The sequence below is a fragment of the Pseudonocardia acidicola genome (assembly GCF_012911935.1).
GTDB classification, from domain to species: Bacteria; Actinomycetota; Actinomycetes; order Mycobacteriales; family Pseudonocardiaceae; genus Pseudonocardia; species Pseudonocardia acidicola.
The window spans coordinates 1-57,671 of record NZ_JAAXLA010000022.1 but is presented as its reverse complement, the minus strand read 5'-3'; the positions used below and the strand labels follow the sequence as shown (position 1 = coordinate 57,671).

General features: G+C 71.3%; 54 protein-coding genes (1 of these 54 running past the window's edge). 40 read left to right on the top strand and 14 right to left on the bottom strand.

Annotated features, from left to right (window positions below):
* The 8 genes from HF526_RS14025 to HF526_RS13990 all read left to right on the top strand — a co-directional run.
* Positions 1-1,046, top strand: the 3' portion of a protein-coding gene (locus HF526_RS14025) for a hydantoinase/oxoprolinase N-terminal domain-containing protein (RefSeq protein ID WP_169381863.1). 520 nt of this gene lie to the left of the window's left edge; only the last 1,046 of its 1,566 coding nucleotides appear in the window; its start codon lies beyond the left edge, outside the window; the stop codon is at positions 1,044-1,046.
* A gap of 168 nt (positions 1,047-1,214) precedes the next feature.
* Entirely contained in the window at positions 1,215-2,087 is an 873-nt protein-coding gene (locus HF526_RS14020) for an FAD binding domain-containing protein (RefSeq protein WP_169381862.1), read from the top strand.
* Between the two features lie 5 nt (positions 2,088-2,092).
* Positions 2,093-2,560, top strand: a complete 468-nt coding sequence (locus HF526_RS14015; RefSeq protein ID WP_169381861.1) for a 2Fe-2S iron-sulfur cluster-binding protein — start codon at positions 2,093-2,095, stop codon at positions 2,558-2,560.
* A complete protein-coding gene (locus HF526_RS14010) occupies positions 2,557-4,839 on the top strand; it encodes a xanthine dehydrogenase family protein molybdopterin-binding subunit (RefSeq protein ID WP_169381860.1) in 2,283 nt (760 codons plus the stop codon). The genes HF526_RS14015 and HF526_RS14010 overlap by 4 nt, the downstream gene beginning before the upstream one ends.
* Before the next feature lie 156 nt (positions 4,840-4,995).
* Complete coding sequence (locus HF526_RS14005; RefSeq protein ID WP_338051468.1) at positions 4,996-7,401, top strand: xanthine dehydrogenase family protein molybdopterin-binding subunit; 2,406 nt, start codon at positions 4,996-4,998, stop codon at positions 7,399-7,401.
* Entirely contained in the window at positions 7,398-8,273 is an 876-nt protein-coding gene (locus HF526_RS14000; protein ID WP_169381859.1) for an FAD binding domain-containing protein, read from the top strand. Before HF526_RS14005 ends, HF526_RS14000 begins: the two co-directional genes overlap by 4 nt.
* Positions 8,270-8,746 carry a (2Fe-2S)-binding protein gene (locus HF526_RS13995; protein ID WP_169381858.1) on the top strand — a complete coding sequence of 159 codons (477 nt, stop codon included), beginning with the start codon at positions 8,270-8,272 and terminating at the stop codon, positions 8,744-8,746. The genes HF526_RS14000 and HF526_RS13995 overlap by 4 nt, the downstream gene beginning before the upstream one ends.
* A gap of 344 nt (positions 8,747-9,090) precedes the next feature.
* Positions 9,091-9,363: a hypothetical protein gene (locus tag HF526_RS13990; RefSeq protein ID WP_169381857.1), complete on the top strand. Its 273-nt coding sequence runs from the start codon at positions 9,091-9,093 to the stop codon at positions 9,361-9,363.
* A 293-nt stretch (positions 9,364-9,656) separates the two neighbouring features.
* On the opposite strand, the gene HF526_RS13985 is transcribed toward HF526_RS13990, so the two are convergent.
* Positions 9,657-10,208, bottom strand: coding sequence for a MarR family transcriptional regulator (locus HF526_RS13985; RefSeq protein WP_211177191.1), 552 nt, complete (start codon positions 10,206-10,208; stop codon positions 9,657-9,659).
* A 448-nt stretch (positions 10,209-10,656) separates the two neighbouring features.
* Between HF526_RS13985 and HF526_RS13980 the strand changes: the two genes are divergently transcribed.
* From HF526_RS13980 to HF526_RS13945, 8 genes are all read left to right on the top strand, one after another.
* Positions 10,657-11,673, top strand: coding sequence for an SDR family oxidoreductase (locus tag HF526_RS13980; protein WP_169381856.1), 1,017 nt, complete (start codon positions 10,657-10,659; stop codon positions 11,671-11,673).
* Positions 11,670-12,023: a hypothetical protein gene (locus HF526_RS13975; protein ID WP_169381855.1), complete on the top strand. Its 354-nt coding sequence runs from the start codon at positions 11,670-11,672 to the stop codon at positions 12,021-12,023. The genes HF526_RS13980 and HF526_RS13975 overlap by 4 nt, the downstream gene beginning before the upstream one ends.
* Before the next feature lies 1 nt (position 12,024).
* Positions 12,025-12,504, top strand: a complete 480-nt coding sequence (locus HF526_RS13970; RefSeq protein WP_169381854.1) for a hypothetical protein — start codon at positions 12,025-12,027, stop codon at positions 12,502-12,504.
* A gap of 2 nt (positions 12,505-12,506) precedes the next feature.
* Positions 12,507-13,262, top strand: a complete 756-nt coding sequence (locus HF526_RS13965; protein WP_211177190.1) for a gluconate 2-dehydrogenase subunit 3 family protein — start codon at positions 12,507-12,509, stop codon at positions 13,260-13,262.
* Positions 13,255-15,036: a GMC family oxidoreductase gene (locus HF526_RS13960; RefSeq protein WP_169381853.1), complete on the top strand. Its 1,782-nt coding sequence runs from the start codon at positions 13,255-13,257 to the stop codon at positions 15,034-15,036. The genes HF526_RS13965 and HF526_RS13960 overlap by 8 nt, the downstream gene beginning before the upstream one ends.
* Positions 15,033-15,329: a PDZ domain-containing protein gene (locus tag HF526_RS13955; protein WP_169381852.1), complete on the top strand. Its 297-nt coding sequence runs from the start codon at positions 15,033-15,035 to the stop codon at positions 15,327-15,329. The genes HF526_RS13960 and HF526_RS13955 overlap by 4 nt, the downstream gene beginning before the upstream one ends.
* A 56-nt stretch (positions 15,330-15,385) precedes the next feature.
* Positions 15,386-17,164 carry a glycoside hydrolase family 15 protein gene (locus tag HF526_RS13950; protein ID WP_169381851.1) on the top strand — a complete coding sequence of 593 codons (1,779 nt, stop codon included), beginning with the start codon at positions 15,386-15,388 and terminating at the stop codon, positions 17,162-17,164.
* A gap of 295 nt (positions 17,165-17,459) precedes the next feature.
* On the top strand, positions 17,460-18,575 hold the full coding sequence (locus HF526_RS13945) for an MGDG synthase family glycosyltransferase (protein ID WP_169381850.1): 1,116 nt from the start codon (positions 17,460-17,462) through the stop codon (positions 18,573-18,575).
* Between the two features lie 27 nt (positions 18,576-18,602).
* On the opposite strand, the gene HF526_RS13940 is transcribed toward HF526_RS13945, so the two are convergent.
* From HF526_RS13940 to HF526_RS13930, 3 genes are read right to left on the bottom strand one after another with little or no spacing between them, the layout of a single operon-like run.
* Entirely contained in the window at positions 18,603-19,520 is a 918-nt protein-coding gene (locus HF526_RS13940; RefSeq protein WP_169381849.1) for a DMT family transporter, read from the bottom strand.
* Positions 19,517-20,392, bottom strand: a complete 876-nt coding sequence (locus tag HF526_RS13935) for a DMT family transporter (RefSeq protein WP_169381848.1) — start codon at positions 20,390-20,392, stop codon at positions 19,517-19,519. The genes HF526_RS13940 and HF526_RS13935 overlap by 4 nt, the downstream gene beginning before the upstream one ends.
* Positions 20,389-21,162: a polysaccharide deacetylase family protein gene (locus tag HF526_RS13930; RefSeq protein ID WP_169381888.1), complete on the bottom strand. Its 774-nt coding sequence runs from the start codon at positions 21,160-21,162 to the stop codon at positions 20,389-20,391. Before HF526_RS13930 ends, HF526_RS13935 begins: the two co-directional genes overlap by 4 nt.
* 291 nt (positions 21,163-21,453) lie before the next feature.
* On the opposite strand from HF526_RS13930, the gene HF526_RS13925 reads away from it, so the two are divergent.
* Positions 21,454-21,687, top strand: a complete 234-nt coding sequence (locus tag HF526_RS13925; RefSeq protein ID WP_169381847.1) for a hypothetical protein — start codon at positions 21,454-21,456, stop codon at positions 21,685-21,687.
* A 637-nt stretch (positions 21,688-22,324) separates the two neighbouring features.
* Complete coding sequence (locus HF526_RS13920) at positions 22,325-22,909, top strand: NADase-type glycan-binding domain-containing protein (RefSeq protein WP_420821617.1); 585 nt, start codon at positions 22,325-22,327, stop codon at positions 22,907-22,909.
* Between the two features lie 257 nt (positions 22,910-23,166).
* Here the strand turns inward: HF526_RS13920 and HF526_RS13915 are convergent, their stop codons facing one another.
* The 4 genes from HF526_RS13915 to HF526_RS13900 form a co-directional block, all read right to left on the bottom strand.
* Positions 23,167-23,643, bottom strand: a complete 477-nt coding sequence (locus tag HF526_RS13915) for a VOC family protein (protein WP_169381845.1) — start codon at positions 23,641-23,643, stop codon at positions 23,167-23,169.
* Positions 23,644-23,752: 109 nt separating this feature from the next.
* The gene (locus HF526_RS13910) at positions 23,753-25,210 is read right to left on the bottom strand and encodes a DHA2 family efflux MFS transporter permease subunit (RefSeq protein WP_338051467.1); all 1,458 of its coding nucleotides are present in this window, start codon (positions 25,208-25,210) and stop codon (positions 23,753-23,755) included.
* 327 nt (positions 25,211-25,537) lie between these two features.
* Positions 25,538-26,245, bottom strand: a complete 708-nt coding sequence (locus HF526_RS13905) for a class I SAM-dependent methyltransferase (RefSeq protein ID WP_169381843.1) — start codon at positions 26,243-26,245, stop codon at positions 25,538-25,540.
* A 1,114-nt stretch (positions 26,246-27,359) separates the two neighbouring features.
* Complete coding sequence (locus tag HF526_RS13900) at positions 27,360-28,586, bottom strand: FAD-dependent monooxygenase (RefSeq protein ID WP_169381842.1); 1,227 nt, start codon at positions 28,584-28,586, stop codon at positions 27,360-27,362.
* A gap of 287 nt (positions 28,587-28,873) precedes the next feature.
* Here HF526_RS13900 and HF526_RS37415 point away from each other — a divergent pair, with 287 nt between their 5' ends.
* Together HF526_RS37415 and HF526_RS13890 are read left to right on the top strand one after the other, a co-directional pair.
* Entirely contained in the window at positions 28,874-29,113 is a 240-nt protein-coding gene (locus HF526_RS37415) for a Rossmann-fold NAD(P)-binding domain-containing protein (protein ID WP_169381841.1), read from the top strand.
* Positions 29,114-29,193: 80 nt separating this feature from the next.
* On the top strand, positions 29,194-30,483 hold the full coding sequence (locus HF526_RS13890; protein ID WP_169381840.1) for a lipopolysaccharide biosynthesis protein: 1,290 nt from the start codon (positions 29,194-29,196) through the stop codon (positions 30,481-30,483).
* Here the strand turns inward: HF526_RS13890 and HF526_RS13885 are convergent.
* Positions 30,475-31,383 carry an ATP-grasp fold amidoligase family protein gene (locus tag HF526_RS13885; protein ID WP_169381839.1) on the bottom strand — a complete coding sequence of 303 codons (909 nt, stop codon included), beginning with the start codon at positions 31,381-31,383 and terminating at the stop codon, positions 30,475-30,477. The genes HF526_RS13890 and HF526_RS13885 overlap by 9 nt on opposite strands.
* 225 nt (positions 31,384-31,608) lie before the next feature.
* On the opposite strand from HF526_RS13885, the gene HF526_RS13880 reads away from it, so the two are divergent.
* The 6 genes from HF526_RS13880 to HF526_RS13855 all read left to right on the top strand — a co-directional run bounded on the left by HF526_RS13880 (position 31,609) and on the right by HF526_RS13855 (position 37,230).
* Positions 31,609-32,586, top strand: coding sequence for a glycosyltransferase (locus HF526_RS13880; protein ID WP_169381838.1), 978 nt, complete (start codon positions 31,609-31,611; stop codon positions 32,584-32,586).
* Between the two features lie 99 nt (positions 32,587-32,685).
* Entirely contained in the window at positions 32,686-33,249 is a 564-nt protein-coding gene (locus HF526_RS13875; protein ID WP_169381837.1) for a hypothetical protein, read from the top strand.
* A gap of 110 nt (positions 33,250-33,359) precedes the next feature.
* Positions 33,360-33,818, top strand: a complete 459-nt coding sequence (locus tag HF526_RS13870; protein WP_169381836.1) for a hypothetical protein — start codon at positions 33,360-33,362, stop codon at positions 33,816-33,818.
* 890 nt (positions 33,819-34,708) lie between these two features.
* Positions 34,709-35,113 (top strand): M23 family metallopeptidase, encoded by a 405-nt coding sequence (locus tag HF526_RS37410; protein ID WP_169381835.1) that lies wholly within the window; start codon positions 34,709-34,711, stop codon positions 35,111-35,113.
* Positions 35,114-35,496: 383 nt separating this feature from the next.
* Positions 35,497-36,120 carry a GH25 family lysozyme gene (locus HF526_RS13860; RefSeq protein WP_338051466.1) on the top strand — a complete coding sequence of 208 codons (624 nt, stop codon included), beginning with the start codon at positions 35,497-35,499 and terminating at the stop codon, positions 36,118-36,120.
* A gap of 315 nt (positions 36,121-36,435) precedes the next feature.
* Positions 36,436-37,230: an SDR family oxidoreductase gene (locus tag HF526_RS13855; protein ID WP_169381833.1), complete on the top strand. Its 795-nt coding sequence runs from the start codon at positions 36,436-36,438 to the stop codon at positions 37,228-37,230.
* A gap of 54 nt (positions 37,231-37,284) precedes the next feature.
* Here HF526_RS13855 and HF526_RS13850 read toward each other — a convergent pair whose 3' ends face one another.
* Genes HF526_RS13850 through HF526_RS13840 form a run of 3 tightly spaced genes read right to left on the bottom strand, consistent with a single transcriptional unit; the run spans position 37,285 to position 39,886 of the window.
* Positions 37,285-38,154, bottom strand: a complete 870-nt coding sequence (locus HF526_RS13850) for a glycosyltransferase family 2 protein (RefSeq protein ID WP_169381887.1) — start codon at positions 38,152-38,154, stop codon at positions 37,285-37,287.
* Between the two features lie 23 nt (positions 38,155-38,177).
* The gene (locus HF526_RS13845) at positions 38,178-39,050 is read right to left on the bottom strand and encodes a glycosyltransferase (RefSeq protein WP_169381832.1); all 873 of its coding nucleotides are present in this window, start codon (positions 39,048-39,050) and stop codon (positions 38,178-38,180) included.
* Entirely contained in the window at positions 39,047-39,886 is an 840-nt protein-coding gene (locus tag HF526_RS13840; protein WP_211177197.1) for a polysaccharide pyruvyl transferase family protein, read from the bottom strand. Before HF526_RS13840 ends, HF526_RS13845 begins: the two co-directional genes overlap by 4 nt.
* Before the next feature lie 224 nt (positions 39,887-40,110).
* Between HF526_RS13840 and HF526_RS13835 the strand changes: the two genes are divergently transcribed.
* From HF526_RS13835 to msrA, 13 genes are all read left to right on the top strand, one after another.
* Positions 40,111-41,049 carry a UDP-glucuronic acid decarboxylase family protein gene (locus HF526_RS13835; RefSeq protein WP_169381830.1) on the top strand — a complete coding sequence of 313 codons (939 nt, stop codon included), beginning with the start codon at positions 40,111-40,113 and terminating at the stop codon, positions 41,047-41,049.
* Between the two features lie 107 nt (positions 41,050-41,156).
* Positions 41,157-42,794: a carbamoyltransferase family protein gene (locus HF526_RS13830; protein WP_169381829.1), complete on the top strand. Its 1,638-nt coding sequence runs from the start codon at positions 41,157-41,159 to the stop codon at positions 42,792-42,794.
* Complete coding sequence (locus HF526_RS13825; RefSeq protein ID WP_169381828.1) at positions 42,791-44,365, top strand: HAD-IIIA family hydrolase; 1,575 nt, start codon at positions 42,791-42,793, stop codon at positions 44,363-44,365. Before HF526_RS13830 ends, HF526_RS13825 begins: the two co-directional genes overlap by 4 nt.
* Positions 44,362-45,372 (top strand): glycosyltransferase family 9 protein, encoded by a 1,011-nt coding sequence (locus tag HF526_RS13820; protein ID WP_169381827.1) that lies wholly within the window; start codon positions 44,362-44,364, stop codon positions 45,370-45,372. The genes HF526_RS13825 and HF526_RS13820 overlap by 4 nt, the downstream gene beginning before the upstream one ends.
* Positions 45,369-46,337, top strand: coding sequence for a glycosyltransferase (locus HF526_RS13815; protein ID WP_169381826.1), 969 nt, complete (start codon positions 45,369-45,371; stop codon positions 46,335-46,337). The genes HF526_RS13820 and HF526_RS13815 overlap by 4 nt, the downstream gene beginning before the upstream one ends.
* Complete coding sequence (locus HF526_RS13810) at positions 46,334-47,557, top strand: glycosyltransferase (protein ID WP_169381825.1); 1,224 nt, start codon at positions 46,334-46,336, stop codon at positions 47,555-47,557. The genes HF526_RS13815 and HF526_RS13810 overlap by 4 nt, the downstream gene beginning before the upstream one ends.
* A complete protein-coding gene (locus HF526_RS13805) occupies positions 47,554-48,123 on the top strand; it encodes a D-sedoheptulose-7-phosphate isomerase (RefSeq protein ID WP_169381824.1) in 570 nt (189 codons plus the stop codon). Before HF526_RS13810 ends, HF526_RS13805 begins: the two co-directional genes overlap by 4 nt.
* Positions 48,120-49,526, top strand: coding sequence for a PfkB family carbohydrate kinase (locus HF526_RS13800; RefSeq protein WP_169381823.1), 1,407 nt, complete (start codon positions 48,120-48,122; stop codon positions 49,524-49,526). The genes HF526_RS13805 and HF526_RS13800 overlap by 4 nt, the downstream gene beginning before the upstream one ends.
* The gene (locus tag HF526_RS13795; protein ID WP_169381822.1) at positions 49,523-50,542 is read left to right on the top strand and encodes a glycosyltransferase family 9 protein; all 1,020 of its coding nucleotides are present in this window, start codon (positions 49,523-49,525) and stop codon (positions 50,540-50,542) included. Before HF526_RS13800 ends, HF526_RS13795 begins: the two co-directional genes overlap by 4 nt.
* Positions 50,494-51,798 carry a UDP-glucose dehydrogenase family protein gene (locus HF526_RS13790; RefSeq protein ID WP_169381821.1) on the top strand — a complete coding sequence of 435 codons (1,305 nt, stop codon included), beginning with the start codon at positions 50,494-50,496 and terminating at the stop codon, positions 51,796-51,798. The genes HF526_RS13795 and HF526_RS13790 overlap by 49 nt, the downstream gene beginning before the upstream one ends.
* A 104-nt stretch (positions 51,799-51,902) precedes the next feature.
* Positions 51,903-52,181 carry a hypothetical protein gene (locus HF526_RS13785; RefSeq protein ID WP_211177188.1) on the top strand — a complete coding sequence of 93 codons (279 nt, stop codon included), beginning with the start codon at positions 51,903-51,905 and terminating at the stop codon, positions 52,179-52,181.
* A gap of 662 nt (positions 52,182-52,843) precedes the next feature.
* Complete coding sequence (locus HF526_RS13780) at positions 52,844-53,548, top strand: SpoIIAA family protein (protein ID WP_338051465.1); 705 nt, start codon at positions 52,844-52,846, stop codon at positions 53,546-53,548.
* A gap of 392 nt (positions 53,549-53,940) precedes the next feature.
* Positions 53,941-54,456, top strand: coding sequence for a peptide-methionine (S)-S-oxide reductase MsrA (gene msrA / locus HF526_RS13775; RefSeq protein WP_169381818.1), 516 nt, complete (start codon positions 53,941-53,943; stop codon positions 54,454-54,456).
* A 19-nt stretch (positions 54,457-54,475) separates the two neighbouring features.
* Here msrA and HF526_RS13770 read toward each other — a convergent pair whose 3' ends face one another.
* Together HF526_RS13770 and HF526_RS13765 are read right to left on the bottom strand one after the other, a co-directional pair.
* Positions 54,476-55,594, bottom strand: a complete 1,119-nt coding sequence (locus HF526_RS13770; protein ID WP_169381817.1) for an L-dopachrome tautomerase-related protein — start codon at positions 55,592-55,594, stop codon at positions 54,476-54,478.
* Positions 55,591-55,851 (bottom strand): hypothetical protein, encoded by a 261-nt coding sequence (locus tag HF526_RS13765; RefSeq protein ID WP_169381816.1) that lies wholly within the window; start codon positions 55,849-55,851, stop codon positions 55,591-55,593. The genes HF526_RS13770 and HF526_RS13765 overlap by 4 nt, the downstream gene beginning before the upstream one ends.
* Positions 55,852-56,125: 274 nt before the next feature.
* Here HF526_RS13765 and HF526_RS13760 point away from each other — a divergent pair, with 274 nt between their 5' ends.
* Positions 56,126-57,580 (top strand): hypothetical protein, encoded by a 1,455-nt coding sequence (locus HF526_RS13760; protein ID WP_169381815.1) that lies wholly within the window; start codon positions 56,126-56,128, stop codon positions 57,578-57,580.
* Positions 57,581-57,671 lie beyond the last annotated feature (91 nt).

Here is a 57,671-nt window from a genome sequence, read left to right as displayed (position 1 = left end):
TCCGGGAGGTGCTCGGCGACATCCCGGTGTCGCTGAGCCACGAGATCGGTTCCCTGGGGCTGCTCGAGCGGGAGAACGCCTGCGTTCTCAACGCGGCGCTGGTCGGGGTCGCGGCCCGGGTCACCGCCGGGCTGAGCAACGCGATGAGCGCCAACGGGATCACCGCCGAGGCCTACATCGCGCAGAACGACGGCACGCTGATGAGTCTGGACTATGTCCGTCGCTATCCCATCCTGACCATCGGCAGTGGGCCCACCAACAGCATGCGCGGAGCCAGTTACCTGACCGGGGCGCTGGACGCCCTGGTCGTCGACGTCGGTGGCACGTCGACCGACATCGGGATCCTCATCTCGGGGTTCCCGCGGGAGTCGTCGACCGCCGTCGAGATCGGCGGGGTCCGGACGAACTTCCGGATGCCCGATCTCGTGTCGCTGGCGATCGGCGGCGGAACGATCCTCGGCGAGTCCGACGGCACGGTCGCTCTCGGTCCGGGCAGTGTCGGTTATCGGCTGTCGACCGAGGCACTGGTGTTCGGCGGCGCGGTCCCGACCATCACCGATGCGATCGTCGCCTCCGGGCGCGCGAGCGGGATCGGCGACGCCGGTCGAACCACCGGGTTCGAGGAGCTGCTGCTCCGGGCGATCACCGCCAGCGACGCCCGGATCGAGGACGCGGTCGACCGGGTGAAGACCTCCGGTCGAGAGCTCCCGCTGATCGCCGTGGGTGGTGGCAGCGGGCTGATCCCCGAGACGCTGGAGGGCGTGGCCGGCGTGCACCGGCCGGAGAACTACGACGTGGCCAACGCGATCGGCGCGGCCATCGCGTCGGTGTCCGGGGAGCTCGACCGGGTGTTCGCCTACGGCAAGGACGGCCGGGACGAGGCCATCGCCGAGGCCGTGCAGCTGGCTCGGGACGAGGCGATCCGGGCCGGTGCGGACCCCGCTCATGTGGAGGTGGTCGAGGTCGAAGAGGTGCCGCTGGCGTATCTCACCGAGCCGGTCGCCCGCATTCGGGTCAAGGCGGCGGGGCCTTTGAAGATCCATTAGGGCCGACATGTATCCGTCGTGTTTCGGGCCGGTATCGGCGCGCGGTCGCTGCATCCGCAACCGTGCAACCTGCACAAGAATGACTGTGAACCCATCGAACCGGCACATGGCTCGAATGCCGGGCCATTCCTAGATTGGCCCTACTCGACCGACTCGGAAGGAGGTGTCATGGAGCTACGCACGACCGACTCCCTCGACGAAGCCCTCACGGTGCTGGGCGGCCGAGGGGACGAGTGTCAGGTCCTCGCCGGCGGTACCGACGTGATGATCCAGCTCGCCCGCGGGGAGATCACTCCCTCGGTCCTGCTCCACGTCGAGAAGATTGCTGAGTTGCGGGGGATCGATGCGAACGGCGCCACTCGCCTCGGCTCGCTGGTGACCCATCGTGACCTGGCCAAGGGCGTGCTGGGCGCGAGGTTCCGCTCGATCGCCGAGTCGGCGTCCACCGTGGGTGGGCTGCAGACGCAGGTGGTCGGCACGATCGGCGGGAACGTCTGCAACGCCTCGCCTGCCGCGGACACGCTGCCTGCCCTGCTCGTCCACGACGCCCGGGTCACGCTGCGCAGCAACGCGGGGAGCCGGACCGTGCCGGTGCAGGAGTTCGTCGTCGGACGGCGGACCACGACCCGTGCACCGGACGAACTGCTCACCGAGATCATCCTGGCCGACCCGGGCGAGGCCGGCGGCGACGTCTACCTCAAGGTCGGCAGGCGCAGCGCGATGGAGGTGGCGATCGTCGGGCTGGCGATGCGCCTGGCGTTCGAGCCCGACGGCACCGTGCGTGACGCCCGGATCGCGCTGGCCTCGGTCGGCCCCCGCTCGCTGCGATCGGCCGATGCCGAGGCGGCGCTCGTCGGCAGCCGGCTCGAGCCGGCTGCGCTGGAGGCGGCTGCCTACGCCGTCCTGCTCGACATCACGCCCGTGGACGACCTGCGCGGGACCGCGGACTACCGGCGGCGGGTGATTCCCGGGCTGCTGCAGAGGGCGGCCGGGATCTGCGCGCAGCGAGCGGGACAGTCCGCCCCGGACGGCGAAGGGTGAGAGTGGTGGAAGTCAACTTCACGGTCAACGGCAAGCCTGCGCGGGCCGAGATCGACCCCGCGGAGACGCTGCTCTCCGTCCTGAGGGAGCGCCTGCGCCTCACCGGGACCAAGGAGGGCTGCAGCGAGGGTGAATGCGGCGCATGCACCGTGCTGATCGACGGTCTGCCGGTGGACTCGTGCATCTACGCCGCCGGCGCGGCCGAGGGCCGACAGATCGAGACGGTCGAGGGGATGACCCGCGACGACCTCGGCCGTGACCTGCAGGCCGCGTTCGTCGCGGCCGGGGGTGTGCAGTGCGGGTTCTGCACGCCGGGGTTCATCACCACCCTGGTCGCCGTCCTGCGCGAGGACGACGCGCCGTCCGAAGAAGACCTGCGGACCGCGCTGGCGGGCAACATCTGCCGCTGCACGGGCTACAGCCAGATCCTCGACGCGGTCGCCGCGACGGTTGCCGGGAGGAACGGACGATGACGGTCATCGGTGAACGGGTCCCGCGCTCCGACGGACGGTCCAAGGTCAGCGGCGAGGCCGTCTACGGAGTCGACTACTCCGAGCCCGGCATGATCTGGGGCGCCCTGCTGCGCTCCCCGGTGAGCTCGGGGCGGATCACCCGCCTCGACACCGCCGCGGCCTCGGCGATGCCCGGCGTGCACGCCGTCCTGACCGCGGCGGACGCGCCGGACACCTACGCGGGCTGGGTGCTGCGGGACCAGCGGCTGTTCGCCGCCGACGTCGTGCACTACGAGGGCCAGCCGGTCGCCGCGGTGGCCGCCGACACCCTGGCCCAGGCACGCGCGGCCGTCGCGGCCATCGAACTGGAGATCGAGCCGCTGCCGGCGGTGGTCGACCTGGCCGAGGCCATGGCCCCGGACGCGCCACTCGTCCACCCGGGCTGGGAGGCGTTCGTCCCGACCGCAGGCGAGGACTTCCCCCGCCGCGGCAACATCGCCGCCGAGTCGATCTCCGACCCACCCGGGGTCGACGAGGCGTTCGCCGAGGCTCACCGGGTCATCGAGGACGAGTTCGTCGCACAGCGCCAGTACCAGGCCTACATCGAGCCCAAGAGCGCCGTCGGCATCTTCCGCGACGGCCGGTACACCGTGCACACCGCCCATCAGTTCCCCTACAACGTGCGCGACCGGGTGTCGCAGTTCCTCGACGTGCGGCCCTCGGCGGTGCGGGTGGTCGGCCACACCATCGGCGGCGGGTTCGGTGCCAAGCTCGACGCCGGACTGGAGCCGTACGCGGCGCTGCTGTCCCGGGCCGCGGGCGGGCTCGCGGTCAAGCTGGTGAACACCCGCACCGAGGACCTGCTCACCTGCCCCAGCCGCGAGAACGCGATCACGCGGCTGCGCTCCGCGGTCGACGAGGACGGGAACGTCCTCGCCCGCGAGCTCGAGGTGATCGCCGACAACGGGGCCTACAGCGGTGAGATGCCGTGGCTGGCCAGCATCGCGCTGCACTGTGCCCGCGGCGTCTACCGCGCCGGTCCCACCCGGGTCATCGCGCGGCTGGTGTACACGAACACCGCCCCCACCGGCGCGTTCCGCGGCGTCAACGGCACCTACCTGTACCACGCGGTCGAGCGGCACACCGACCACATCGCGTCCGAGCTGGGGCTCGACCGGCGGGAGTACCGGCTGCGGCACCTGTTCACCGACGGTGAGGAACTGCTCAACGGCCAGGTACTGCACGACGCCGGCATCCTGCGGAAGGGATTCGAGGCCATCGAGACCGCCGCGCCCTGGGCGGAGCTGCAGGCCGGCAGGCGTCCCTACCGCGGCATCGGGATCGGCGCCGCGTGGTGGCTGACCAACCCCATGCCCGGCACCGCAGTCGTCAAGCTGCACGAGGACGGCACCGCCGCGGTGATCACCGCCGCCACCGACAACGGATCGGGCGCGGTGTCGATGGGCGTGACCCAGATCGTCGCCGACCGCCTGGGCATCCCACCGTCCGATGTGTACGTCACGATGCCGGACACCGACGTCGCCGGGTTCGATGCGGGGTCACAGGGCAGCCGGACCACGCGGATCGTCGGCAAGGCGTCCCAGATCGCCGCCGACGAGGTCATCGAGAAGCTCAAGAACGTTGCCGCCGGGCTGCTCGAAGCGGCTGTGGACGACCTGGAGGTGGCCGACGGAACCGTGCGGGTCAAGGGCGCGCCGGGCAACGCCCTGCCGATCGCCCAGGTCGCCGTCACGGCGACCAACACGGTCGGCCCGATCCAGGGCACCGGCTCGTTCGTCACGCCGTTCCCCGACTTCAATCCGGGGTGCGCGACGGGACTGATGCTGCCCTCGTTCCCGACCCCGACCTACCACGTGCATCTCGCCGAGGTGGAGGTTGATCCGGTGACCGGCACCGTGCGGGTGCTGCGCTACCTGGTGGCCCAGGAGGTCGGCCGCATCATCAGCCCCGACGGCACCTACGGCCAGGTGATGGGCGGGGTCACCCAGGGCATCGGCTACGCCCTGCACGAGAGCCTGCGGATCGGGGACGACGGCCGCTACCGCGAGCGAACGCTGGAGAGCTACCGGTTGCCGCTGGCCGTCGACGTCCCCCGGGTCGAGTTCTTCGCGCTCGAGCACCCCGACCCGGACGGCCCGGCCGGTGCCAAGGGCGTCGGGGAGGGCCCGGTCCTGCTGCCGGCCGCGGTCATCGCCAACGCGGTCAGCGACGCGATCGGCAAGCCGCTGAACAGCATCCCCATCACCCCCGAGGAGGTCCTCGCGGCGATTCAGAGTTGACACAGACCCACCCCGATCCGCGAACAGCGGCGGAGCACCTCGGTCTGGTGCGCCGCCGGCTGAACCGGCCACGGTCCCTCCGCAGAGCCCGAGGGGCCAGGCCGCCGTATGCCTCCGCAGTACTGGTGATTCGAGGAGCGACGAGGAGCTCGCGCCATGACCATGGTTGAACCCGTTCAAGATCAGGTTCATAGTCCGAACCGGTACACCGGCAACCGCATCCGGCGTACCGAGGATCCCCGCCTGCTGGCCGGTCGAGGGATGTTCATCGACGACGTCGAAGTGCCGAAGATGATCGAAGCAGCGGTCCTGCGCAGCCCCCTCGCGCACGCCCGCATCGTCAGCATCGACACCAGCCGGGCCCGTGAACTGCCCGGGGTCTTCGACGTCATCACCGGGAAGGATCTCGCCGCCGTCGCCGGCCAGCAGCCGGTCATCTGGCTCCCGATCCCGGAGCAGCGGATCGCGAAGACGCACGCCCTGGCCGTCGACCGCGTCCGGTGGGTCGGGCAGGCGGTCGCGGCCGTCGTCGCGACCGACCGCTACGTCGCCGAGGACGCGCTCGAGCTGATCGACGTCGAGTACGAGCCGCTGCCGGTGGTGGCGGACCTCGACGCGGCGCTCGCGCCCGACGCGCCCAAGCTGTACGACGACTGGCCCGACAACGTCAGCGGCTCGCTCACCTACTCCAACGGCGACGCCGACGAGGCGTTCGCCTCGGCCGATCTCGTGGTCGAGGGCAGCTTCACGCACGGCCGTGCGATGGGGTGCCCGCTGGAGCCGCGCGGCTGCATCGTGAACTGGGACTCCTTCTCCGACACCCTCGACCTCTGGCTGTCGACCCAGGCGCCCAACCTCGCCCGCGACCTGCTGTGCGAGGTCTTCGGCGTACCCGTGCACAAGATCCGCATCCGGACGCCCGACCTCGGCGGTGGCTTCGGCAACAAGTTCGACTTCTACGGTGAGGAGGTCATCGCCGCCGTCCTGTCCCGGCGCACCGGCCGCCCGGTCAAGCTCGTCGAGGACCGATCGGACAGCTTCGTCGCCACCGGTCACTCGCGCGACCAGCGCCTCGACTTCGAGATGGCGCTGCGCAGCGACGGCACCATCCTCGGCCTGCGCGGGGTCTCCTACGGGGTCCTCGGCGGCGCCTTCAGCACCGTCGGCTCCGGACCGCCGTGGGCGTCCGTACTGACGTGCATGGGGCCGTACAAGATCCCCAACCTCGACGTGACGGTCAAGGTCGTCGTGACCAACCGGGCGCCGTATGGTTCCTACCGGGGCTGGGGGGCGCCCAAGGGCAACATCGTGCACGAGCGGCTCATCGAGTTCGCCGCCCGCGAACTGGGGATGGACCGGGCCGAGATCCGGCGCAAGAACTTCCCCGCGCCCGAGGAGTTCCCCTACTTCAGCGGGGCTGCCTTCACCTTCGACAGCGGCCGGTACGCCGACTGCCTCGACCTCGCGATGAGCAAGGTCGAGGAGCTGGGCTGGCGGGAGCGCCAGGCACAGGCCCGGGCCGAAGGGCGCTCCGTCGGGATCGGCTACTCCTTCCACATCGAACCGAGCGGCTACGGCCCCAGCCGGATCATGAACCTGGTCGGCCTGCAGCACTCCGGCTTCGACGAGGCCACCGTCCGGATGGACTCGGTCGGCAAGGTGACGGTCTTCTCGGGCCAGATCAACATGGGGCAGGGCACCCACACCACCTACGCCCAGATCGCCGCGGACGCGCTCGGCGTCCCGATGGACGACGTCGTCGTCGTCACCGGCGACACCGACTCGTGCCCCTTCACCGGGTACGGCACGGGCGGCAGCCGGGGCGCTCCGCTCGGCGGTGCCTCGATCCTCCGGGCCAGCACGCGACTGCGCGCGAAGATCCTCCGGGTGGCCGCCGAGCTGCTCGAGGCATCCCCGGACGACCTGGAGATCGAGAACGGCGAGATCAGCGTGCGCGGCACGACCGGCAAGTCGGTGTCCACCCGCGACGTCGGGGACGCGGCCTACCGGCGGCTGCTGGACCGGCTGCCCGAGAACGAGATGCCCACGCTGGAGGAGGTCGACGTGTTCGACCCGCCGAACATGGCCACCTCCTACGGCTGCACGGTCCTGCTGGTCGAGGTCGACCGCGAGAGCGGGATGGTGTCGCTGCTCGACTGCCTGCAGGCCCACGACTGCGGCACGGTGATCAACCCGATGCTGGTCGACGGCCAGCTCGCCGGCGGCCTGGCCCAGGCGCTGGGCGGCGCGCTGCTCGAGGAGCTCGTCTACGACGAGGAAGGCCAGCTGAAGACCGCCAGCTTCATGGACTACCTGCTGCCCACGGCGATGGACATCCCGCCGTTCCAGTTCTTCCACCAGGAGACGCCGGCACCGGACATCCCGGGCGGCGTCAAGGGCGTCGGGGAGGCAGGCACGATCGCCGGTGTGTCGCTGGTCGCCAGCGCCGTCGACGACGCGCTCAGCGACCTCGGCGTGAAGGTGACCCGGTTCCCGATCACCCCGCCCCGGCTCCTCGAGCTGATCCGTGAAGCCCAGTCGCGCAAGGAGGGGTCGGCATGAAGCCCCCGGCCGTCAAGTACGCCCGTGCGGGCGATGTGCAGGAAGCGGTCGCGCTGCTGCGCGAGCACGGGGCCGACGCCAAGGTGCTCGCCGGCGGACAGAGCCTCGTGCCGCTGATGAGTTTCCGGCTGGCCCGCCCGTCGATCCTGATCGACATCAACCGCGTCGGCGAGCTGGACTACATCCGTGAGGACAACGGAAGCCTGCTGATCGGAGCCATGACCCGGCAGCGTGACGTGGAGATCAGCCGGACGGTCGCAGACGCCGTCCCGTTGCTGCCGCAGGCGCTCCACCACGTCGGGCACGTCACCAACCGCAACCGCGGAACGATCGGCGGCAGCCTGGCCCATGCCGATCCGGCCAGCGAGCTCCCGGCCCTGGTCACCGGCCTGGCCGGCGAGCTGGTGGTGGAGGGCCCGAAGGGTTCGCGCACCATCGTGGCCGAGGACTTCTTCGTGGGGACGTTCACCACGGCGATGGAACCGGACGAGGTGCTGGCCGCGGTCCGGCTGCCGCGCCTGCCGGCCGGAACCGGGGTCGCCGTCGAGGAGCTGGCCCGGCGGCACGGGGACTTCGCCATCGTGGCCGCGATGGCCGCCGTGCATCTCGGGTCCGACGGTTCGGTCGATCTGGTCCGGCTGGCCGCGAGCGGAGTGGACTCGGTTCCCGTTCGGCTGCACGCGGCGGAGGCCGTCCTCGCCGGCGCGCAGCCGACCGCGGAGGTGATCGACGCCGCCGCGGCGACGGTGGCCGACAGCATCAACCCGACGGGCGACGTCCACGCGCCCGCGTCCTACCGCCGGGACATGGCCCGGCTGCTGGTCAAGCGGGCCGTCGCAGCGGCCGTCGAGCGGAGTGGGGTGCAGGCATGAGCGACAAGCAGACGGTCTCGGTCACCATCAACGGCCACGTCTACACGGCGGACTGCGAGCCACGGCTGACGCTGGCGGACTTCATCCGCCACACGTGCGGGCTCACCGGCACGCACCTCGGGTGCGAGCACGGGGTGTGCGGTGCCTGCACGATCCTCGTGGACGGGCGCACCGCGCGGGCGTGCTTGATGCTGGCGGTCCAGGCGGACGGCAGCACGATCACCACCGTGGAGGGCCTGGCCGACGGGGGTGAGCTGAACCCGCTCCAGGAGGCCTTCTGGGACAACCACGGCCTGCAGTGCGGTTTCTGCACCCCCGGGATGCTCATGTGCGCGACCGAGTTCCTCGAGAGCAACCCGGACCCGACGGCCGAGGAGGTGCGGGAGTGCATCTCCGGCAACCTCTGCCGGTGCACGGGGTACGACTCCATCGTGAAGTCGGTGCTGAGCGCGGCGGAGAAGCTCCGGAGCTGACTGTCGAGGCCTCGGGCCCGCGGAGCCGCCCGCGGGCCCGAGGTGCACGACTGACGCCCGCGGCTCACCGGCTGGTGGCCGGGCCGTTCGTACGGCGTGCTGGTGGTGAAAGCGGAGCAAGGTTGTGCAATGCGGGGAGTGGTCCGGGTGGCGGGAACAGACTGAGCAGCGGAGTTCGGCGGTCCTGGCGGAGATCGCCCTGGACTCGCCGGGGGAACTCGCGGCAGCCGGACCGAATGCCGGTGGCCTCGGCGTCCTGGGCATGAGAGGGCTGCCGGCCCCCGTCAGCCGCGAACAGATTCGCGAGACGCGCGCTCACCGGCAAACCGGTCGGTGTCGACATCATGGTGCCGTTGGCGGGTGAGGATGACGCGCAGGTCGAGTGTCGCCTCGAGGAAGAGGTGCCGGCCCTCGTCTTCTTCCGGGTGGTGGACAGGTCGCGCAGCCGCGATACAACGTCTTCATGTCGATGGAAGGCTTCGAAGGCGACTTCGGCTGCGGTGGTCGTAGACAATCCTGGTCGACAATCCTGGTCGCTGACCAACGACGTGAATCCGGCCGCCGACATCGTGCGAACCCTGGCCGGAGGCGTCGAGGCGATCGGGCGTCCGGTCTGACGCGAGTCCCGTTGATGCGGCACTGCACTCCTCGCTGACAGCTCGCCGAAGGCCAGGCGCTAACGCATTCAGGGACAAGCGGCAGAACGTCGACCAGTCGGAGATTGCGCGCCGGGCAGGTTGCGTGGCTTCGAAGGGGCTGCGCCCGGGCGGTAGCTGGGCGCGGACGCTGTGCGCTGCGGCGAGGCCGTCCTCGGTGCGGCGTCGATCGCGCCCGACGCGCAGAGCCTCGGGGTGCGCTGCTCACGAAGGCGCGCGGGCCGGCCCGACGCGCCGGGCGCGTCGGAGTCGCCCTACGCCGCGGAACCGTCGGGGGCGGTGCCGCCGAGCGGTTGTTCGGTCGTCCAGCCCAGGGCCCAGGCCTTGGTGTCGGGGATCTCCCCGGCGGCCCTCGCGAAGGCACGCAGAAGCGGTACGAGGCGGCGCCGTCGGGCGGGCGACATCTGTTCGAGAACGCCACTGATGGCCGTGCGCCGCTTCTCGTTCATCGTGTCCACCAGGTGACGTCCGTCGCGGGTGAGTTCGAGTACGAGGTTGCGGCGGTCGGTCGGGTCGTCGCTGCGATGCAGCAGACCTGCGGTGACCAGGCGGTCACAGGCCCGGGTGGCGTTGGAGGAGTGCACCCCGAGACTCTGCGCGACGGCGGCGAGGTTCAACGGCCCGCGGCTGGCGATCATGACCAGGACCCGGAGCTGGGGCAGTGTCACCTGCTCGTTGACCTCGGCGACCGACTGTGCGGCGATCGCGACGAAGACCCGGGCCGCAAGCATGATCGCATCGATCTCCTCGCGGGTGGGCCGGTCGCCGTCGCCTCGCCCGGTGTCGTCCATGTCGGGAGTGTCCATCACTGCTCCGTCCTGGGCCAATCGCCCTGGCAGCTGCCCGGCCACCATCACATTGCCTCTGCGTAATAGCAACTATTGCGATTACGCAGAGGCTGGAGCGGGCATGCAGCTATCAGGTGACGGCAGCGAGAGAGGAGGAAGCGTGGCAGGGCGGACCGTTGCGGACCAGCTGGACGAGTGGGGTGCCGAGACTCCGTACCCGGACCCCGTAACCCCGGAAATCGGTCTGACAGTGCGCGATGACGTGGCCCGCCGCTCCCAGGTGGGGGAGACATGAACCCGCCGGGCCGGGACGGCCCGCTGCGGGACTCCGACATCTCGGTGGAGGTGTCCCGCGCCGGGATGCCCGTCGTGCGGGTGCGCGGGGCCCTGGACCTGGTGGCGGCCCCCCGAAGCCGGCCACTACCGCGGGACAGGAACGCCGGAGACAGAGCGAGGAGTGCCAGCGATGACGGGTGATGGCAGTCAGGTGGTGGTGGTGACCGGGGCCAGCGGTGGCATCGGCCGGGCCACCGCGCGGGCGTTCGGTGCCCGTGGCGCGAAGGTGGCACTGCTTGCTCGCGGTGAGCGTGGGCTGCGCGGTGCCGCCGGCGACGTCGAGGCCGCGGGCGGCACGGCACTGCCGATCGAGGTCGACACCGCCGACCACGCGCGGCTCGACGCGGCCGCCGAGCGGATCGAGCGTGAGCTGGGACCGATCGACGTCTGGATCAACGTCGCGTTCACCTCGGTGTTCGCGCCGTTCACCGAGATCGAGCCCGATGAGTACCGGCGGGTCACCGAGGTCAGCTACCTCGGCTACGTCTACGCCACCCGGGTGGCGCTGAACCGGATGCTGCAGCGGGACCGCGGCACGATCGTGCAGGTCGGTTCGACGCTGGCCTACCGCGGGATCCCGCTGCAGTCGGCCTACTGCGGGGCCAAGCACGCCATCCAGGGCTTCCACGAGTCGCTGCGCTGCGAGTTGCTGCACGACAAGAGCAACGTGCGCGTGACGATGGTGCAGATGCCGGCGGTGAACACCCCGCAGTTCTCCTGGGTGCTGTCCCGGCTGCCCCACCACGCCCAGCCGGTGCCGCCGATCTACCAGCCGGAGATCGCTGCCCGGGGTATTGTGTACGCCGCTGACCACCCGCGACGGCGAGAGTACTGGGTGGGGGCAACGACGGCCGCCACGTTGATCGCGAACAAGGTCGCGCCCGGCCTGCTCGACCGCTACCTGGCGAGGACCGGGTACTCGTCGCAGCAGACGGGGCAACCACGCGACCCCGATCAACCGGCCAACCTGTGGGAGCCGGCGGACGGGCCGAACGGGCGCGATTTCGCGGCCCACGGCGCATTCGACAACCGGTCGATGGGTAGCAGCTACCAGCTGTGGGCCTCGCAGCACCACGGGGTCCTCGGCGCGTTCGGCGCGGGCGCTGTCGCGCTGCTGGGCCTCGGCCTACGGCGGGCCCTGCGATGACGGACGCCGCAGTCGTGTCCGTGCTGCGGGCCGTGTGGGGCGCCACCCTCCTGGCTGTCCCCGGTCGCCTGCTCCGCCTCGAGGGGCAGCCCCGCACGAGCGGCAACGCCCGCGCCGTGCTGCGGATTCTCGGGCTGCGACACCTGGGCCAGGCCGCGGTCACCGTGGGCTCTCCGCGCCCGCGGGTGCTCGCCCTCGGGTCGGCGACCGATGGCCTGCACGCCCTGACCGGGGTCGCGTTCGGCGCCGTCGCCCCCCGCTGGCGGCGCGTAGCGCTGCTCGACACCGCGATCGCCACCGGGTTCGCCGTCGCCGGCGCGCTCGGCGCCCGCATGAGTCAGAGGAGTTGAAATGACCGTCCGGAGAAGGCGCGCCGTCGACCACGGCGCCGCCACCGACGCCGATCATGCCGTCGACCGCCTGGTCCGGAACGTGGAACACGGCCGCTTCGAGCGGTCACTGTCCGGGTTGACCGCGGCGTCCGCGCTGGTGACCGGGGCCGAGGTCTACCTCGAGCACTACAAGGCCAGCTTCGGCAACAAGTGGATGTGGAGCCCGGTGCTGCTGACCCCGCCGCTGGTGGCGGCGGGGATCGCCGGGGTCTTCTCGCGGCGGTGGGCCAAGACCGCGCTCCCGGTGGCCGCCGGGTTGTACGCGGCGGATGGATTGCTGGGGGAGTACTTCCACATTCGTGGGGTGGCCCGCAAGCCGGGTGGCTGGAGACTCGCCTCCTACAACGTGCCGATGGGGCCGCCGATCTCCGCGCCCGGGCTGATGGCCATGGTCGGTGGGATGGGTTTGCTCGCGGCGATCCTCCGCCGGGAGGTGTGAGGGTGGCGGACACCGACGAGCCCGACCCCCGGCATGGCGAACACCTGCCCAGGCTGCGCCCGGGCAGGCAACCGCCGCCCCCGTCGTGGCTGCCCCGCCAGCGCCGTGGCACGACCCCGCAGATGATCGGCCGTTACCCGGACTTCGACGTCCTGGACGCCGCCGATGCCTGGGACGACGCGACGAGGCGGGTGGTGATGGCCCGGTTGGAACCATCCGGTCCGCTGCGGTTCTTCACCCCCGCCGAGGAACCGACGCTGCGCGCGTTCTGTGACACCGCACTGGCCCAGGACGCCGACCCGCGGGTGCCGGTCGCGGAGATGGTCGACGCCAAGCTCGCCGCCGGACGCCTGGACGGCTACCGGTACGCCGACATGCCCGACGACCGCGACACCTGGCGGCTGGCCCTGCGCGGGCTGGACCACACCGCCGACCAGGGATACCGGACGGGCTTCGCCGGCTGTACCGCTGAACAGCGCGAGGCGATCGTCGGCGAGTTCGCGGCCGGTCGGTTGGTCGGGGACGCCTTGGACGAGCTCGATGTGGCCCGGGCGTGGTCGGTGGTGATGCGGGCCGTGCTGTCGGAGTTCTACTCCCACCCGTGGGCCTGGAACGAGATCGGTTTCGGCGGCCCCGCCTACCCGCGCGGCTTCCTGCGGCTGGGCGGGCCCGGACGGGAAGGGCCCGGAGTCCGGGAACCGTTCGAGTCCCCCGGCGCGTTCGCCGACGACCCCGTGCGGAGGAGGACCGATGGGTGACTTCTGGCGTGGCCTGCTCAAGGGCGCGGTCGGGCCGCGGGACAACGACTCGAGGTTTCTGCTCGACGTGCACGCCCGCGACCTGCCCGGGGAAGCCACCATGCGCCGCTACCGCGACGACGACGAGGTCGATCTCGTGATCGTCGGCGCCGGAGCGGGCGGCTCGGTGCTGGCCCAGCGGCTGGCCCGCCGCGGTTGGACGATCGTGCTCCTGGAGGCCGGCCCGTTCTGGCATCCCGACGAGGACTGGGTGTCCGACGAGGCCGGCAGCCACTCGCTGTACTGGACCCAGCCGCGGATCATCGGCGGCGCCGACCCGGTCGAGCTGGGCAAGAACAACTCCGGGCGTGGTGTTGGCGGGTCGATGGTCCACTACGCCGGCTACACGCCGCGGTTCCACCCGTCGGACTTCTCCACCTACCGCGATGACGGTGTGGGCGCCGACTGGCCGATCGGCTACGAGGACCTGCGCCCGCACTACGAGCGCGTCGAGCGCGAGCTGCCCGTCGCGGGCCAGGACTGGCCGTGGGGATATCCGCACCGCTACCCGTTCTCCCCGCACCCGGTGTCGGGGGCCGCGGCGAAGCTGCGCGAGGGCGCCCTGCGCTGCGGGATCGAGATGCGCGTCGGGCCCGTGGGCATCGTGAACGGCACGTTCGGTAATCGGCCGCACTGCATCTACCGCGGGTACTGCCTGCAGGGCTGCAAGGTCAACGCCAAGGCAAGCCCGTTCGTCACGCACCTGCCCGATGCGCTCGCGCACGGCGTGGAGATCCGCGCGAATTCCATGGCGCTGAGCGTCGAGATCGACGCCACCGGGCGCGCCCGCGGCGTCGTGTACGCCGACGAAGCAAGCGGCCCGCACCGGCTGCAGCGGGGCCGGTCCGTCGCCGTGGCCGGGTACTCCATCGAGACGCCGCGGCTGCTGCTGGCCTCGACCAGCCGCCGCCATCCACACGGGCTGGGCAACAACACCGACCAGGTCGGCCGCTACGTGATGGTGCAGGGCGCCACCCAGGCCGCGGGTCGGTGGCCCGAGGAGATGCGGATGTACAAGGCACCGCCGCCGGAGATCTCCAGCGAGCAGTTCTACGAGACCGACCCCGCTCGGGGCTTCGCCCGCGGGTTCTCGATCCAGACCGTGTCGCCGCTGCCGATCGGGTGGGCCGAGCACGTGCTGGCCGACGGGCACTGGGGCCCGGCGCTGCGTGAGTACATGCGCGACTACAACCACTGGGCCACCGTCGGCGTGCTCAACGAGCTGCTTCCGCACCCCGACAACCGGGTCACCCTCGCCGACGAGATCGATCCGTACGGCCAGCCGGTCGCGCGCATGGACTACACGCTCGGCGAGAACGACAAGGCCAACATGGTCCACTCCACGAAGGTCATCACGGAGATCCTGGACGCCGGGGGCGCACAGGACGTGCTGACCATCCGGAGGTTCGCACACCTCATCGGGGGTGCGCGGATGGGCGCCTCGCCCGAGCACAGCGTCGTCGATGCGAACCAGCGGGTGTGGGGCGTCCCGAACGTGTTCGTCGCCGACGGCTCGGTCTGCCCGACCCAGGGCGCGGCCAATCCGGCACTGACGATCATGGCGCTGGCCTCGCGCCTGGCCCAACGAATGGCCGACGGCTCCGCCTTGGCCGGCGACCCGCCACACGCTCCGGACACGTCCACCCGATCACCAACGGCATCGGGTTCGCCATCCCGAGCAACGTCGTCACCGACATCGCCGGGGGGCTCGTCGCTCACGGCGGCCACGTCGTGAACTCTCACCGGGCCGAGTTGGGCGTCGGTGTCGTCGGCGTGGTCGGCCAGAACGGGCGGCCTGCCGGTGCCGGTGGCGTCGATGTCGTGGCCGGCGGGCCGGCGGCGAAGGCCGGCGTGTCGGTCGGTGAGGTCGTCACCTCCGTCGACAACACGCCGGTGCGAAGCACTGCCGACCTGTCCCGGGTCCTCGCAGCGACGAATCCCGGCCGGTCCGCACCGCTGACCGTCGTGAACCCGCAGGGCAGGACTACGGCGGTGACGGTGACACTCGGCCGGTTGCCGGGGAGCTGAACCGTGCCCACGGAGCCGGAGCCGTCCCGTGGAGACGACGACCTAGGAGGGCAGACATGGATTCACAGTCGCAACCGCACGTATTGCGGGAGTACACCCTGCTGGCCGACGGGGAGCGCGGGGCCCTGGTCGGGCCCCACGGGGACGTCGCGTGGATGTGCGCACCGCGGTGGGACTCCGACGCGGTGTTCTCCAGCTTGATCGGGGGGCGCGGTTGTTACGCGGTGACCCCGACCGGCCGGTTCGTGTGGGGCGGCTACTACGAGGAGGGCAGCCTGATCTGGCGGTCGCGCTGGGTCACCGAGACCGGGATCGTGGAGTGCCGCGAGGCCCTGGCGTTCCCCGGGGACGCGCACCGGGCGGTGATCCTGCGCCGGATCGTCGCGGTGCAGGGTGGTGCCCGCGTCGAGGTCACGCTGGAGCCGGCCGCCGGGTTCGGCCGCCGGCACCTGCGGGAGTTGCACCGCGACGACGAGGGCCGCTGGGAGGGCCGCGTCGGGGACCTGCGGCTGCGCTTCAGCGGCGGCGCGGGGGCCGCGGTGGTCCGGTCCGGTCAGGGCGGCCGGCGCCTGGTCACGACCATCGGCCTGCGCGAAGGCGCACACCACGATCTGGTCCTGGAGTTGTCCGACGGCGAGCTGGGGGACAGCCCGCCGGAGCCCGACCGGGCGTGGGCGGCCACCGAGGCCGCGTGGCACGAGGTGGTGTCCGGGGTCGGCGAGACCCTGGCCCCGCGCGACGCGCGGCGCTCCTACGCCGTGCTGCGTGGGCTGACCGGGTCCGGCGGTGGCATGGTCGCGGCGGCCACGATGAGTCTTCCCGAGCGGGCGGAGCAGGGCCGCAACTACGACTACCGCTACGTCTGGATCCGCGATCAGTGCTACGCCGGGCAGGCCGTTTCCGCCGACGGGCCGCACCCGCTGCTCGACGATGCGGTCCGGTTCGTCGCCGAGCGGATCCTGGCGGACGGGCCCGATCTGAAGCCCGCCTACACCATCGCCGGGGTGTCGGTCCCCGACGAGCGCTCACTGAACCTGCCCGGTTATCCCGGGGGCTACGACATCGTCGGCAACCATGCCAACGCCCAGTTCCAGCTCGACGCGTTCGGCGAGGCGCTGCTGCTGTTCGCCGCCGCGGCCCGGCACGACCATCTGGGCACCGACCACCACAAGGCGGTCATCGCCACCGTGGCCGCCATCGAGCAGCGCTGGTGCGAGCCCGATGCCGGGATCTGGGAGCTGGACGACCGGCACTGGACACACTCCCGGCTGACCTGCGCGGCAGGCTTGCGCGCGATCGCCGCCGCCGGAGCCGCCGCCGTGGACGCCGCCGCCTGGAGCGCATTGGCCGACGCCATCCTGGCCGATGCCGCCGCCGACTGCCTGCACCCCGCGGGGCACTGGCAGCGCGCGCCGGGCGACCCCCGGGTCGACGCGGCCCTGCTGCTCCCGGCGATCCGTGGCGCGCTGCCCGCCACCGACTCACGGTCCCTGGCCACCCTGGACGCGGTGGAGAGGGAGCTGGCGGACGACGGCTACCTCTATCGGTTCCGGCACGACGCCCGGCCGCTCGGTGAGGCCGAGGGTGCCTTCGTGCTGTGCGGATTCCTCATGGCGCTGGCCCGGCACCAGGTGGGCGACGCGGTGGCCGCGGTCCGTTGGTTCGAGCGCAACCGGGCCGCGTGCGGCCCTCCCGGGCTTTTCTCCGAGGAGTACGACGTGGCGCAGCGCCAGCTGCGCGGCAATCTGCCGCAGGCTTTCGTGCACGCCCTGATGTTCGAGACGTCGGCCCGCCTTGCCCGCCCCTGGCAGGACACGGCAGGCCGGCCGCACTGACAGCTCGACGACGTCTCCGGACCGCGGCCGAATGGCCGATCCGTGACGATGCCACTCGCCGACCAGGCCGGCGCCGCCCGCACCTCGGCCGCACGGACCGCCGTCGGCACACTGGCGGTAGCGATTGCGACCCTGCTGCTCAACAGTGCCCGCATGCCGCATCCACCCGCAGCATCCGGCACGTTGATCGTCGCTCCCGAGCTCACGCGGAGCCCCGTCCGATTGGCGGTGGTGTCTGCGGCCGTCCTCCTCATGGCGCGAACACGATGATCCCGGGATCGGGTGGGAGGCGACGATGAGCGCACGTGTGGTTGCGCCCGGTCCGTGGTTGATCCTCAGCGCCGGTATGGGTGCAGGCCACGACCAGGTCGCCCATCAGCTGGCGGCCCGGATCCGCGACCGGGGTGGGCGGGTGCTCGTCCTGGATCTGCTCGAGGTGTTGCCCGCCGGTGTGGGCCGGGGGATTCGCAGGGGGTATTCCGGCATGCTGCGGGCGGCGCCGTGGTTGTACGAGGCCATCTTCCGGGTCTTCTTCGACGAGCACCGGTTCTGCCGGCCCGGGACCTACCCGCTCGACGCGCTCGCTGCGCACCGCCTGCGGTCGATCATCGAGGGGCACCGGCCGTGCGCGGTGGTCTCCACGTTCCACCTGGCCGCGCAGACGGCGGGTCGGATGCGCAGGCGGGGCGGGCTCGACGCCCCGAGTGTCGTCGTGATCACCGAGCCGGCCGCGCACCGCCAGTGGCTGCATCCGGAGACCGACATGTTTCTGTGCCCCTATCCATGGGTTGCGGCGCAGGCCCGCGAGCGGACGGGGCGGCCGGCGTGCGCGCCGGGCCCCGTGGTCGGCGAACGCTTTCACGGGCCGGCCGACGCGGCCCGGGGCCGTCGCCTGATGGGGTTGCGTGCCGGCGAGGACGCCGTGCTCGTCTCGGCCGGATCGTGGGGGGTCGGGGAGGCCGCCACGACAGCGAGGTGGGTGGCGCGACTGGAGGGGGCGCGTCCGGTCGTGCTGTGCGGTCGCAACGAACGGTTGCGCCGGCGGATCGCCGGGGTGGCCGGCTGTGTGGCCCTGGGATGGCGTGACGATCTTCCTGACCTGTTCGCCGGGAGCGCGGTTCTCGTGGACCAGTCCGGGGGCGGCACCTGTGCCGAGGCGTTCGCCGCGGGCCTGCCGGTGGTGGTGCACCGTCCGCTGCCGGGCCACGGTCGGCTGGGTGTGCGGGCGCTGGCCGAGGCGGGGGTGGTGTCGATGGCGCCGGACGGTCCGGCGCTGCTCGAGGCGGTGGATCGGTTGCGTCGGCCGTGCGGCGTGCGCGAGGCGCAGTTGGCCCGGGCGTCGGCGGTGTTCGTCCACGATCCCGTGGAGGTCCTGGTGCGATGGGTAGCCGCGCGGCGCACTCGTTTCTGAGCGGCGCGGGCGATGCCGGCCCTGCTGCTACAGCGCGGGTCTGCGATGGTGCTGGTCGAGCCGGGACGAGTCGTCGGGCCCGGTGGCGGCGCCGGTGTCGTGGGAGGCCTCGACGGTGATCAACGAGGAGTGCGAGAGCAGCACGGTCCCGAGGATGACGATGCCGGCACCGGTGAGGGTGGGGATGATCCAGTACCCGTCGCGTAGGTGTTCACCGAACACCAGCACGCCGTAGGCCACGCTGGCCAGTGGGTCGCAGATGGTGATGGGCGGTTGGGCGGCCACGATCGGTCCGGCCTGCAGCGCGTTCTGGGCCAGGAAGACGCTGGCGATCCCGACGACGACCATGGCGTAGAGCTGCCAGGAGGAGAACAACCCCCCGACGCCGTGGCGCAGTCCCAGGATCGCCCCCTTCATCAGCGCGGCCGTGAACCCGAACCCCACACCGGCGGCCGCGCCGAACAGGGCCGCGCGCCGGCTGCCGCTGGCGCGCAGGCCGGCCACCACCAGCGATACCACCACCGCCACGGTGGACACGCTGGCGAGCAGCCACGTGAACGCTCCGGTCGGGTGGCCGCGCCGGGGGTCGGTGGCGATGAGGACCAGGGCCACCCCGGCGCTCACCGCCACCGTGCCCCACACGGCCTCCCGGTCGAGCCGGGCCCGGAACACCAGCGCTGCGATCAGCAGGGTCAGCGGGAGCTCGCTGACCACGATCGGCTGTACCACGGTGAGCTCGGCGAAGCGCAGCGCCGCGGCCTGGAACAGGAAGCCGCCGATCAGCCCCAGGATGCCGACCAGCCAGACCGGCCGGCGCGCCAGGTCGGCCAGCAGAGCCGGCCGCATCGTGTCTTCGGGCGGGGCTTGTTGGGCGGCTTTGCGCTGGAAGACGGTGCCGAGGGCGTTGCTCAGCGCGGCGCCGATCGCGAGCAGGATCCCGATCATGACTGAACCTGGGGATGTCGACGATGGCGGTGCGGCGCGAACATGTGGGAGCGGGCCAGCAGGACCACGCCGACGATCATCGCGGCCAGTCCCCCCGCCTCCACGGCCAACCAGGGGGGCGCGACCCGCACCCGCTCCCCGAACACCGTGATGCCGTAGGCGATGCCGACCAACGGCTCGGCGGCGGTGATCGGAGGAAGGGAGGCCCGCAGCGGGGCGGCCTCGAACGCGCTCTGAGCCAGCAGCAGGCCGACCACGGCCACGGCCAGGACGACGTAGGGCAGCCATGACCGCAGCAGCTCGCCCGGCCCACCTCCGTCGAGGATCCGCATCGCGGCCCGGGTGAGTCCGTCCTGCGTGCCGAACAGCAGACCCGCCGCCGCGGCGAGCGTGGTGGCCTGCGCCGAGCCCGAGGTCCTGCGGGCGAGTGCGACCAGCCCCGCGACGATCACCAGGACGAGCCCGATGAAGATCCAGTTCTGCGGCTCGGCGACGGTCCCCGCCCCGGTTCCGGGGCGGGTCGCCGCGATGAACGCCACGACGCCCGCGATCAGCAGGGCCGCGCCGCCCCACTCCCGCCCACCCAGTTGCTGCGCCGACAGCAGCCGCGCCAGCACCAGCGCGAACAGCAGGTTCGTGGTCAGCAACGGCTCGACCAGGGTCACGTCACCGGCGCCCAGCGCGACCGCGCCGAGGATCTGGCCACCCACCATCGCCGCGATCCCGGCCAACCACAACGGCTTGCCGATGAGGTCTGCGAACAGCCTGAAGGACAGCGAGTCCTCAGGAGGCGCCTGCTGCGCCACCCGCTGCTGCAACACGAAACCGAGCCCGAGCAGGACCGCCGCCGCAACCGCCAGTGCGATGGTCACCGCGATTCCGCCGGCGACGCGGAGGGGACCGGCGTGAACCGGGGCGGATGGGCGTCTTCCTCCCGGCTCGGCCCCCGGGGTGCCCCGACGCCGTGCTCGGACAGCGGACCCGGCGCAAGCCCGCGGGCGGCAGCGAGGGCGGCGATGTGCGGTAGTGCCGCGACCGTGGACCGCCAGGCGCCCGGTGCCGACGCGTGGTCGGCGTCGTGCAGCAGCAGGGTGGCTCCGCCACTCAGGCCCGGGGTCACCGCCTCCACCACCGAACGGGCCGTCGCCGTAGCCGCCCAGTCGCGTCCCCACGCCGTCCAGAGCACCGGTCGCAGACCGAGGGACCGGGCAGCGAGCAGGGCGTCTCCGGTGAGTACGCCGTAGGGCGGCCGGAACCAGACCGGCGGTCGGCCGGTGAGGTCCGCCACCAGATCGCGGCAACGGGCGAGGTCCTCCCGGACACGGGGAAACGGCCGGCCCAGCAACCACCGGTGGTCCCAGCCGTGTACCGCGAGCTCGTGTCCGGCGGCGCACACGGCGCGACCGAGCTCCGGGCGACGGGCCAGCTCGGCGCCGAGCACGAAGAACGTCGCGCGCACATCGAGGGCCTCCAAGACGGACAGCACCGCGGGAGTCGAGCCGGGGCCGGGCCCGTCGTCGAAGGTCAACGCGACGTGGTCCGGTCGGCCCTGACCGGCCAGTGCGGGTACCCATCGGCGGACCGTCGACAACCAAGTCGCCGCCGGCCCCAGATGGTAGGCCGCAACACCGGCTGGCACCATCGCGCCGAGCAGTCCCCGCGGTGGCACGTGCCGAACCGACAAGACGCCTCCTGCTGGATCCGTCGCTCCATCACCGCACATCACCGGGGTAGCGGTACGCATCGTGGAGCGGTACCGCCACCCCGGTCCGGTGGCGCCACGAGAAGGCCCATTTCCGTGCCTGAGCGCAACTGTTGCGATAAGGTCAAGGGGTCGGTGACTGTCGTCATGGCCGGAGCACGGTGTGGTGGCCTCGGCGTGCGGCCACTATCACCCGCCGGCCGCAAGGCCGGCCGACCTGGAGGGCGAGCCATGGATGGCAACCATGCACAGGGGCACTCCGCTGCGGATCCCGGCCGGGACGACGTCCGCCACTCGGGCTGGGTCGACCGCCTCGTGGAACTGCACGTCCTCGCCGACAACGGTGACTCGGCAGCCGATGCGGCCGGGCGGCGCTGGATCGCTGAGGATGCCGATGCTCGCCGGGTGTGGGAAGAGGTACAGCGCACCTGTGACCAGCTCCGCCAGGCCCCTCCGGGCGAGTAGTCGTCTGCTCGCCCGGGGGGCACCCGGCCGCTCACCCACGGTGCGCAGGAGACGACACCGAGGGATACCCACCCGTCGTCGCCGCATCCGCGCCGGCGTCAACCGGTCTGACGCCGGTGCAGACCGCCCGTCCCTCGGCAAGGGGGTTTCGCCGAACGGTCGTCCCGGATCGCGGCGGCCGACGAGAGCGGCGTCACAGCAGCGGGCCGGACGACCGTCGAGCCCGTCGTCGAGTACCGGATGCCGCAGATCTCTTTGACGGCCCGGCCTCGTCGTCAAGGGTGTCACCCATGACGAACGGCAACGGCTTCGAACCGGACGACTGCTTCGCCAACCGCTTGTGGCACAACGAAGGATCGCAGGGAAACACGGTGCCGCGCCGATGAGGGCTGGTGTGCGCGATCGATGTCCCTCCTGCGGCGAGCCTCCTCGCGTCGGCGCGGCGTTCTGCAGCCGCTGCGGCGCTCCGACCCGGGCTGTCGCTCACCCGCCGGGCCGGACTCCGGGACCCGCCACCCTTGTGTTCGCGCCACCACTGCCCCTACCGCCGCCCCTACCGCCGCCCCCACCACCGACAACGCCGCCACCGCGCCGCGGCGGCGGGTATCGCCCGCTGCTGATCGCGCTCGCCATCGTGATGTTGGCAGACATCGGCGTGCTCGTCGGTCACGCTGCGGGATGGGCGATCGATGCCGCGCCGGGCCGCACCAGCACTGCGGTCGGTGCCGCGACGGGCGACCCCCGGTCGACGCGGGTGGTCGCGACCGCCTCCTGCACGCACCCGCCGAGCCGGGACGCGGCCGGCAATCTGACCTCCTACGAGCCGCAGCGGGCCGTCGACGGGCTCTCCGATACTGCCTGGCGCTGCGCCGGCGACGGGGTGGGACAGAGCCTGAAACTGACCTTCACCAGCCCGGTGCGGTTGAGGACGATCGGGATCGTGCCCGGCCTCGCGAAGACCGACCCGGCCGACGGCACCGACCGGTACGCCCAGAATCGCCGCATTTCCCGCGTGCGATTCACCTTCGACAACGGAGCTACCGCCGAGCTGTCCACCGACACGTCGCCATCCGATCGGCAGATGCAGAACCTCACCCTCGACGGCGACGGCGTGACCACCCGGACGCTGACGATCACGATCCTGTCGAGCGTGCCCGGCTCTGCGCAGAACGGACACGCCGCGCTCGACACCGTGGCGATCTCGGAGGTCGGGCTCGGCTGATCCCGTGGGAATCCTTACGGAGTCACCACAGCAGGACTGCCGGGCGGTCACGCTCGGCCAAGGGCGGCGCCGTCAACGGCCCGCCCTTGGCGAGACGTTCGGCAGATCATCACCGACAACCGTGCAGGTGGTTGCCGGAGCATCCGGCGAGGGGCTGACGGCAGCCCCTCGCTCGGCGCTTCGGATCGTGCGGGCGTAGCCCGTCGGGCCTCATGAGTGAGGAACCTGTCGAGCGCGGCAACCCGGGCACCTCGGGGTCAGGAACCCTCGTACGCCTTCCGCATGGCGGGGAGGTCCGGCTTGCCGAAGGTGGAGAGCATCACCCGGGTGACCCGCTGTGCCTTCGCCGTGTCCGGGTCCTTCATCCAGGCCTGTGCTTCCAACGCCACGATCTGCCAGGACACGCCGAACCGGTCCTTGAGCCAGCCGCACGGAGCGGGCTCGCCGCCATCGGCCAGGGCATCCCAATAGCGGTCGATCTCCTCCTCGGTCTCGCAGGGGACGACGAACGAGACCGCCTCGGAGTGCGGGAATTGCGGACCGCCGTTGAGACCGGCGAACTCCTGCCCGCGCAGCCTGAACTGCACGAGCATGGCCTCGCCCTCCGGTCCGGGCATGTCCGGCCCGTACCGCTGGACGTCCGTGATCCCCGAGTCGGGGAAGATCGAGCAGTAGAACTCGGCGGCCTGCTCGGCTTGGCCGTCGAACCACAGGCATGGCGTGATCGGCTTCAACGGGGGCTCCTTCGGTCGGATCGGGTCGATGACAATGGGACCGGCCCGAGAGCGCGAACTCATCGCCACGAGCGGCCCGGACCCACGGGTAGCAGCTCCGCCGCCGGGATCACCCCGTGGCCGGACTGCGGATGAAGAAGGCGCCGGGGATCGTGATCAGCGACAAGCAGGCGGCGACGACGAAGGCGATGTGCACTCCACCTGCGGTCTGCTCGACCACCGGGGATCCCCCGGCGGCGAGCTCTGCAGAGCGCACGCTGAGCACGCTGACCAGCAGGGCCACCCCGGCCGCGCCCGCGAGCTGCTGGGTGGTTCCGAAGATCGCGCTGCCGTAGGAGTACAGATGCGGTGCCACGGCGCCGAGCCCGGCGGTGAACAGCGGTGTGAACACGAACGCCAGCCCGACACTGAGCAGGAGATGGAAGCCCAGCACCAGCACGATCGGGCTGTCGGTGCTGAACAGAGTGGTGGACCAGAGCGCGGCGCTGGTCGCCACGGTGCCGGGTACGAGGAGGGCGCGCGCGCCGAAGCGGTCGTACAGCCGACCCACGACCGGCCCGAGCAAACCCATGAGCAGGCCACCCGGTAGCAGTAGCAGGCCGGTGGACAGCGGCGTCAGCATCAGCACGTTCTGCATGTAGATCGGCAGCACGACGATGGTGCCGAGCAGCGTCGCCATCATCAGCATCATCATCGCGGTCGCCATCGTGAACGTGCGCGCCCGGAACGTGCGCAGGTCGAGCAGCGCGCGGTCGGTGCGCTGCAGTACGAACTGCCGGCCGACGAAGGCCACCAGCCCGAGGACACCGACGGCGAACGACACCCACACGAGGACCGGTGGGGTGCTCCCGGACGACTGGCCGATGGTGCTCAGCCCGTAGACCAGACCACCGAAGCCCAGCGCCGAGAACACCACCGAGGGCACGTCGATCGGGGTATGGCCGGGCTCGCCGATGTCGACGATCTGGCGTCGGCCCAGCCCCAGGGCGATGAGCGCGATCGGCAGAACGAGCCAGAACATGAAGCGCCAGCCGAGCAGGTCCAGTACGAGGCCGGAGACGGTGGGCCCGATCGCGGGTGCGACCGCGATGACGATCGAGATGTTGCCCATCACCGCGCCGCGGCGTGCCGGCGGCACGAGCGTCATCACGGTGGTCATCAGCAGCGGAAGCATGATCGCGGTGCCGCCGGCCTGCACCACGCGTGCGGCGAGCAGGATCGGGAAGCCCGGCGCCAGCGCAGCGATCAGCGTGCCCGCGCTGAACAGCGCCATGGCGATGCCGTACAGCAACCGCGTGGGAACCCGGCGGATGAGGAATCCGGTGATCGGGATGATCACGGACATCGTGAGCAGGAAGCCGGCGGTGAGCCACTGGCCCACGCTCGCCTCGACGTTCAGATCGGTCAGGAGGACCGGCAGCGCCACGCTCATGATCGTCTCGTTGAGGATGACGACGAACGTCGAGACGAGAAGCACCGCGATCACCCTGCGATCGCGTGCGGTCAGCTGCGCGGGCGCGTCCGGAGAGGACGCCGCGGGGGTGAGGATGTCGGATGGGTCGGTCACGGTATTCCTCTGCATCGCGGGCGGTACACGGTCCCGGCCGATCGGCCCGGTCGTGTGAATGCGAATCTAGGAGTTCGGACCGACAGAACGCTCCGGATTAATCGGGCGGCCAGTCAGTGAGTCGACGCCGCAGAGGTGGACGGGCGGGGATCGGACCGGCACGGTGCGTCAGCTCGCCCGGAACACCACCGTGACCAGCGTCCGCGCCGTCTCGAAGTCCATGCCCATCACGTTCTTGGTGACGGCAACGGCGATCCGCCGGCCGGGATGTCCGCGCCGAGCACTCGCGGGTCGCTGCCGAACGCGGCGCCCGGTGGGCCGACCCGGTCACGGCCCTGCTGCACGCGGCCGCGGAGGGCCGGCGAGGCGGTGGATGCGGATCTGCGGCAGCCGGGTGGGTGTGGTCTCGACCGAGCGCCAGGCCGCGCGCGCGGCGGCGAGGAACTCATCGGTGAGCGGGCGGTGCGGGTCGGCGATCCACACCGCCCCGTCGTCGTCGACCAGCCGGGGGAGGAGGTCGAGCAGTTCGTCGACGTTCCGCTGCCCGTACAGCACGTCGGCGGCCAGCACGAGCCGCCACGGCGCACGGGCGATCAGCGCGGCGGGGTGCGCCCAGGAGCACACAGCGGTCTCCACGACGACCCCGTTCTGCTCGGCGTTGACCGCGGCGAACGTGGTCGCATCGGCCGACCGGTCGGTCGCCAGCACGCGTGCCCCGGCGCGGGCGGCCGCGATGGCCGGCAGTCCCAGACCGCAACCGACCTCCAGCACCGGTGCGTCCCGCCAATCCTGCGCGGACACGGCGTAGGCCAGCTCGATCCCGCTCGGCCAGAGCTCGGCCCAGTACGGCGGGTAGGCTTGGTCAGCGGCGATGTCCTCCTCGTCCAGCAGCGCGGCGGCGTCGCGGGGGTGGACGAACCCGATCCGCCCGCGGTGCAGGTCGATGGACCCGGCCACGATGTCCAGGCGGGGATCGGTGGTGGCGGCCGAGCGCTCCGCCCGGCGCTGCCGAGGCCTGCTGGCAGGCGATGGCAACCGGTGCTCCACCCGGTTCAGTCTGCCCCGTGGAGTGCCGAGCAGGACGTCACATGCGGCAGCGACTTCCTCGTCAGCGGCGCACGAGGACAGATCGATCACGACGTTCGTGGTCCTACGACGTCGCCCGGTCGCGGTCGACACGTCGTGGACCCGGTCCGCGACGTGGTTCCCTCACGTGGAGTGGCGAGGCCGCGGTCATGCGGCGTCTCGGAGGCTGTGGCGATCGCGCACCTGACCTCGCCGGGGTCCGGCCAGGGCAGCCACGGAGTGGACGACCTCGCCCGAACGGCTGGACAGAGACTTGTGGATCTCCACGATGGTCAGCCCGGACAGCTGCGGGGCGCGACTCGCCAGGGCGTGGCGCTCGACGGTGGCGGGGTCGGAGGAACCCGGCCCTGGGGCGCAGGCTTTCGTCACCTCGTCAGGCTGTCAGCCCCGCTGTCGTCGCCAATGCCCCGCTGCAGCTGACCTTGTTGTCCGCGTCGGGATTGTCTTTGTTGCATTGATCCGTGTTCTGGTCGTCCGGCACGATACTCGTGATCGAGTTCGTGTTCATATGTGTGTCGGCGACAGACGCGGTTCCGGCGCCGGGAAGGACCAGGCCTCCGACCGGAAGGCCTCCTGCGGCAGGTCCGGCGGCGCTGCGCTTCGAGTTCATGGGAACCCCTTTCGGTGTGGTGGACGGATCGCCGATCGATGGCTGAACACGGACATTCCGAGAGCGGCTCGGATTCACCCGGGCAAGGCGCAGAATTGATGAGGTGCTGGACGTGTTGGCTTCAGTGCGCCACTGCTCTCCGCGGTCAGGAGCACGCATTTCCTTCGCAAAGCGGCTCCCGATGAAAAGGACTCGGAGCTTCGCCCGCAGGTCGCAGAATCAGAGTTGGAGAAGGAGATCCTGCTCATAGCGGCGGACTTCGTCGCCCGGGAGGCGGGCCGGTGGCCGAGAAAGGTCACGCCTGAGGGAGTGGTGTAGCCCGGTCGGCGTTCTCGCCGACACCGTCGGCAATGAAACGGTGTCGCTCAGGCGATCATGATCCACCAAGGTTGCCGGCTTCCGCGGTCATGAACGACGGATGCCGGCAAAGCCTCGCGGACGGGCGCGGCACCACTACTCGCTCGCGCGCTTCAGCGGCCGGGCCGGGTGGAGCTTCGCCCGGCGCGCTGCTCGCACGGATCGGCGCGCTGACGTGACCCCGCTCCGAATCCTGCGCACGCTGTCGATCTGCGTAGCCAGATGGAGCTGGTAACGCCATGCGGAATGGTCGCCTCGCCGGTCCAGCAACGAGTAGCCGAAGCGCACGGCGTCGTCGTCCAGTCGGGCATCGATGTTCTCGAACCACTCCATACTTCGACGTGCCATCTCCTGCACGGGCTCCAGCGCCGCACGCCGCTGCCTGTCGTAGGCCGGCAGCGCCGTCGCCAGGCCCCCGTCCGAGCCGTGCAGTGCCTCGGCGAGTGCGATCGAGTCCTGCACGGCCAGCACCGTGCCCGAGCCGATCCCGAAGTGGGTGGTGTGAGCGGCGTCGCCCACGAGCACCAGGTTGTCACGGTGCCACGTCTTGTTGTGGACATGGCGGAAGGTCAGCCACGGTGCGGCGCCGAGTCCGCCCACGGACTCGATCAAACCGTGGCCGTCGAGCGCACGCGCGAAGACCTCCTCGAGCAGCCGGACCCCGGCACTCGAATCGAGGCGGTCCAGCCCGAGACCCGTCCAGGTGGCGGGTGCGCACTCCACGATGCAGGTGCTGGTTTCCCCCGACGACGGATAGGCGTAGAACCAGACCCAGCCTGCGGGAGTCCGCTCGAAGGCGAAGGTGAACACGTCGAACACCTTCGAGGTGCCGAGCCAGATGTAGCGGTTGTGGCCGGACTCCATCGTGGTGCCGAAGTGATCGGCATGGCTCGACCGCAACCGGCTGCCGACCCCGTCGGCTGCGACGATCAGATCGGCGTCCAGATCGGAGTGGTCCGCGACCTCGCACTCGAACTGAACCTGCACGCCGAGCTGCATGGCACGCTTCGCCATGATGTCCAGCAGGTGGGCGCGGCTCATGCTGTAGCCGTACTTGCCGCCGAGGTGCACCGGAGGCTGTGCACCGATCCGAACCACCTGGCCGGCCCACAGGTGAGCGGCGCTGCGTATCGCTCGCGCACTCTCCGGATCGTTGCGATAGAGATCGTCCAGCAGGTCTTCCCCGAACGTCACGCCCCACCCGTGCGTGGCGCCGAGAGGGTTACGCTCGACGATGGCGACGTCGTCCCGCACGGAACGGAGCTTCGCCAACATGGCGAAATACAGCCCGGCCGGCCCGCCGCCAACACAAACGATCTTCACGGTGCCGCCGCCTCCCTCCCCGACCCGCAGCGGTGCGGGCGCGAAGGTAGCAATCGGACGATGTGGCGGAGCTATCGGGACCCGCGCTCTGCTCGCCGCCACGTCGACCCGTGCAGATGGCCGTCTGAGCTCATGCCGGCGAGCGCGCCGTGCGAGGACGCGGCGTCCAGCAGGCGCCGGCCCTCCATTACGGTCGGGCCAGCGCCTGGTCGGGGCCGCTTCATGACCGGGGAGGCATCACCTGTCCGACAGGATCGACAGCATGACGTCCAAGGAGCTGCTCCGAAGTGTTCGCACGTAGCATCGCGGCCGCCGGCACGGGCCATGCCGGCCTGACCACGGGATCCCGCTCGGCCTCTCTCGGCCACCGAGTGGCCTGTGCGGACATCGACACGACCAGGGTCGACCAGCCCGCGACCGGTGAGGTCGGTATCCGCGGGCCGGGCTCGGCGGAGCTCGCCCGGGAGGGACAGGTCGCCGGACACCCGATGCGTGACGCGCCCTCCGGTCGCGCAGGTGGCGCGTGAGGAACCCGGATGTTCCGCCGACGCCGACTCGGGTCCGTTCGGGATTCGTATGGGCCCGGATCGGAGCACTCCGCCGGGAGTTGAGCGTTCCGCTGTACCGCAATGCCTATGCGCTGATGCTGAACACGTTGGTGAATTCGGTGTTCGGCCTCCTCTACTGGATCGTTGCCGCACGCACTTTCAGTGCCGAAGAGGTCGGTCGCGGAAACGCCTTGGTCTCGATGATGCTGCTGGTGTCGACCTTGACGCAGCTCAATTTCGGGCAGGCGCTCATCCGTTTCCTGCCGCGGGCCGGGACGGCCTCTCGGCGCCTCGTGGGCAGTGCCTACGGCGTCTGCACCGGCCTCGCGATGATCGGAGCCGGTGGAGTCGCGGCATTCTGCCATTTCGCGATGAAACCCACCGATGCGCTGTACATGTCCCTGCCGTTCGCGCTGTGGTTCGTCCTGTCCACGGTGATCTGGTCCGTCTTCAACATTCAGGACTCGACCCTGACGGGGCTGCGGGCGGCGATATGGGTTCCCCTGGAGAACGGCCTCTACGGGCTTCTCAAACTCGGCCTGCTGATCGTGGTTACGCGGACCTCGATCGCCGATGGCGTCTTCACGTCATGGACGCTGCCGGTGTTTGCACTTCTGGTGCCTGTCAACCTACTTATTTTCCGGAGGATTCTTCCCCGGCATGCGGACGAGACGAAGGCGGACCAGAAGCCGCCGAGCCGTCAGGGTCTCGCCCGGTACATGGCCGGTGACTACGCCGGGCAGGTCTTCAATCAACTGGGTTCCACTTTCCTGCCCGTGCTGGTGGTCGCCCAGTTGGGAACGGCGCAGGGCGCCTACTTCCTGCCGGCGCAAACCGCCGTCGTCGCCATGAACCTGCTTTCCCTTGCGATCACGTCGTCGCTCGTGGTCGAGGCTGTGACGATCGAGTCGCAGGCGCGTCGGTATGCGGTGGCGGTCGTGCGCCGCATCGGTGTGACGGTTCTGCCCGCCGCATCGCTCATCGCACTGGCCGCGCCGTGGCTGCTCGAGTTGTTCGGGTCGGAGTACCGCGCGAATGCCACTTCGTTGTTGCAGTTGCTCATGCTCTCGACGTTTCCCCGAGTAATCGTCTCGCTGTACATGACCATGGCTCGTCTGCAGAGCCGGACGGCGCCTCTCGCAATCCTGCAACTCGTGCAGTCGGCGAGCGTCATCGGGGGCACGGTGCTGCTGTCGAGTTCATTGGGCTTGAACGCGGTGGGCTGGTCTGTGCTGATCACCGAGATCGTGTTGGCCGTCGTGGTGACACCTCGCGTCATCAGGTGGCTCGCGCCCGGCTTCGGACGCCGTTTCCGCCCACGCAAGGATGTATTGCGGGAGTCAGCGTGACTGCTTCGCGTCGGACGGCGTGATGAACGTGCTCGGTATCGGGGTGCCGTTGCGCCACAGTTCGCCGAGGGCGAGATCGAACTCTCGAGGCCTCAGTCGGACGAGTCCGCCGCCTGGAAAATGTGTAATCTCTCCGAAGTAGATTCGGCCGTCGATGTTGTACAGGTCGATTCTCGCGAACTCGAAGTCGCTACTCAGTTTCTGGGCGACTCCGATCATTTCTTCGTAGTTGGCCGGTCGCTCGGGTGGCGTCGCGGCACCGGCGAATCTCCCGGTGACGTCGAACCGACGCCAGTCGGGGCTGAGGAGAGTCGACGTATGGTCGGAAAAGCGGTCCTGATCGACGACCACCATGGCCGGGTGGCCGTGAAACATGAAGAACTTGTAGTCCGCCGGAGGGTGGACGCCGTCGCCGATGAATCGCTCGACCACGGCGCGCCGGGGGAGGCCGCGGTACGGACTCTCGCGCCACCCCGATCGGTAGAAGTCGGTCTCGAGCCATCGCTGGACCGTCTGCTCGATCAGATTCTTATCCGCAGCCTTGACGTCCGGAAGTAGCAATGTCATGTCGCAGCCGTGCGTGGCCTTGATGACGCATGGCTCGGACAGTGCGTCGAAGTCGATGCCATCTGCCCGCTCCACGACCTGCAGAAGAGGGATGAGGTAGTCCTCCCCGATCTTGTCCGCGACATAGCCGCGGACGGCGTACTTGTCTGCGGTCAGATGCACCAGTGGGTCCTGGGGGTGCAGATTTTTTGCGGCCAGCAGTTGCGAGTATGTCTTCGGCCGGCGGAGTGTCGACATCTCTCCCTGGAACAGCGCGTGCATGGCCACGGCGAAGAGTCGGTGCGGGAGGAATCGAAGCTGTCGAGCCAGGATGACTCGTGCGCGGAAGGACACCTGCGGGAGGATAGACGAGGGACCGAAGGTCCCGTGAAGGTCGCGGACCGTCGTGCAGTGGCTGATCAGTTGGTTCGGCAGGAAAGCTCAGCACGTGCACCTCGTTCACCCGCCCCCACCGTCCATAGCGCGCGGTCGACCGCTGGTCGCACACCTGATCGCACGGATGGGGGGACACGGGGTGCGCACCGAGCGGCGATCCGAATTGTTGCTAGGGTCTGCCTCGTGGTGAACAACTCGGCCCTCGTCACGGTCATCACACCTGCTTACAACGTGGGCCCGTGGATTGGCGAAGCCATGGACTCCGTGCTGCGACAGACGGAGCACCGGTTCGAGTATGTCATCGTCGATGACGGTTCTACGGACGACACGGCCGAGATCGTTCGCCGCAAGGCGGCGAGCGATGGTCGTGTTCGACTGATCTCCGGTGAGAACGCAGGTTCGGGTGCAGCTCGCAATATCGGGCTGGCGGAGACGACAGCACCGTTCGTTGCGTTCCTGGATGGTGATGATCGGTGGGACGAGAACTTCTTGCGCGACCAGCTCGCTGTCATGCGGGCTGCGCCGGCCGGTGTGGGAGTCACCTTCTGCCATACCAGGGTCATGCTGGAAAGTGGCCAGGTCGTAGGTCTTCGATGGCAGCCGGCCGGATCGTGCGACATGGACCGGCTGCTCGTCGAGAACAATCCCCCGCATAATGGGAGCTCTCTGCTGATTCGGCGGAGTTGTTTCGAGGAGGCGGGCTGTTTCGACGTCGACCTTCCCAGCGCTGTGGACTTCGAGATGTGGCTGCGCATCGCGGCCAAGTCGACGACTCCGGTGTTCTGGGGGAGCCGTCGTTATCTTGTCGACATGCGGCTGATGCGGACCGGCTGTGTCAGTTCGAACCGTGGTGCTCGCTTCGAATCGCTGGACAAGGTCCTCGCCGAGTATGCACCGATGATGACTCGTCTCCACCCCGGACTGGCCTACGTGCGGCCCGCCGTGTTCGCGTATCGCGATGGCTTCGACGAGTTCGGCAATCGGTGGGCCGCCGAAGCGCGAAAGGCGGGAACAGCCGAACTCGCCCGAAGCCGGTGGGGGCAGGCCCTGCTTGCGTGGAATCAGGGAGGGCCGACCGGAAGATCCAGACTGCGCACGCTCCGCAACACCACCCGGTCCGGTATCTACAAGGGTGTTTCGCATGCCCTGAGGATCAGGTAGCCGGCCACCTCCGGACTCTGCTGTTGAGGTTTCCCTGCGCGGCGGCGCGAGGTCGCGGTGGCGGCCCGGCGCGACCGGTTCGCCGGTAGCCTTCGAACGGTGAGGACCGCAGACCGCGGGGTGCCGGCCGTCGTGGTGGCGTGCTGGCCGGTGGTGGTCGCGGTGCTCGTGGCGGTGGCCGGATGTTCGTCGCCGGGCGGCCCCGCCGGTCCGTCGGCGGCGGTACCTCGGTCGGAGACGACCGCAGCACCGCTCCCCGGCGGATGTGTGATCGCCCGCGGCCGCGCGGACAAGCGGTGCACCCCTGGTGCGGTCAATCCCGCCGTCACCCGGGCCACCATCCGCTCCACGATCTGTCGGGCCGGGTGGACCAAGACGGTCCGGCCGCCCCCGTCCTACACCGACGGGCTGAAGGACCGGCAGAAACCCGAATACGGCGAGGCGGACGTCCCGGACGCTCAGCTGGAGGAAGACCATCTCGTTCCGCTCGAGCTCGGCGGCGCCCCTCGGGATCCGGCGAACCTGTGGCCTGAACCCCGGACCGGCACCAATGCCGCCGCGGTCAAGGACATGGAAGAAACCCGGCTCAACGGCGAGGTGTGTTCCGGTGCGCTGTCCCTGGACGCGGCCCGCCAGCAGATCGTCGCTGACTGGACCCATTGACGAGCCCCCTGGTCGACCTTCGAGTACGAGACGGGGACGATCTGCGGGGTCAGCGCAGCGGCAGGGACGGTCCACCCGACCACGCGAGGGTCCTGGACGATGGCCGACGGGTGTGCGGCCGGCGCCCGGAGCGCTGCCACTGGCGAGTACGCCGTCTCCCGCGTCAGGAGCGGCTCCGCTCGGCCCGCGCCCGGCTCGGATACGTCTGCGGGCGACTGCTGGGCGCGCGTGGCGACCTCGCCGGGGCCGAGGATGCGTTCGCGCGGGCTCGTGCCCAGCTCGCGTCCCCGTCCCTGCCCTATGGGAAGACCCGGGTCGACTTCGCCCGCGGGCTCACCCTGCGCCGTGCCGGTCGGCGGCGCGACGCCGCCGAGGTCCGTGCCGCCGCGCGCCGGTCGTTCGCCGCGCTCGGCGCGCAGCTGTACGTCGAGCGCTGCGATCGGGAGCTGAAGACCGGCCGGCCCGCCACCCCTGGCACCGGGTCCGCGGCCGAGCACCTCACCGAGCAGGTGCGCACCGTGGCCGCACCCGTCGCCAGTGCGAGATCACGTCCGGCAGTGTGCTGGTGATCCTGCCGGCTTACAGGTGCTTGGTGTTCACTTTTCTGTTCGACAACTCGGCGTGGACATTCGATGCCGAATTCGCGGCGCCACATCCACCGTCGCCTGAAAGCTGCTGTTCACAACATCGCCGGAACCTTCGCGGATGGATTCACCACGCTGCGTCGGTCGCGGGCTGCGAGCCGTCCTCCTGATCTGGGCGCACTCGGCCTGCTGCAGGGCGCCGGCGCGGGGGAGTATCTACATGCGACGAACGTCTGCCTGACCGCAGTCGGGGAGGCGCCCGCGCCCCGTCCCTCCGGCCCGGTGAAGCGCGACTCGGTGGACTCGGCGACCTGATCCGTCCTCGTCCCAGGACTCGAGCCGGACGCCCTGGGCCGGACGAGCCCGACGAGCGCGGTTCTCCGACCGTCCGCACCTGCGGCTTTTCGGGGCGGAGAAACATCGTCACGTGATTGGGTTCCGGAGGAAGGCAACGGGCTGCTCGGCCGATATCTCAACGCGTCGAGACCCGGCCGTACGGAGCCCAAATTCGGAGGGCAAACGGGCCTGATGGTCCGACGGGTCGTTGAGTATCTGTATTACGGCTTCGCCGGTCGGAGACCGGGTGGGGGAGGAATCGGGACATAGCGCATAGCGAGCTGATAACGAGCCGGGTCAAGAATCCGGCAATACGGAGGGGCTACTCGTTCGGGAGCAAACGATGACAGATCAATTCGATAACGAGAGGGGTGTACCGGCGGCGGTGGGCGGAGAGGTCGAACGGATCCGGTGGAACCGGCTGTGGTCGCTCGTGCTCTCGGCTGTGCCGGCCACCGTCGCGCTCGTCGTCATGGGGGCATCGCCCGCGGCAGCGAACCCCGGCGGCACGTCCCCGACGCCGGCTGCACGTCATCGTCATGGGTGACACGCCGCCTTCCGAGCGGACCGCCCCCAACCCACGGGGGTCGATCGGCTACGACGTGGTGCTGCGGAAAGGGAAGACAGGGAGCTCGCTCAGTGCGCCGCACCATGACCACCCCGCAATTGGCATGACGGTGGTCTCCGGAACGCCGTTCCATGTGATCACCTCCGGAACCGCGACGAGGCCGTACCAGGCCGGCGGCTGTGGCATCGGCGTGACGCTGCGGGGTGACGACGGCGCCACATGCACCTACTGCCACGCCACGCGCATCACCGCCGCCGGCACGGTCACAGGTGGGCGGCTCGGGCTGACCGGAAGTGCTGGGAACTCCACCGGCCCGCACCTGCACCTGCAGATGAGGTACCCGGCGTCGACCCTGCGCTGTCCACAGCCCCCTTGACGGCATTGTCCACGGGAATGGCTCCGCCGCCCATCACGAGCCTCCCGACGCGTGGCTGTTCCTACTAGACGAACACCTCCGGCCACAGTGGCCAGTTCAATGTGAGCGCACCGAGAGGCTCGACCATGAGGATCACCTTCAACGCCAGCGGACACCGCCGGGCGGCTGCTTCAGCCGGGCTGTGTATCGCTGCTCTGTTGCTCTTGGCTTTCTCCCCGGGGCACCCGCCCGCCACCACGAACGCGGCTCCCACCGCCGACGGTGTGACGTTCCGATCAACAGACGATCACACCGCCGGGTCGCAGATCGCGAAGTACGAAGCCGGCACCGCGACGGTGCGTTACGCAGCGATGGCGTCACCGGCGCGGAGCACTGTCCGGGGTATGGACGTCAGCGGTCACCAGGGCGTCGTCAACTGGGCCGGCGCGTACCGCAGCGGAGCCCGGTTCACCTTCATCAAAGCCACCGAGGGCACCACCTTCCGCAACCCGTACTTCACCCAGCAGTACACCGGTGCGGCCAACGCGGGCCTGCTTCGCAGCGCATACCACTTCGCTCTTCCCAACCGATCCGGTGGGGCCGTCCAGGCCGGCTTCTTCGTCGCCAACGGCGGCGGCGGCGCCGCCGACGGCGCGACGCTGCCCCCGGTCGTGGACATGGAGTACAACCCCTACGGCGCCGCCTGCTACGGGCTCAGCAAGGCCGCGATGGTGCAGTGGGTGAAGGACTTCGCCGACACGGTGCACGCCCGGACCGGCCGATGGCCGACCATCTACACCTCGACCAAGTGGTGGAGCCTGTGCACCGGCGATCGCGCCGACTTCAGTGGCACCGACGCGCTGTGGGTGGCCCGGTACGCACCGGCCGTGGGTCAACTGCCCTACGCGTGGACCCGCTACACGTTCTGGCAGTACGCCAGCACGGGCCCTCTGACCGGCGCCCAGAACGTCTTCAACGGCACGTACGCCGCGTTGCAGGCAATGGCCGGGTCGGCGTCGGCGGCCTGACCCTGCGGCGACATGCTCTCGGTCAGAGATCCGGTGGCCGACGTCCGCAATCGGCCCGATATCGGCGGTCTGCGCGAGTTCCGCGAAGCCTGCGAGCAGCGCGGTCCGACGGCTTGCGCGCGAGTTCACCGCTCAGACCTCCCATGGCGTGGCGATGTCAAGCGGCGGCCGGGGCGGGGACGTCGCTGACCCGGTGTCCGGCGTGCGCCGCGGGTTTCAAACCCGCGGCGCGCGGCGACAGAACAGGTGTGTCAGCACGAGGCACATGAACCAACGCGAACCCCAGCCACATCACGAGCCGCTCCAGGAGGCGTCATGTCCTCGACCCTGACCGAACGTGCCGGCAGCAGCGACGTCGAATCGGCGGCGCGTCCCGCGCCGGACCCGCGGCACCCGGTGGGCACCGTGCTCGTCACCGGTGCGGCGTCGGGCCTCGGCCGGGCCGTCGCCGTCGCCGTCGCCGGTGCGGGCGGGCGCCCCCTGCTCGTCGACCGTGTGGATCCCCGTGTCAGGGCCGCTGCGACGCCCCGGGAGGCCGGGCTCGCCGACGCACCCACCGCGGTCGTCGATCTCGCCGATACCCGTACCGCCGAGCGGGCCGTCGCCGAGCTCGCCGCCCGTGCCGGCGGGCTCGACGCCGTCGTCGCCGCGGCCGGTACCGACAGCTGCGGCCGGCTGGCCGACGTGCCCGCCGAGGAGTGGGACCGCGTCATCCGGGTCAACCTGCTCGGCACCGCCGCGGTGATCCGCGCGGCCCTGCCCCACCTGCGTGAGAGCCGCGGACGGATCGTCACGGTGGCCTCCACGCTGGGGCTGAGGGCGCTGTCCGATGCGAGCGCCTACTGCGCGTCCAAGTTCGGGGTCATCGGGTTGAGCCGGGCGCTGGCGGTCGAGCTCGCGGGGGAGGTCGGGCTCACCACACTCATCCCCGGGGGGATGAACACGGCGTTCTTCGACGGCCGCACCGAGCAGTACAAGCCCGGCCCGGACGCTCAGCTCAACGATCCGGCAGACGTCGCGGACGCGGTGCTGTTCGCGCTCACCCGACCCCGCGGATGTGAGGTCCGGGAGTTGGTGGTCTGCCCGGCCACCGAACCGTCCTGGCCGTGAGACCGGGTTACCGGTTCTGCCCCACGCGACCGCGCCGGATCTCGTCCGGCGCGGTCATCCCACGTAGCGCCGCGCCCGGCCCGCCCGCCGGGGCGCGGCCAGGAGGCGCAGCCCGCGTTCCACCTCGGCGGGAACGACGCGACGTTCGCGCAGCACCCACGGCAGTCCCCTGAGCGCCTCGGCGAGGGCGCCGGCCGTGGCCGCGTCCTTGGGCGCCCCGGACAGGACGTCGAACGTGTGCATCACCGCACCCGTCACGGGGCGGCGCAGCCAGGCGGTCCAGAGCGTGTTGCGGATCCCGTGCCGGCGGCGCTGTCGCGGGTCCCGTGCGGGAGACGGCGCGTGCCGGATCACCACGTCCGGCGACCAGCACATCCACCAGCCGTGCGCGGCGAGATCGAGGGCGAGCAGTTCCTCCTCGCCGCCGAGCCACAACCGTGGGGAGAAACCGCCGACCTGGCAGAACGCGTCGGCCCGCAGCATGGTCAGGCCCGCCATGATGCCGAGCAGCGCCGGGCCGGGCAGCCACGCGGGGCCGGGCACGGGGGAGTCGCGCAGCTCCGGCGTGATCGGGTCTTCGCGCAGGTCCGGCTCGACCAGGCAGCGGCCGGTGATGCTGGCGAGCCCGGGATGGGCATCGAGCAGGTCGGCTGCCCGGGTCAGGGCGCCCGGCTCCCAGCGGGTGTCGTCGTCGCAGAAGGCGACGTACGGCGTGGCGATGCGCTCCGTCGCGATGTTGCGCGCCACCGCACCGAGATTGCGCGGGCTGCGGATCAGCGTCACCCCTGGGTGCCGTCGAGCGATCGCATCGGCCGTGCCGTCGGCCGACCCGTTGTCCACCACGATGATCGGGGCGGCGTCGGGCAACGCGGCCATGTGGTCGAGCGTGCTCAGCACCTCTCGCCGGCGGTTCCAGGTGATCATTACGACGGTGGCACGCGCGCCGTTCACCGGTGGGCCTCCTCCAGTAGCCGCACCTGCTGTTCGACCGCCCGGGGGAGCGCACGGCGGGCGCACAGCGCGGCGGGTGAGCGCACCAGTGCCTCGGCCAGTGCCCCCCGTGCGGTGGGGTCGCGCAACGCGTCCCGGGCGAGTGCCGCCGTGGCGGCCAGCCCGGTTCGCGCATCCCGGCGCATCCACGCCGTCAGCAGCAGGTTGCGCAGTTCTGCCCGGCGTCGGCGGTTCGCGGGCCCGCGGTGCGGTGACGGGTGGTGGTGCACGACCAGGTCCTCGACGTAGCACAGCGCCCACCCCGCGGCAGCCAGGTCCCACGCCAGCAGCCGCTCCTCACCGACGAAGAACAGCACCGGGCTGAACCCGCCGACCTGCAGGAACGCCTCCCGGCGCACGACGGCCGAACACGCCAGGAAGCCGAGCACCGACGGGCCCGGAAGGTCGGGTTCCTGCCCCAGCGGGCTGTGCGCCAGGAACGGGGTGACCGGATCGGGCCGCTGCTGCGGGCCCACGAGCGTTCGGGCGGTGAGCAGCCCGAGCCGCGGATGCCGGTCGAACGCGGTCTCGGCAGCCGCCAGCGAGCCCTCGGCCCACCACGAGTCGTCGTCGTTGAAGGCGATGTAGGGGGTCCGTGCCCGGCGTGCACCCAGATTGCGCGCCGCGGCGCCGAGATTGCGGCCGAGACCGACGACGGTGACGGCCGGGTGGCCCCGCCGCACCCGCTCCGGGGTCCCGTCCGTGGACGCGTTGTCGACCACGATGATCGGCGTACCGTCCGCGGAGGTCTCGAGCCGCTGCAACGTCCGGAGCAGCTCGTCGGCCCGGTTGCGGGTCGCGATCACCACCGCGGTCCGTGGCCCGGTCACGGCGCGGCCGTCGTCGCGGCCGGGCGCAACACGCGCATCAGCTCGGTGAGCAGCGGCTGCTCCAGCTGCGTCGCGTCGGCGATGTGCCGCGCGCGGTCGTGCGCCTCGGCGGAGCGGCACCAGTGCCAGGCGTCATCGAGCGCGGATCCGGGCGTGAGCACGGCCTCGGCCGTCAGGACCGCGGGCCAGTCCCACGCCGCGGCCTGGGCGTGCACCTTCCCGCCCCCGGCCACCGGATCGAGGGCGAGAGCCGGGACCCCTTGGCGGAGGGCGAGCACGAGGCCGTGCAGGCGCGAGGTGACCACGACGTCCAGCCGGCGCAGCAGGGAGCTGAACTGGTCGGCGGTCGCGCACGACCGCCAGTCCCGGGAGTCCAGCCGGGTGTCGAGTGGAACGCGGGCGCAGTCCTGGACGCCCAGCCACCGGAGGACCCGGTCGTGCACCGCGTCGTGTCGCCGGCGCGCTCCGTACTCCCGCTGCCCCGGGGCGAGGATCACTCCGACCACGGGAACCTCGGCGGTGTCGGCGGCCGCCGACAGGTCACGGGCCCGGCTGCCGTGCGGGTCGTCACGGGGGATGACCCGGTGGAAACCGGTGAATGCGGCGTCCTGGGTGTCGATGACCGACACGCCGACGGCGATGCGGCGGCACCGCGCGAACCGTTCGTGCAGCGCCCGGACCTGGCGGCCGTGGGCGGGCCCGCAGACGAACACCAGGTGGCTGTACCTCGCCGGGTCGGCGTCCTCGAGCGCGAGCGCACCCGGCCGGAACACCGGGCTCCAGGCCGACTCCGTCGCGACCCCCGCCGCGCGCAGCGCCGACTCGACGACGCGCATGCTCAGCACGTCACCCGCGGTGGCTTCGCCGTCTCGGAAGCTCGGCCAGCCGACGATCAATGCGCATTCACACCCCACTGCCGGTTCTCCTTCTCGCTCGGGCGTTCGGCCCATCGCAGTGCTACCCCGGGGGCGCCGGTTGACGCGCGTGTTTGCAATTCCGGGGGTACGGGAACCATTTCGACGGCAGTCCTACGTGGAGATTCGGAGGGGAGGCGGCGAACATGGACACCGGCTTCGGGCGCGCAGTGGTCACCGGTGGCGCGGGCTTTCTCGGCTCTCACCTGTGCGAGGTCCTTGTCGCCGGCAGAACAGCCGTCGTCTGCGTCGACAATCTCCTCACCGGAGATACGGCCAACATCTCCGACCTGTACCACGATCGGCGTTTTGAGTTCGTCTGTGCCGACGTCTCGGCGGCGCTGTCCGTGCCGGGATCGGTGGACCTGGTCGTGCACCTCGCCTGCCCGGCATCGCCGGTGCACTACCTGCGGTGGCCGATCGAGACCCTGAAGGCCGGCGGGCTGGGTACGTTGTGCGCCCTCGCGCTCGCGCGGGAGAAGAACGCCCGTTTCGTCCTGGCATCCACGAGCGAGGTCTACGGCGACCCACTGCAGCATCCGCAGTCCGAGGCGTACTGGGGAAACGTCAACCCGATCGGACCGCGCAGCGTCTACGACGAGTCCAAACGCTACGCCGAGGCGCTGACCGCCGCCCATCGCCGCGAGCACGGACTGCGCACCGGGATCGCCCGCATCTTCAACACCTTCGGACCCCGGATGCGCCCCGACGACGGACGCATGATCCCGGCCTTCATCTGCCAGGCGCTGCGCGGACGTCCGCTGACGGTGACCGGGGACGGCAGCCAGACCCGTTCGCCCTGTTACGTGGACGACACGGTCCGGGGGTTGCTCGCGCTGGCCGCCGACGACCATCCGGGGCCGGTGAACATCGGCAACCCCGAGGAGTATTCGGTCCTCGACATCGCCGAGCGCATCCGTGAGCTGGTCGCGTCCATATCGGAGATTCGCTTCGTGGCCGCCATGGAGGAGGACCCGAAGCGGCGTTGTCCCGACATCTCCGTCGCCCGGCGGGCGCTGAACTGGGAGCCGTTGGTCAGTGTCGACGACGGGTTGAAGCGCACGATCGAGTGGTTCGCCCGCTAATTCCGTGAAAGGGCCTCGTGGCTTTTTGTGCCTGAATCCGACTGCGGAGGGTGAACGACTGAATGCAACCACCACCCACTCGCAATCCGTAAGGGTCCGGGGGTGACATGTACGTCCTTGGCATCAATGCGGTGTTTCACGACCCGGCCGCCGCACTGGTGGCGGATGGTCGGATCGTCGCGGCCGCGGAGGAGGAACGGTTCTCCCGGCGCAAGCACGGCAAGCGGCCCGTTCCGTTCTCGACGTGGGAACTGCCCGAACGCGCGGCGCAGTGGTGCCTGGAGGAGGCCGGCATCCCGGCGTCCGACCTCGACGCCGTCGCGTACTCCTACGATCCCGGGCTGGTCGAGCCGGGACAGCAGGGTCTCGACGAGCGGTGGGAGGACCTGCGGACGACATACGCCCGGCGTGCTCCGTACTTCCTCGCCACCGCCTTGCCGGGGCTGGATCCCGGCATCGTCCGGTTCGTCCCGCACCACGTCGCCCACGCGGCGTCGGCCGGTCTTGCAGCTCCTTTCACCGACTCCGCGGTGCTCGTGGCCGACGGCCGCGGCGAGGCGACCTCGCACCTGGCGGGCAGCTACCGCGACCACAGCCTGACGGTGCTGGCCGGGCAACGCCTGCCGCACTCGCTCGGCCTGATGTACGAGGAACTCACCGCGCACCTGGGTTTCCTGCGTTCCAGTGATGAGTACAAGGTCATGGCACTGGCCTCGTACGGTGAGCCGCGCCAGGTCGGGCTGCTGCGCCGCCTGGTCCGCACCACCGGTGACGGTGGTTTCACCATCGATCCTCTCGATTGGGGGGCGATGGCCAAGCCTCGCGCCGGCGACGGCGAGGTGCTCCCCGAGCACGCCGACCTGGCCGCCGCCGTGCAGCTGCGGGTGGAGGAGGTGCTGCTGGACCTGGCCGGATGGCTGCACCGCCGTACCGGCCAGGACCGGCTGGTGATGGCCGGCGGCGTCGCGCTCAACTGCGTGGCGAACACCCGCGTCGCCGCCGAGGGGCCGTTCTGCGAGGTCTGGGTGCAACCCGCGGCAGGCGATGCCGGCACCGCGCTGGGTGCGGCGCTGCACGTGGCGGCCGAGATGGGCGAGCCGGCCGCGCCGATGCCCGGCGCGGATCTGGGCCGCGGCTGGACCGATGAGGCGATCACAGCCCGGCTCGACACGGCGAAGATCCGCTACGAGCGCCCGCCGGATGTGGCCGCGACGGTCGCCGAGGCGTTGGCCGCCGACCAGGTGGTCGCCTGGTTCCAGGGACGCAGCGAGTACGGGCCGCGGGCCCTCGGGCGGCGCTCCCTGCTCGCCCATCCGGGCCGGCAGGCCAACCTGGCCCGGCTCAACGACGTCAAGGGCCGCGAGCAGTTCCGGCCCGTCGCCCCGATGGTGCTCGCCGATCGCGCGGCCGAGGTGTTCTCCCGCGGCCCGCTGCCCAGCCCGTACATGCTCTTCGTCCACGACGTGCACCCGCGGTGGCGGGACCGGATCCCCGCCGTCGTGCACGTCGACGGGACCGCGCGCATCCAGACGGTGGAACCCGATGCCGACCCACTGCTCGCGCGGATGCTCTCCGGTTTCGAGGCGCGTACCGGACTCCCCGTCGTCATCAACACGAGCCTGAACACAGCGGGCCGGCCGATGGTCGACGATCCGCGGGACGCCCTGGAGTGCTTCGGTTCCGCTCCGGTCGACGTGCTCGCCATCGGCGGCTGCGTGGTCCGCCGATCGGGAGTGGCCGGATGAGCACCGGACTCGATCTGAGTGCGGACTACAGCGTGGTCGTGCCGACGGTCGGCCGGCCGAACCTGCAGGTCCTGCTGGACGCCCTGGGACACGCGACCGGACCGCGGCCCCGGGAGGTCGTGGTCGTCGACGACCGGCGCACGGCGTCCGATCCTCTCGACCTTCCGGAGGCGCCGTGGCCGCTGCGGGTCCTTCGGTCCGGCGGTCGCGGTCCGGCCGCTGCCCGCAACACCGGTTGGCGTGCCACCGCGTCGGAATGGGTCGCGTTCCTCGACGACGACGTGGTGCCCGGCCCGGACTGGCCGGCGCGGCTGACCGACGACCTGGCCTGCCTGCCGCCGGGAGTGGCCGCCAGCCAGGCGCGCCTCGTGGTCCCGCTCCCGGCGCACCGGCGTCCGACCGATGCCGAGCGGGGCACCGGGGGCCTGGCCGGCGCCCGGTGGATCACCGCGGACATGGCCTACCGGCGCTCGGCTCTGGAGGCGGTGGACGGTTTCGACGAGCGCTTCCCGCGGGCCTACCGCGAGGACGCCGACCTGGCCCTGCGCGTGATCGAGGCCGGCTACCGGGTGGTCGACGGTCGTCGCGTCACCACACACCCGGTGGCCGCCTCGGCGTTCCTGGCGAGCGTGCGCGCCCAGCGCGGCAACGCCGACGACGTGCTGATGCGCCAGCGCCACGGCGCGGACTGGCGGGCTCGGATCGGCGAGGGCCCCGGCCGGTTGCGCCGGCACACGGTGACGACCGCGGCGGCGACGGCCGCGGTGCTGTTCGGATTGCGCGGGCACCGGCGAGGTGCTGCGGCGGCCGGGTTCCTGTGGGCCGGCTGTACCGCGGAGTTCGCGCTGCACCGGATCCTGCCCGGGCCGCGTACCGCCGCCGAGGTGGGGCGCATGCTCGTGACCAGTGTCGCGATCCCGCCCGCGGCCTGTGCGCACCGGATCCGGGGGGAGTGGCGCCACCGTGAGGTACGGCGCTTCCGGCACTCGCGTGTCGGGCGGCGGCCCCGGCTCGCGCCGCCCGAGGACGCCGGCCTGCCCGCCGCGGTGCTGTTCGACCGGGACGACACGCTGATCCACGACGTTCCCTACAACGGCGACCCCGACGCCGTGCGCCCCGTTCCGGCAGCGGCGGCCGTGCTGGGCCGGCTCCGCGATCTGGGCGTGCCGGTCGGGGTGGTCAGCAATCAGTCGGGTGTCGCGCGAGGGCTCATCACGCTCGAGCAGCTCGCGGCCGTCAACGCCCGTACCGAGGCGCTGCTCGGGCCTTTCGGCACGTGGCAGGTCTGCGTGCACGGGGAGGACACAGGCTGTGACTGCCGCAAACCGGCGCCGGGCCTGATCGAGAAGGCCGCCGCCGACCTCGGTGTGCCGGTGGCCGGATGCGTGGTCATCGGTGACACCGGAGCCGACGTCGCAGCGGCCGCCGCAGCAGGAGCCCGCGGGATCCTCGTCCCGACGGCTCGGACCCTGCCGGCCGAGATCGCCGCCGCCCCCGAGGTCGCCGCCGACATCACCGAGGCGGTCCGGCTCGCACTGGGAAAGCGGGGCGCCGGCGAGGGCCGGTCGTGACCCGCACCGTGCTCGTCGCCCGGCTCGACAACGCCGGAGACGTCCTGCTGACCGGTCCCGCCGTCCGGGCGGTGGCCGCGCACGCCGACTCGGTGGTGATGCTCGCCGGACCGCACGGTCGCTCGGCCGCCGCGCTGCTGCCCGGAGTCGACGAGGTCGTCGAGTGGCGGGCGCCGTGGATCGACCCGGAACCGGATCCGGTGACCCGCGCCCACGTCGAGCACCTGCGGCAGGCCGTCGAAGCGATCGAGCCCGACGTCGCGGTCGTGTTCACCTCCTTTCACCAGTCACCGCTGCCGCTGGCGCTGGTCCTGCGGCTGGCCGGGGTGCCGTGGATCGGCGCCATCAGCGAGGACTATCCCGGGTCGCTGCTGGACCTGCGGCACCGTGTCCCCGGGGACCCGCCGGAAGCCGAGAGAGCGCTGTCGCTGGCCCGCGCCGCCGGCTTCTCCCCGTCCGGCGGCGACGACGGCCGGCTCGCGGTGCGCCGGCCGCTGCCCTGCGTGGCGGACCTGGTGGGCGAGCCCGACTACGTCGTGCTGCATCCCGGGGCCTCGGTCCCCGCCCGGCAGTGGCCGCCGCAGCGGTGCGCGGAAGCGGTGCAGGCGCTGGCGGCCGCGGGGTACCGGGTCGTCGTGACCGGCGCGCGCGGGGAGCAGCAGCTGACCGCTCAGGTGGCCGGCGAGGTCGGGATCGACCTCGGCGGCGGCACCGATCTGGCTCAGCTCGCCGCCGTCCTCGACGGCGCGCGGGTCGTCGTCGCGCCGAACACGGGGCCGGCACACCTGGCCGCCGCGGTGGGCACCCCGGTCGTGTCGCTGTTCGCACCGGTGGTGCCGGCGGCGCGGTGGGCGCCCTACCGCGTGCCGACGGTGATGCTGGGCCGGCAGGACGCTCCGTGCCGGGACACCCGCGCCCGCCGCTGCCCGGTGCCCGGGCACCCGTGCCTGACCGGCGTCACCGCCGACGACGTGGTCGCCGCGGTGGGGAAGTTGTGGCGGTCGTGAGGATTCTCTGCTGGCACGTGCACGGTTCCTGGAGCACCGCATTCGTCCAGGGGCCCCACACCTACGTGGTCCCGGTGACCCCGCCCCGTGATGCCGACGGACGCGGGCGCGCGCAGACCTTCCGGTGGCCGTCGAACGCGCTGGAGATGAGCCCGGACGAACTGCGGGACGAGGACTTCGACGCGATCGTGCTGCAGCGCGAGCGTGAGCTCGAGTTGTGTGAGAAGTGGCTGGGTCGCCGCCCCGGCCGTGACGTCCCCGCCGTCTACGTCGAGCACGACACCCCGCGCGGAGCGGTGCCCGACGTCCGGCACCCGCTCGCCGACCGCACCGACGTCCCGATCGTGCACGTCACCCACTTCAACGCGCTGATGTGGGACAACGGCCGCGCCCCGGTCCGGGTCGTGGAGCACGGGATCCCCGACCCGGGGCACCGGTACACGGGCCGGCTGGACCGCGTCGGCGTGGTGATCAACGAACCGGTCCGGCGGTGGCGGGTCGCCGGCACGGATCTCCTGCCCCGGCTCAGCGCAGGTGCACCCACCGACGTGTTCGGCATGCACGTCACCGACCTGCCGGCCACGCTCGGCCCGGGGGCGGGTGACCGGCTGAGCGTGCACGAGGACCTGCCGCAGAGCCGGATGCACGCCGAGCTCGCGCAGCGGCGGCTGTACCTGCACCCGTTCCGCTGGACCTCGCTGGGGCTGTCGCTGATCGAGGCGATGCAGCTCGGACTGCCCGTGGTGGCGCTGGGGGCCACCGCGGCGTTCGAGGCGATACCCCAGGGCACGGGGATCGTGTCGACCCGGATCGACGTGCTCGCCGCGGCTGTCCGCGACCTGCTGCACGACCCCGCGCGGGCCCGCGAGATCGGGGCGGCGGGACGCACCGCCGCGCTGCAGCGACACGGACTGCAGCGGTTCCTGCGCGAGTGGGACTCCCTACTCCAGGAGGTGACGACATGAAGATCGACATGATCTCCGAGCACGCGAGTCCGCTCGCGCCCATCGGGGGAGTGGATGCGGGCGGCCAGAACGTGCACGTGGCCGAGCTGGCGCGCGCCCTCGGTCGCCGGGGCCACGACGTCGTCGTCCATACCCGCCGGGACGCGCCCGACCTGCCCGACAGGGTCGTGGCCGCGCCGGGAGTCACGGTCGAGCACGTGCCTGCGGGTCCGGCCCGGCCGGTCCCCAAGGACGATCTGCTGCCCTACATGCCGGCGTTCGGGGATCACCTCGCGCGGCGGTGGGCCCGGCGCCGTCCGGACGTCGCGCATGCCCACTTCTGGTTGTCCGGCCTCGCGGCTCGCCACGGTGCCGCTGTCGAGCCGGTGCCGCTCCTGCAGACCTTCCACGCCCTCGGCCACGTCAAGCGGAAGTACCAGGGTGCGAAGGACACCAGCCCGCCGTTGCGCACCCGCGCGGAGGCCGAGCTGGCCGGCGACGTCGCGATGGTGATCGCGACATGCTCTGACGAGGTCGGCGAGCTCCGCGCGATGGGGCTGTCCGCGGAGCGGGCCGCGGTCGTGCCGTGTGGGGTCGACCTGGGCCGCTTCACGCCGCGGGGACCGCGGGCCCGCCGTGGCGCGCGGCCCCGGCTGCTCAGCATCGGCAGGCTGGTCGAGCGCAAGGGTGTCCAGACCGTGATCCGTGCGCTGCGCGAGGTACCGGACGCCGAGCTGATCGTCGCCGGTGGACCGCCCGGGGAGCAGGCGCACGCCGATCCCGATGTCGCCCGGCTGCGCACGATCGCCCAGCGGTGCGGAGTAGCCGATCGCGTCCGGTTCCTCGGCCAGGTTCCCCGATCCGAGGTGCCCGCGCTGTTCCGGTCGGCCGACCTCGTGGTCAGCGTTCCGTGGTACGAGCCGTTCGGGATCGTCCCGGTGGAGGCGATGGCCTGCGGGACACCCGTCGTCGTGAGTGCGGTGGGCGGACATCTCGACACCGTCGTGGAGGGGGAGACGGGCTGCTTCGTGCCGGCGCGGTGCAGCGACGCGCTGGCGGCCCGGCTGCGGGAGCTGCTGGCCGCGCCCGCGGCTCGCGCCGAGATGGGGCGCGCGGGGGCACGTCGAGCGCGCGCCGGCTACGGGTGGGACTGGATCGCGGAGCAGACCGAGGCCCTCTACCAGGAGGTCGCCGTACGACCGCTGCCCGGACCCGCCGAGTTGAGCGGAGCAGTGACATGATCGACGATCATTTCCGCGCGCTGGAGCGTGCCGCGGGCCGTCTCTGCGCCCACAGGTCGACGGTGGAGGCCTGGGGTCGCCACCTCGCTCGGGTGCTCGGCTCCGGAGGACGGCTGCTGGCCTGCGGCAACGGCGGCAGCGCGGCGGAGGCCCAGCACCTCACCGGCGAGCTCACCGGGCGGTTCCTGAACGATCGCCGCCCGCTGTCGGCGATCCCGCTGCACGGGGACACGTCCGCGGTGACGGCCATCGTCAACGACTACGGCGAGCACGAGGTGTTCGCCCGCCAGGTCCGTGCGCACGGCCGCGCCGGCGACGTGCTCATCGCCCTGTCGACGAGCGGGCGCAGCCAGAACGTGCTGGCCGCGGCCAAGACCGCGCAGGAACTCGAGATGACGGCCTGGGCGCTCACCGGTCGCGCGCCGAACGCGCTCGCGGCGTTGTGCGACGACGCGATCGCCGTCGAGGCGCCCTCAGCGGCGACCGTGCAGGAGGCGCACCTCGCGCTCGTGCACGCGTTGTGCCTCGCGATCGACAGCTCACCGGAGATCGGAGGGCTGGCGTGACCCGACGCCGGCTGGTCGTGCTGGGCGACACGCTCCTCGACACCGACGTCGAGGGCACCGCCGAGCGGTTGTGCCCGGATGCACCCGTGCCCGTGGTGGACGTGCAGCGCTGCCGATACCGCCCCGGCGGGGCAGGGCTGGCCGCCGCGCTCGCCGCGCGCTCCGGCGCGGACGTCGTGCTCGTGACCGCGCTCGGCGACGACGAGCACGCCCAGCGGTTGGCCGGCCTGCTGGGTCGGTCGGTGAGCCTCGTCGACCTGCCGTTGCAGGGCGGCACGGTGTGCAAGACCCGGGTCCGCGTGGCGGGCCAGTCACTGCTGCGTCTCGACTCGGGGGAGGGCCGCGCCGTCCCGGCAGGCCATGCGCAGCGCGCGGTCGAGGCGGTCCACGAGTCCGCGGCTGTGCTCGTGGCCGACTACGGACGGGGCGTCGCCGCCCACCGTGAGCTGCGCACAGCTCTTGCCGAGATCGCCGACCGGGTGCCCGTCGTGTGGGATCCGCATCCCCGGGGTGCCGCCCCTGTTCCCGGTTCGGCCCTGGTGACGCCCAACGAGAAGGAGGCCGCGCTGTTCGCCGCGCATCCCGCGGCCGACCCCGGGGTGGCCGCCGATCACCTCCGGGAACGGTGGACCGTGCAGGGGGTGGCGGTGACCAGGGGCTCGCGGGGCGCCTGGCTGAGCACGGCGGCGGAATCGATCGGCGTACCCGTGCCGGCCGGCATCGCGCCCTCCGGCCGGATCGACTCCTGTGGCGCCGGCGACGCCTTCGCCACCGCGGCGGTGACGGCCCTGATGGACGGCGGCGGCGGCCTTCGCGATGTCGTGGCCGCAGCGGTCCGCACTGCCACGGAGTTCGTGGCGGCGGGAGCCGCCGGTGCGCTGGCCGAGCCCGCCGCGCCGCCCCGCGCCGCCCCGCCGGTCGCCGCGGCCACCGGATACGCGGCCGTCGACCGGGTGCGCCGCGCCGGCGGGACCGTCGTGGCCACCGGCGGTTGCTTCGATCTGCTGCATCCGGGCCACGTCAGCCTGCTGCGGCGGGCCCGCGCGCTCGGCGACGCGCTGGTGGTCTGTGTGAACTCCGACGAGTCCGTGCGGCGTCTCAAGGGGCCCGGCCGACCGGTGATGACCGCCGCCGATCGGGTCGGCATGCTCGAAGCACTGGAGATGGTCGATGCGGTCGTGGTGTTCTCCGAGAGCTCCCCGGTTGCTGTGCTGGAACGGCTGCGTCCCGACATCTGGGTGAAGGGCGAGGACTACGCCGGCCGGGAGCTCCCCGAGGCCGAGGTCGTCCGGCGCCACGGCGGCCGGGTGGTGCTCGTCCCGCTGGTGGAGCGGCACTCGACCACCGGCCTGATCACGGCGCTGCGCGCAGGCCGATCCGACGCGAGGAGCGGCGTCGCATGACGTGGGCGACCGGCGCGGGCCGGGGGATTCCGCGCATCCTGGTCCTGCGCGCGCTCGGTCTGGGCGACCTGCTGACCACGGTGCCGGCCCTGCGCGCGCTGCGCCGCGCGTTCGGCGAAGCCGAGATCACGCTGGCGGCCCCGCGGGCCCTGGCTCCGATCGTGCACCGAATGGGCGCGGCGGACCGGCTGCTGCACACCGTGGGGCTGGAACCGCTGCGGTGGGACGGGCCCCCGCCCTCGCTCGCGGTGAACCTGCACGGCCGGGGCCCGGAGAGCATCGATCTGCTCCGCCGGGTGCGGCCGGAGCAGTTGCTGACCCACGCCCACCCGGCCCGGCCGGCCGTGGACGGTCCGCCGTGGCAGGCCGACCGGCACGAGGTACGGCGGTGGTGTGACGTGTTGGCGTACGCGGGCATCCCGGCCGATCCGGACGATCTGGCGTTGCCGCGGCGGCACGACCCACCGGCCGTGGCCGGCCCGGTGATCATCCATCCCGGCGCCAGCCACGCAGCACGGCAGTGGCCGCCGGAGCGGTACGGCGCGGTCGCACGCTTCCTCGTGCAGCGCGGTCACCGGGTGGTGGTCGCCGGCTCGGCCGTCGAGCGACCGCTGGCGCGGCGGGTCGCTGCGGTCGCCGGGATGTCGTCGGCGGAGGTGCTCGCGGGGCGCACCGGCCTCGACGGGCTCGCGGATCTCGTGGCGGACGCGCGGCTGGTGATCTGCGGAGACACCGGCATCGCGCACCTGGCCACCGCGTACGGCACGCCGTCGGTGGTGCTGTTCGGGCCGGTGTCCCCGGCGCTGTGGGGGCCGCCGCACCGCCCGCGGCATCGGGCGTTGTGGAGAGGACGCACGGGCGACACCTTCGCCGATCGCCCGGACCCGGGCTTGCTGGAGATCGATGTCGCCGACGTGATCGATGCGGTCGGCGAGGTGTTGGGAGCCGCGGAAGGGGGCGAGAGCTCATGCGTGCCCACCGGATCGGGGTGGTCGGCGCCGGTTACGTCGGATTGACGACGGCCGCCTGTCTGGCCCGGCTGGGGCACACCGCGGTGTGCGCCGACATCGACGAGTCCAAGGTGGAGCGGCTGAACCGGGCCGAGGTGTCGTCGTACGAGCCCGGGCTCGCCGAGATCGTCACCGAGGGGCTGCAGGCGGGGCGGCTTCGCTTCGTGCTCGGGGCCCGGGCCGCGACCGCGGACGCCGACATCGTCTTCGTGTGCGTGCCGACCCCGGTCGGGGCGAACGGCTCCGCGGACCTGTCCCAGATCTACGGCGTACTGCACGAGGTCCGGGACGCGCTGTCGTCCGGCACCGTCGTGGTGATCAAGTCGACCGTCCCACCGGGCACCACCGACGACGTCGGCAGGCTTCTCGACCGGTCCGATCTCGACGTCGTCACCAATCCCGAGTTCCTGCGGGAGGGCCACACGGTCGAGGACTTCCTCTCCCCGCACCGTGTCGTCGTGGGGGCCGGTGACGCGGCGGCGGCCCGCCGGGTGGCCGGGCTCTACGCTCCGCTCGGAGCGCCCGTCGTCCTCACCGATCCGGTGAGCGCAGAGTTGGTGAAGTACGCCAGCAACTGTTTCCTGGCCATGAAACTGTCGTACGTCAACACCCTGGCCGAGCTGTGCGAATGCACCGGGGGCGACGTCGACGCCGTCACCGCGGGCATGCGCCATGATCCGCGCATCGGCGCCGAGTTCCTGCGGCCCGGCCCGGGTTGGGGTGGATCGTGCCTGCCCAAGGACACCCAGGCCCTGCTCCGGGCGGCGGAGTCGGTGGCCGTCGACTTCCCGCTGCTGCGCGCGACCATCGACACCAACGAGGCCCAGCCTGGCCGCGTCCTGCGCGCCGTGCGTACGGCGGTGGCCTGTTCGCCCGAACGACCGGTCGACGGCGTCCGACTCGGGTTGCTCGGCCTGACCTTCAAAGCCGGGACCGACGACCTGCGTGACTCACCGGCACTCGCCGTCGCCGACCTGCTCGCCGCCGACGGCGCGGAGCTGACCGGTCACGACCCCGGTGTTCCGGCCGGTACGCAGGCCGCCGGCCCCGTCCGGGTCGTGGACGACGCGTATCTCGCCGCCAAGGACGCGTCGGCGCTCGTGGTGCTCACCGAGTGGCCGCAATTCGGCGAGCTGGACTGGGCACGGCTCGGTGAGCAGATGCGGCATCGCGTCGTCGTCGACACCCGCAACCACCTGCCACCGGAACCGTTGCGGCGCGCCGGTTTCCGGACCTACGGAACGGGGCGTTCCGCCGGCTGAGCTGCATCCGCGTGGCTTCGTGGTGGGCAGCGAGAGAAGTGTGACCTGCGCCACGACATGTGCGTGGACGGGGCCGGTCAGGCGGTCACCGGGTACTCGAAGGCATGAACAGCAGGCGCATGACGCAGAAGGATGTTGAGCGCGAGGTTCCGGGCATCGGTGGGCCCGGCTCCGATGAGTCGTCGCCCGACGGACAGCGGGCGCTTCGACTACATGCCCGGATCGCCGCCGTCGCGGTGATCCTCAGCGCCTTCGTGACGTGGGTCTTCATCCGGTTCGGATCGATCCCGTTGGCAACGGTGTTCGGCGTTGTCGCCGCGATATCGCTGGTACTCCTCGGGTGGGCCCTGTACCGCAAGCGCCGCGGTGAACGGTCGCAGTAGCCGGTCGAGACCCCGTCAGCGGCCGGCGGCACGATCCGCTCGGCTGCCCGGCCCTGCCACGTCGCGTCCCGGGTGCTCGTCGATCGCTCCGCCGAAGAGTGCTCGTAGCCACCCGAACATGATCAGATCTTCCCCCGGCGCGAGCGCAGCCGGCATCCTGGGTGCCCGGGACCCGGCCGCTCTTTGCAATCGCCGTCAATGTGCACTCCTCCTCGTCGATGGCATCGGCAACAGGGCCTACCGGTGGGCCGGTGCCACTACTCCCACGCACCGAAAAGGCCCTCCGCACCGGTCACGCCACGAGGCCGGACCGCGTCCATCCCGCCCGGGGACCCGATCACGGCGTGGCACGGTAGCCCCATGATCGCTCGATAGACGATGAGAAAGGAGCATCCGTGGCTCGCCGCCGGCCAGAACCGGGCGCACCGCGCCGGCCTCCCTCGAAACATGCTCGGAACTGCAGTTCCGGTGTGCCGGTAGCCATTGGCCGGCCGACGGGCCGGGCCGTCGGCAGAGCAGGTTGGGGCCTCTCGGCCGTATCGCGGCCGGCCGGCCGGGCGTGAAATGGTTCCGGTGAATTCGATTCCTTTCGAACGGGGCCAGGGACAAGGAGCGCCGACATGATTGAGAGAATCGAGGACGTCCCCCCGGGAATCGATGCGGTGCGAGCCGTCGGCAAGATCTCGCGGGAGGACTATGAGGCGGTCATCGTGCCCCTGGTCGAGGACGCGGCACGGGATGGCCGCCGCCTGCGCTGCCTCTGCCGGATAGGCCCCGATTTTCAAGGAATGACCCCGGGCGCTGTGTGGGAGGACGTCGAGATCGGGCTACGCGCGCTGCGGTCCTTCGACGGCTGCGCGGTGGTCAGTGATATCGGCTGGATCCGCGAGGCGACCCGGCTCGCCGGCTTCCTGATGCCCTGCCCCGTGCGGGTGTTCAGCGACCGGGACCGGGACAAGGCCGTCGACTGGCTCAGTTCACTGCCCGAAGGTGTCGGCGTCACCCACCGGCTGGTGCCCGAGTCCGGGGTCGTGGTGGTCGAGATCGCCGAGCCGTTGCGCGCCGCGGACTTCGATGCCCTCGCGCTCACGGTCGACTCCTGGCTCGACACCCATGCCCGGCTGCAGGGCGTGGTGATCCGTGCCCGCGCCATCCACGGCTGGGAGAACATCGCCGGCCTCGTCCGGCACATTCGTTTCGTGCGCGACCATCACCGGAAGGTCAACAGGGTCGCGTTGGCGGTCGACGGCAGGCTTGCCGCCCTGGTGCCGAGCGTGGCGGAACACTTCGTGCACGCGGAGGTGCGCAGCTTCGGCTATGACGGCCTCGACGACGCCATCGCCTGGACAGCAGCCTCGACGAACTGACACCAGCGCTGCCACCACGCCGGTTCACCGGCCACGACCATCCCGACCGGACATGACGACGTCGGCCACCGGGCGTGTCGTCCGTCCTGCGCTCGTCCGGTGCGACGATGGCGCTGTGAGCGTCTGCGATTTCTGCTCGCTGCGGTACGACCCGGTTGCGACGCGGTGGCTGTGTCCGCATTGCCACATGAAGGGCAACTGCTGTGACGGGGCGCCGCTCCCGCCGCGCGAGGCCGCGGAGGTCCTGACGCCTGAGCCGGCCGCGGACGAGGCGGCCGGCCGGCAACTCGGGGACCGCCGCGGATCCCCGTTGCACCGCGGCCGCGAAGGTCGGAACATCGGCCGGGATCGGAGTGTTGTTCCGACTGTGTCGAGCCTGAGGGAGGCGCAGGATGGCGACTGAGACGGCGATCCTCGCCGGAGGTTGTTTCTGGGGAGCACAGGAGCTGTTGCGGCGGCGTCCGGGGGTGATCTCGACCCGGGTCGGGTACTCCGGAGGCGACACCCCGAACGCTACGTACCGTAATCACGGCGATCACGCGGAGGCCGTCGAGATCGTCTTCGACCCCGACGTGATCTCGTTCCGGGAGTTGCTGGAGTTCTTCTTCCAGATCCACGACCCGTCGACGAAGGATCGTCAGGGCAACGACGTGGGCCGGAGCTACCGCTCGGCGATCTTCTACACGAGCGAGGAGCAGAAGCGGGTTGCTCTGGACACCATCGCGGATGTCGAGGCCTCGGGCCTGTGGCCCGGCAAGGTCGTCACCGAGGTGACTGCCGCCGGCCCGTTCTGGGAGGCCGAGGAGGAGCACCAGGACTACCTGCAGAAATACCCCACCGGCTACACCTGCCACTTCGTGCGGCCCGACTGGGTGCTCCCGCGCCGCCAGGCGCAGTCCGCTCGGTAGCCGGCGCAGCCCTGCGTTCTCAGCGCAGCTGCACCCTGCCGGCGTCGATCGGCGCCCGGAACAGCGAGTACGGGTAGCGCCGCAGGTCCTGGCCCCGGTTGAACGTGGCCTGTCGGTGCAGCTGGTTCGCGGTCACGTAGAGGTACCCGTCCGCGACCGCCATGGTGTCCGGCCAGAGCAGCCGCGGGTCGTGCACGAAGGTCTCCAGCGTGCCGTCCGGCAGCCGCTGCATGATGGCGTTGTGCTCGCAGTTGGTGAGGTAGATCCGGCCGGAATCGTCGGTCTCCAGGCCGTCGCTCAACCCGCCCTTGTCGCCTTCGGCGAGGACCGTCGCCGCGACCTCCTCGTCGGGCACCGACCGGTCGGCCAGCGCGCCGGCCGACACGCTGTACCAGCGCCGCGAGCAGAGCGCGCAGTAGTAGATGCGCGAGCCGTCGGCCGCCATGGCGATGCCGTCGGAACCGAACCGGACCGGTTTCGGCGGGCCGTCCGGGGGGCGTTCCATGAAGACGCGGCCCTCCACGATCGGTACGAAGTCAGGCGGCAGCTCGGCCTTGGTGCTCGGGTGGTCGTGCAGCCGTCGCCACGCCTCGCCGGTGGCGAGGTCGACCACGATGAGCCCGTTCGGGCCGCTGTTGGACGAGTCGGTGATGTACCCGATCCCGGCCTCGCCCTTGCGCAGGTCGAACCGGACGTCGTTGAGGTACGTCGTCTCGATGGCCACGTCCCGGGAGAACACGATCGTCTGCGCCACCGTGTCCGTCGTGAGGTCGACGCAGACCATCTTCGGGCCGCCGGGCTTCGTCGGCCGGAACATCGGGCTGCCGGTGTCGAGGATCCACAGCCGGTCGGCCGGGTCGACGACGACGCTCTGCACCGAGACCAGGGCGCCGGCGTCGTCGTCGCCGGAGGGCGTGTTCCACGCCCCGTCCGGGAACGGGACGGGTGTCCCGTCGCGGAGCTCGACGACCGTTGCGCGGACGTCGTCGCCCCACTTCGGGTAGTTGATGAAGATCCGCCCGGTCGCCGAGACGCTCACCCCGGTGGGCATCGGGCCGTCGTCGAAGGTGTGCACCGTCTCCAACTCGCCGACGGGCTCGTCGGTGGGCTGTTTCGTCGCTTTCGCTGCTGTGCTCATGTCGCCGCCGGATGGTGCGTCGATTGGGTCGCGGAGGCGTACCCGGCTGCCGCGCCGCTATGCGGCTGCAGCCGGGCCGGTCGCCACCGTCGACACCTTCGCCGACCAGCTGACGGTTGTGCGGCTCGCCGCGCGAGCGTTGCCGGGTCCAGATCCGCGCGGAGCTCGTCGAGATCCGGCCGGTCGTCGGGCCGCTCGGCGTACCGGTCGGCTGAGCACAGGGCATCGAGCTGATCGTCGGTCAGCTCGGCGAGCATGACCGGTCCGGCGCTGATCCGGTCGATACATGGTTGATTGTCCGGTAATGCCCGGTCTGGCATACCCGCTGGGTGTCCGGACCTTGACCGACCGTAACCTGAGCTACGTGAGGGTTGTCCGGCCGCCATCGGGACGCCGCGCTGCGTGTTCCCGCTGTTCACCCTCTACGGGCGTGGTGACGGTGGTGCACCTCGCCGAACCTGCAGCACGGGACGGTCACCGATGCGCGTGGTGTGGCCGACGGTCGGACGCTGCGACGAACCTGGGGGGATCGTGGGCGAACGGAAGCGGACCGATTTCGTCCGCGACAGGATGTGCCGGGCGCGCGCCCTGCTGCGTCGGGCGCGGGAGCTGCCGCACCGGTTGGAGGCGCTCGACCGGCACCTCGCGGCGATCGACGCCGAGCTGCGCGCCGTCCGCGACGACGTCACCGCGGTGCAGTCCCGGCTCGACCGGGTGCTTGCGACGGCCGGGGGGTCTCAGCAGGCGCTCGCCGAGCTGCGGGACTCCGTTCATCTCGCGGCCCGCCGCACCGCGTTGCAGCGTCGCCCGGCCCGTGTGCTGTTCCTCGTCCACGTCCTCGGTGCGTGGGACTCCTGCCACGCGCTCGTCGCGGCGATGGCCGGCAGCGACGACTTCGAACCGATCGTCGCGTCGATCCCGCGGCGGTTCCGCGGCTCGGATGGCCTCTACGGCGAGGAGGACGTGCATCGCGGTCTGGTCGAGCGTGGCGTGCCGCACCTGCGGTTCGCCGACGGCGACGCTCGTGGCGTCCTCCAACTGATCAAGGCGATCGAACCCGATGTGATATTTCGGCAGTCCCAGTGGGACGCCGACGTCCCGGACGAGTTGGGCACCGAGGCGCTCGGCTTCGCCCGCACCTGCCTGATCCCCTACGAGACGATGAACATCGTCGTCAACGTCCCGGATGCGCGGACGCTCAACACCGCCGTCGACAGCGACTACCACCGCTGCGCCTGGTTGGTGTTCTGCACGAACGAGATGATGCTCGAGACCGCGGTCCGGGACGGCGCGCGCGGGGGAGCGCAGTTCCGGGTCGTCGGCCACCCCAAGGCCGATCACCTGCTGGCGGCGACGCCGGACTGGCCGCTGGGCTCGGCGGCGGACGACGCGGCCAGGCCGGGCCGGGTCGTCTGGTCCGCGCATCACACGATCGGCCGGGGCTGGACGGATTTCGGCGCCTTCCACCTCATGCGCGACGGCATGCTCGCGTGGGCCCGGCAGCGCACCGATGTCCAGTTCGTGTTCATGCCGCACCCGGCGCTGCTGCCCTTCCCTGACTCGGACGCCTGCTCGATCAGGCGCCCGGACTTCGACGCCTGGATGCAGGACTGGGCCGAGCTGCCCAACACCGCGGTGCTGTCCGAGGCCGACTACGGCCCGACGCTCGCCGCCTCGGACATGATGCTGACCGACGGGTTGTCGATGCTGGTGGAGTACCAGCTCTTCGGCAAACCGGTGATCTTCTTCGAGCGTGATGGCCATCGGCCGTTCAACGCCATCGGCGAACAGGTCGTCACCGGCGTACACACCGTGCACACCGTCGACGAGGCGTGCAGGCTGGCCGAGAAGTTCCTCGGCGGGAACCCGGACCCCCTGCGGCCCCGGCAGCGGAACAACGTGCGACGGCTGTTCGGCGCCGGTGGCAGCACCGAGCGGATCCTCGCCGCGCTGCGACACGAGATGGCGTGTGAGCGGGGCGAGTGAGACGACGTCTCAGTCGGGTGGCTGCGTGGGCGGACTCCCGTCGGCGGTCGGGGCCGGGGAGGGCTGCATGAGTACCAGGGCGTGTGGGAGG

Coding starts and splice junctions, on each gene's coding strand:
- HF526_RS13970 (WP_169381854.1), top strand. CDS start 12,025: ATGACCGTCCGGAGAAGGCGCGCCGTCGACCACGGCGCCGCCACCGAC.
- HF526_RS13990 (WP_169381857.1), top strand. CDS start 9,091: ATGGTGCCGTTGGCGGGTGAGGATGACGCGCAGGTCGAGTGTCGCCTC.
- HF526_RS13840 (WP_211177197.1), bottom strand. CDS start 39,886: ATGCGCGTCGTCGAGTCGGCGCTGCGCGCGGCGGGGGTCGCGACGGAG.
- HF526_RS13795 (WP_169381822.1), top strand. CDS start 49,523: ATGACGTGGGCGACCGGCGCGGGCCGGGGGATTCCGCGCATCCTGGTC.
- HF526_RS13980 (WP_169381856.1), top strand. CDS start 10,657: ATGACGGGTGATGGCAGTCAGGTGGTGGTGGTGACCGGGGCCAGCGGT.
- HF526_RS13835 (WP_169381830.1), top strand. CDS start 40,111: ATGGACACCGGCTTCGGGCGCGCAGTGGTCACCGGTGGCGCGGGCTTT.
- HF526_RS13945 (WP_169381850.1), top strand. CDS start 17,460: ATGAGCGCACGTGTGGTTGCGCCCGGTCCGTGGTTGATCCTCAGCGCC.
- HF526_RS13985 (WP_211177191.1), bottom strand. CDS start 10,208: ATGGACACTCCCGACATGGACGACACCGGGCGAGGCGACGGCGACCGG.
- HF526_RS13940 (WP_169381849.1), bottom strand. CDS start 19,520: ATGATCGGGATCCTGCTCGCGATCGGCGCCGCGCTGAGCAACGCCCTC.
- HF526_RS13925 (WP_169381847.1), top strand. CDS start 21,454: ATGGATGGCAACCATGCACAGGGGCACTCCGCTGCGGATCCCGGCCGG.
- HF526_RS13860 (WP_338051466.1), top strand. CDS start 35,497: ATGGACGTCAGCGGTCACCAGGGCGTCGTCAACTGGGCCGGCGCGTAC.
- HF526_RS13920 (WP_420821617.1), top strand. CDS start 22,325: ATGTTGGCAGACATCGGCGTGCTCGTCGGTCACGCTGCGGGATGGGCG.
- HF526_RS13790 (WP_169381821.1), top strand. CDS start 50,494: ATGCGTGCCCACCGGATCGGGGTGGTCGGCGCCGGTTACGTCGGATTG.
- HF526_RS13805 (WP_169381824.1), top strand. CDS start 47,554: ATGATCGACGATCATTTCCGCGCGCTGGAGCGTGCCGCGGGCCGTCTC.
- HF526_RS13765 (WP_169381816.1), bottom strand. CDS start 55,851: ATGCTCGCCGAGCTGACCGACGATCAGCTCGATGCCCTGTGCTCAGCC.
- HF526_RS14010 (WP_169381860.1), top strand. CDS start 2,557: ATGACGGTCATCGGTGAACGGGTCCCGCGCTCCGACGGACGGTCCAAG.
- HF526_RS13810 (WP_169381825.1), top strand. CDS start 46,334: ATGAAGATCGACATGATCTCCGAGCACGCGAGTCCGCTCGCGCCCATC.
- HF526_RS13950 (WP_169381851.1), top strand. CDS start 15,386: ATGGATTCACAGTCGCAACCGCACGTATTGCGGGAGTACACCCTGCTG.
- HF526_RS13830 (WP_169381829.1), top strand. CDS start 41,157: ATGTACGTCCTTGGCATCAATGCGGTGTTTCACGACCCGGCCGCCGCA.
- HF526_RS13855 (WP_169381833.1), top strand. CDS start 36,436: ATGTCCTCGACCCTGACCGAACGTGCCGGCAGCAGCGACGTCGAATCG.
- HF526_RS13960 (WP_169381853.1), top strand. CDS start 13,255: ATGGGTGACTTCTGGCGTGGCCTGCTCAAGGGCGCGGTCGGGCCGCGG.
- HF526_RS14020 (WP_169381862.1), top strand. CDS start 1,215: ATGGAGCTACGCACGACCGACTCCCTCGACGAAGCCCTCACGGTGCTG.
- HF526_RS14000 (WP_169381859.1), top strand. CDS start 7,398: ATGAAGCCCCCGGCCGTCAAGTACGCCCGTGCGGGCGATGTGCAGGAA.
- HF526_RS13825 (WP_169381828.1), top strand. CDS start 42,791: ATGAGCACCGGACTCGATCTGAGTGCGGACTACAGCGTGGTCGTGCCG.
- HF526_RS13770 (WP_169381817.1), bottom strand. CDS start 55,594: ATGAGCACAGCAGCGAAAGCGACGAAACAGCCCACCGACGAGCCCGTC.
- HF526_RS13785 (WP_211177188.1), top strand. CDS start 51,903: ATGAACAGCAGGCGCATGACGCAGAAGGATGTTGAGCGCGAGGTTCCG.
- HF526_RS13930 (WP_169381888.1), bottom strand. CDS start 21,162: ATGGTGCCAGCCGGTGTTGCGGCCTACCATCTGGGGCCGGCGGCGACT.
- HF526_RS37410 (WP_169381835.1), top strand. CDS start 34,709: ATGGGTGACACGCCGCCTTCCGAGCGGACCGCCCCCAACCCACGGGGG.
- msrA (WP_169381818.1), top strand. CDS start 53,941: ATGGCGACTGAGACGGCGATCCTCGCCGGAGGTTGTTTCTGGGGAGCA.
- HF526_RS14005 (WP_338051468.1), top strand. CDS start 4,996: ATGACCATGGTTGAACCCGTTCAAGATCAGGTTCATAGTCCGAACCGG.
- HF526_RS13850 (WP_169381887.1), bottom strand. CDS start 38,154: ATGATCACCTGGAACCGCCGGCGAGAGGTGCTGAGCACGCTCGACCAC.
- HF526_RS13975 (WP_169381855.1), top strand. CDS start 11,670: ATGACGGACGCCGCAGTCGTGTCCGTGCTGCGGGCCGTGTGGGGCGCC.
- HF526_RS13995 (WP_169381858.1), top strand. CDS start 8,270: ATGAGCGACAAGCAGACGGTCTCGGTCACCATCAACGGCCACGTCTAC.